The organism is Streptomyces sp. NPDC090025 (assembly GCF_044748125.1).
Classification (GTDB): Bacteria; Actinomycetota; Actinomycetes; order Streptomycetales; family Streptomycetaceae; genus Streptomyces.
Genome location: NZ_JBIVFL010000026.1, coordinates 1 through 41,196 on the forward strand (window position 1 = coordinate 1; position 41,196 = coordinate 41,196).

Below are 41,196 nucleotides of genomic sequence, written 5' to 3' on the forward strand. Positions count from 1 at the left end.
CCCGGGGGGGGGGGGCGGGGGGGGGGGGGGGGCGGGGCCCGCCCCGGCGGGGGGGGGGCGGGGGGGGGGGGGGGGGGGGGGGGGGGGGGGGGCGGGGGGCCCCCCCCCACCGCTGGAGGAATCAGCCGAGGCCGGTGCGCAGGGCGCCCATCAGGGTGCCGTTGGCGGTGTCCCCGGACATCTCCCAGATGAAGACGCCGAGCAGGCCCTGCGACTTCAGCCAGGTGGTCTTGCGGCCGATGGACCAGGTGTCGTCGAAGCTCCACCACTGGCCGCCGGGGCCGGTGTAGCCGGAGGTGGCGCCGGACTGTTCGTCGTGGCGGACGGTGAGGTTGGGCACCGAGGCGATGAGGTTGGAGTAGCCCCGTACGCCCGCCTCCTCGGCGAACTGGCCGGGCGCCGCGCCGGTCGCGCTCTGCCACTCGCCCGCCGCGCCACCGTCGGTCACGCCCTGCCAGCCGCGGCCGTAGAACGGGATGCCGATGGTGAGCTTGCGCGGGTTGATCCCGGCGGCCAGGTACGGCTTGACCGACTCCTCGACGCTGAAGTGGAAGCCGTACGGGTCCTGGGTGTCGGTGACGAGGTTGGCCTGGTGGCCGGTGCGGTTGGGTTCCCAGGAGTTGTCGCTGCCCGCGCCGTGGAAGTCGTAGCCCTGGACCATGAAGTAGTCGAGGGCGGAGCCGATCCTGGAAAGGTCCCAGCCCTGGCCGATCTTGACCGGGTCGGCGGGCGTGAACGCGGTCAGCAGGCGGTGCGGGCCGCCGAGTTCGTCGAGCTGCTTGCGGAACTCGGCGACCAGGGCGGCGTTGTTGGCCTTGTCCTGGGGGCCGTAGTGGTTGCCGGGGTGGCCGTCGGGCGAGCCGGGCCACTCCCAGTCGAGGTCGATGCCGTCGAAGATCCCGGCGGCGACGCCCTCACCGCCCGCGCCGTTGTAGGCGGGCAGGTTGCCCTTGATCCACACGTCGATGCAGGAGCGGACGAACTTCTGCCGGGAGGCGTCGGTGGCGGCGACGTCGGAGAAGTACTTGGAGTAGGTCCAGCCGCCGAGCGAGACGACGACCTTGAGGTTCGGGTGCTTGGCCTTGAGCTTCTTCAACTGGTTGAGGTTGCCGCGCAGTTTGCCCCAGCCGTCGTCGGCGACGCCGTCGACGGACTGGGCCGCGCTGAACGGACGGGCGTAGTCGGCGTCGGCGTCGCCCGCGCCGGTGCCCTGGTCAGGGTCCTGCGGGTTGCCCGTGACGCCCTTGGTGACGCCCGCGAGGCAGGTGAGGTTGACCGGGTCGATGTTCTCGAAGGCGTAGTTGACGACGTCGAGGGAGGCGGCGGCGCCCGAGGTGTCGAGGTTCTTCACGAAGTACTGGCGGCCGTAGATGCCCCACTGGGCGAAGTAGCCGACCTTGAGGTGGCGGCCCGGCGCCAGGTCGGCGGTGGTGACGGTGAGCGCGGCGGACGGCGGCGAGGCGTTGTCGGCGGCGTCGCGGGCGCGGACGGTGAAGGTGTACGGGTTGGCCGGGCCGAGGCCGCTGACGGTGACCGAGGTCGCGGCGGCCGGGACCGTGCGGGCGAGGACGCCGCCCTGGTAGACGTCGTAGGCGACGACGCCCTGGTCGTCGGTGGCCGCGTTCCAGGCCAGGGCGACGCTGGAGGAGGTGACGGCGGTCGCGCGCAGACCGCCGGGCGCGGTGGGCGGGTTGGGGTCGCTCGCCGGGTCGATGGTGGTGACGGCGACGGGCGCGCTCTCGGGCCCGAGGTTGCCGCGGGCGTCCTTGGCGCGGACGGTGAAGCTGTACGCGGTGGCCGGGGTGAGCCCGGTGACGCTCGCCGAGGTGGAGGTCGCGGTCGCGACCACGGCGCCCTTGGACAGCACCTCGTAGCCGGTCACGGGGTGGTCGCCCGCGGCGGCCGGGGTCCAGTCGAGACCGACGGTGCGGGTGGTGACGACGGTGGCGCGCGGGGCGCCGGGGGCGCCCGGCGGCACGTCGGGGCTGCCGTCGCACTTGCCGCCGTTGACCGTGCAGCGGCCCGGCGCGGTCATCGGGCCGGAGGCCACGAACCAGTAGCTGTACGGCTCGGTGGAGGCGCCCGCCGCGACGGTGCCGTTGTAGTGGGCGTTGCGGACGGTGACATGGCTGCCGGTGACGGTGGCATCGCCGTTGTAGTGGGAGCTGATCGCCACCCCGGCCGGCAGGTCGAATTCGAGGGTCCAGCCGTTGACGGGCGTGGTGGTGCCGTTGCGGATGACGTAGATCCCGCGCCACCAGCTGCCGTTGTTCTCGGCACTGAAGGTCGCGGTGACGGCGCCCGCGGCGTGCGCGGGCGTGGCGGCGGGCCCGGTGAGGGCGGTGAGCGCGGCGAGCGGGAGGAGCAGGAACGCGCTGAGCAGGCCGAGCAGGCGGCGGAGGCCGCCGGTGCGGGAGGTACGAGGAGCGCGGAGGGTGCGGGAGGTGCGCTTTCTGGTGTCCATGGGACTCCCTTGACGCGGTGAGGAGTGCGGGAGCGGGGCGCGTCGCGGGACCGTGTGGTGTTCGGGGTGTTCCAGGTGTCGCGGCCCGGGTTCGGAGTTGCGGCTGTGGGTCCGCCGAACGAGGGCCATCCGCAAGGTAATTGGTCCGGACCTTTGCGTCAACGCGTACGTCAGGTCCGCCGCCCGCACCTTGACGCACCGCATTGGTCTACTCCACCGTGAGCACACGCCCGGCACGGGCCGGTGTGGGCCGGCCCGCCCCCGGGCGCGTACCGCACCGCGCAGGACCGTGTGCGCACGCCCGGCCGTCCCCGCACCCGGGGGCGGCCGGTGGGCCGCGCGGGCGGTCGAGACGCGCGTTTCGTCCCTTCGTGGGTGCACGCAGTACGCTCCCCCGGGAGCTGGTGCGGGCACGGCCGCGGAGCCGGATGCGCGGGGACGTACCGGACCGACGGACGATGGACGATGGACCGGGCGACAGGAGTGACGACGGTGGCGAGGCGGAACCCGGAGCGGCGGGCGGCGCTGGTGGACGCGGCGATCGAGGTGCTGGCCCGGGAGGGCGCCCGAGGGCTGACGTTCCGCGCGGTGGACACCGAGGCCGCGGTCCCGCCCGGCACCGCGTCCAACTACTTCGCCAACCGTGACGACCTGCTGACGCAGGCGGGCGCGCGGGTCTACGAACGGCTCCGGCCGGACGAGGCGACGATCGAGCGCCAGCGCACCGCGAGCCCGGACCTCGCCACGTACACCCAGCTGATGCGCGAGCTGGTCGGGCGGGTCAGTTCCTTCCGGACCGGCTATCTGGCGCTGCTCGAACTCCGTCTCGAGGCGACCCGGCGGCCCGCGCTGCGGGCCGTGCTCACCGCGCGGGTCCGGGCCGACGTCGACGCCAATGTCACATACCACGAGGGTTCCGGACTCCCGGGTGACGCGACCGCCGTGAAGCTGCTGATGCTCGCCTTCAACTGGCTGATCGTGGAGCTCCTGACCCTCCCCGAGGTGTTCTCGGAGGAGGAGCGGGACGCGCTGATCGCGGCAGCGGTGGAACGGATCGTGGGCGGGTCCCCGGCGGCCTGAGCGGAGGACCGGGCGGGATCGGGCCGCACCCGGGCGGGACCCGGCCGGACCGGGCGGGATCCGCGGCCCGCCGTTGCGCCGTTCGGGTGGCCGGCCCCACCCGTCGCGCCCCACCCGTCACGCCCCCGCCCCTCACGCCCCGCCCGTCACAGCCGGTCGGCGAACCAGGCCGCGGCCAGCGTGCCCACCTGGGCCAGGACGCCCGGCTCCTCGAAGAGGTGGCCCGCGCCGGGCACCACGACGAGCCGGTGCTCGCAGCGCAGCAGCCGTTCGGCGCGCCGGTTGAGGTCGAGGACCAGCGGATCGGCGCCGCCGACGACGAGCAGGGTGGGCGCGGTCACCTCGGGCAGCCGCTCCTCGGCAAGGTCGGGGCGGCCGCCCCGGGAGACGATCGCGGCGATCGTGCTGCCGGGTTCGGCGGCGGCCCAGAGCGCGGCGGCGGCGCCGGTGCTGGCGCCGAAGCAGCCGATCCGCAGCCCGTGGGTGCCGGGGCGGCGGGCCAGCCAGTCGGCCGCCCGGGTGAGGCGTTCGGCGAGCAGCGGGGTGTCGAAGACATGGGCGCGGTCGGTGGCCTCGGACTCGGTCAGCAGGTCCAGGAGCAGGGTGCCGAGCCCGGCGCGGCGCAGGGTGGCGGCGACCGCCCGGTTGCGGGGGCTGCGGCGGCCGCTGCCGCTGCCGTGGGCGAAGAGCACGATGCCGGTGGCGCCCTCGGGCACGGTGAGCACCGCGTCGGCCTCGGGGCCGCCGAGGGGCACCCGTACGGCCGTCTCCGTCCCGCCGCCGGTGCCCGCGCCGCCGATGCCGCCCGCGCCCCGGGCGCCGCGGCGCAGCCGGAGTGCGGCGACCACGTCGTCGTCGGGGGTCTGGCTGAAGTCGCCGTAGAACTGCCCGATGGCGTGGAAGAAGTACGGCTCGCGCACGCACACCGTCTCGTCGACGACGTCCGCGACCCGGGCCACCCAGCCCTGCGGGGCGACCGGGACGGCGAGCACGATCCGGGCGGCGCCCCTGGCGCGTACCACCTGGCAGGCGGCGAGGGCGGTGGCGCCGGTCGCGAAGCCGTCGTCGACGATCACCGCGGTGCGGCCGGTGAGGACGGCGGGCTCGCGGGCGCCCCGGTAGCGGCGGGCCCGTTCGGCGAGGACCGCCCGCTCGCGGTGCTCGGCCTCGGCGAGGTCGTGCTCGGTGACGCCGGTGTCGGCGATCACCCGGTCGTTGCGGACCCGGACGCCGTCCTCGCCGATGGCGCCCATGGCCAGTTCCGGCTGGTAGGGCACGCCGAGCTTGCGGACGAGGCAGATGTCCAGGGGCGCGTCGAGCGCGTCGGCGACCTCGGCGGCGACGGGCACCCCGCCGCGCGGCAGCCCGAGCACCACCGGATCGTGCCCCTTGAGGTGCACGAGCAGCGCGGCGAGCTGCCGGCCGGCGTCGACTCGGTCGGTGAAGAACATGTCCACCGGCTTCCTGCCCGTGCGGGCGGGCAACGGCCCCCTGGGCCCCTGGCACGACCCGGACCCCTACACCCAGAGTAGGGGGCCTGGGCTCATGCGTTCCGACGATCATGATCGTTCCCGGGGAGGACGCGGTGAGCGGCGGTGTCCGGCGAGGATGGACGGTCCGTGCACGGAGCGTGCACGGAGCGTGCACGGACGATCGACGGAGGGGGAACTCCGCATGCGCCTCCCGCGCACCGCAGGCCCGGACCGCAAGGACGGCCTTGACGGCCCGGCCCGCCGGGACGACCTGACGGGTCCGGCCCGCCGGGACGACCTGACGGGTCCGGCCCGCCCGGGCCGCTCGGCCTCGGCCCGCACCACGGCCGTGGCCACCACCGCCCTGTTCGCGCTCTCGCTCGGGGTGCTGCCCGCGCAGGCCGCCACCGCCCGCCCGGGCGCCGCCACGAGCGCCACCACGTCCTCTGCCGACCGCCAGCACCGTCCCGGGCTCGACCGGGCCGCGCTGCGCGGCTCGCTCGACGCCTTCCGGGACGCCGGGATGTACGGCGCCTACTCGGCCGTCCGGGACGGCTCGCAGCGCTGGCGCGGCGCGACCGGCGTGGCCGATCCGGCCACCGGGCGGCCGATGGCCCCGGGCTTCGAACACCGGATCGGCAGCATCACCAAGACCTTCACGGCCGTCGCGGTCCTGAAGGAGGTGGAGCGCGGCCGGATCGACCTGGACGCGCCGGTCGGCCGCTATCTGCCGGACCTGGTCGACGGCGAGCGCGGCGCGAAGGTCACCGTACGGATGCTGCTCAACCACACCAGTGGCATCCCGGACTACATCGTCCCGGCGTTCCCCGGCATTCTCCAGGACCCCGGGAAGGCGCTCGACGCCCAGCGGTTCCGGCGCGTCGACCCGCGCGAACTGGCCCGGCTCGGCCTGGCCGCCCCGCCGGTGGTGGAGCGCGGCACCTGGTCGTACTCGAACACCAACTATGTGCTCGCCGGGCTGATCCTGGAGCGGGTGACCGGTGAGAATGCCGAGCGCTACATCACGCGCCAGGTCATCCGCAAGGCCGGTCTGCGCCATACCTACTTCCCGTCGACGGCGGCCGTCAAGGGCCCGCACGCGGGGATGTACGAGTCGTTCTACGGCTACATCGATCCGCCGCGCGACTACAGCACGTACGACATGTCGTGGGCGGGCACGGCGGGCGCGATGGTGTCGACGATGGACGACCTCAACACCTTCTACCGCGCGCTGCTCGGCGGGAAGCTGCTCTCCCCCGCCTCGCTGCGCGCGATGAAGACCACCGTGCCGACCGCCGAACCGGTGCCCGGCGTGCCGGAGTCGATGCGGTACGGCCTCGGCCTGTACACGCTGCGGATGCCGAGCGGGAACTGGGCGTGGGGCCACGACGGCGGCGTGTTCGGGGCGGGCACCTGGTCGCTCGCGAGCGAGGACGGCCGCCGTCAGGTGTCGATCGGCTACAACCTGATGAAGTACCAGCGGTTCGACGAGGCCAGTGGCCAGTGGCTGCCGGATCCCATCACCGAGGCGCTGGTCGCGCATGTGGACGGGGCGCTGGCCGGTGCCGCGAAGGCGCCGGCGCCCGCCGCGCCGTCGGCACCCGCCGCCCGGGGCACGGCCCCGGCGCGCGCGACGGTGCCGCAGCCGCTGGACGCCCGGGTGCCGGGCTTCCGGCCGTAGCACGGCCGCCGGGCCCTCGCCGTACGGCGTGTCGTGTACGGCGTGTCGTGTACGGCGTGCCGTGTACGGCGAGGGCCTAGCGACCCGCCCGGGTCGCGCGGGCGATGGTCGCGTCCACCAGGGCGAGGGCGTCGGTGGCCGTGCGGCCCGGGGCGCGGTTCCAGGGGCCGATGAGCTGGTGCCAGCCGCGTGAGCGGAGCTCTTCGAGCATCCAGGCCCCGGCCTCGTTCATGGTGGCGGCGCTGCCGTGGCCGAGCCGGTGCGCGGCGAGCATCGCGCCGCAGACGCAGCGGGCGCCGCGCCGGTCGCGGAGCCGGTAGGGGGTGTTCTGCCAGCCCCATTCCGTCAGGACCCGCCGGGCGTGGGCGAGATGCGCCGACGGGAGCACGTCGGCGCGGCCGATCCGGCGCCAGGTGTGCAGCCGGTCGGGCAGGATCGCGCCGATCCACCCGGGCAGCGGGGCCGCTCCGGGGTACGGTGCCGGGCCCGCGGCCTCCCGTCGGCGCGCGCGCTCCACGGCGTCCAGCGCGTCGGCGACCAACTGCTCGACGGGTACCGAGAGCAGCCGCCGCCAGTCGTCCGCCCCGCCCGCCCCGCCCGGGGCGCCCGGGCCCGCCGGTCCCGGCGCCGACTCCGTCCACCGGCCCACGATCTCCTGCCAGGCGGCGGTGTCGAGCAGCCGGGCGGCGGCCAGGTCGAGCGCGTCCGGGCTGTCGATCGCCTCCGGGGTGTCGGGTGCGGCCGGTTCGGCGGTGGCGGCGTGGCGGGCGGTGGTGGGCATGGAGGCTGCTCCCTGGAGGCCGGTTCCTCGTGCACCGCCGTGGTGCACGACTACCACTTTGTGGTGAACGTCGGCTTTGTCCAGTTGAAGCGTGAGTGCGCCCGACTCACCGGCCCCCTCGCCGGACCCGCCCTCCTACCGGCCACCGCCACGCGCCGCACCGGCCCAGCGCTCCGGGAAGAGGGGCGCCGGGATCAGCGCGGCGAAGGCGAGCTGCGCGAGGACCTGAAAGAGCAGCGGCTCCGCCGAACTGCTCGCGAGGAGCGGCCACACCCAGGGGACGAGCGACAGGCCCAGGACGATGCGGAACCTGACGGGATCCATGCGCTGGTGCACCGATGCCGCGCACACCCCGATCAGCAGGGTCGGGATCCCGACGAACGGGAACAGGTCCCGGCCCGTCGCCATGATCCCCAGGAAGGTCTCGCCCCACCCGACGGTCTGCGAGACGGCGAGCCACGCCGCCGCGTGCAACGCGACATACAGCAGCACGCACCACCCCATCCGCCCGAACACGCGCCCCAGCTCACGTAGACCGCCCGCGTCGCCGTTCATCACACTCTCCCCCGTCCATCGAACTTTGAACGCGTTCAATCTACCGTGCGCCCCGCCGGCGCGGTGAGGCCCCCCGCCCACCGCGCCGCGCCACCGCGGGAGGAACCTCAGGCGTCGATCACCAGGTCCGACATCGGCACCGCCTGACAGGTCAGCGCCTGGTCATCCGGGAGGTCGTCGGACGGGGTGACCAGGTGGGCCACGGCGCCCTTCGTCACCCGGCAGGCGCAGCTCTCGCACTGGCCGACCCGGCAGCCGCTGGGCAGCCGGACACCGGCGCGTTCGCCCAGGTCGAGGAGGGTGGCGCCGTCCCCAGCGCGCCAGACCGTCTCGCGGTCGGAGCGGGCGAACCGGACGGTGAACTCGGCGCCCTCGGGGACGTCGACGGCGCGCCGCTCCGCACGGAAGCGCTCGCTGAAGATCTCGAAGCGCGGCACGCCCCGTTCCCGCAGGCCCTCGGTCAGGGCGGCGAGCATGGGCTCGGGTCCGCAGAGGTAGAAGCGGGCCCGGCGGGCGAGCAGGTCGGGGGTGGCGACCGTGTCGAGCGGGATCGGGCCGAGGTGGTCGACCACGGTCAACTGCGGCAGCCGGGAGGCGAGTTCGCGGAGGCGGGCGCGGAAGGCGGCGGTCTCGGGGGTGGCGTTGCCGTAGTGGAGCACGACCTCGGGGACGGTGCCGCCGGTCGCGGCCAGGGTCTCCAGCTGGCTGAGGAACGGGGTGATGCCGATGCCGCCCGCGCACAGCACCACGGGCGCCTCGATGTCGGTGGGGAGGCAGAACACGCCTGCGGGTGCGGTGAGTTCGAGCCGGTCGCCGACCCGGAGCCGTTGGTGGACGTGGCCGGAGAAGACGCCGTCCGGCTCGTGCCGCACCGCCAGGTCGTAGTGCGACCGCTCCTGTCCGCCGGGCGTGCGCGCGGGTCCGGTCAGGGAGTAGGAGCGGACCACGCCGGGCAGGGCGTCCTCGGCGCGGACGGTGACGTGCTGACCTGGCAGGTGGTCCGGGAGCGGGCCGCCGTCGGCCGGGGCGAGGCGGACCCGCCGTACCCCGCGCCCGTCGGTGCCGAGCGCGACGACGGTGAACGTACGGGTGCCCGCCCAGCTGTGGTCCTCCGGTGCGCGGCGCACCTGGCAGACCGCCTCGCGCAGCGGCACCGAGCCGCTCAGCGGGTCGGTGACGGAGGCGTCGACGAGCCGGTTGACGTTGGAGCCGCCCGCCGTGAGCGGGTCGGCGCCGGGCTGCCCGAGGTCGGGGGCCGCCTGCCACCAGCCGTACTCGGCGGAGACGACCCCCGGGTGCAGCGAGTCGTCGAAGCGGGCCCGCAGCCGGACCGAGCCTAGCGGGGTGGCGAGCTCTGTCCAGGCGCCCTCGGCGATCCCGCGCGCGGCGGCGGTCTCCGGGTGGAGGTGGAGCGCGGGGTCGGCGGACCGGCGGCGCAGCGAGCCGATCCCGCGGTGCTGGCTGTGCACGAAGGAGCCGTGCTTGGCGGAGGTGAGGACCAGGGGGTGGGCGGCGTCCGGGGCGAGCGGGTCGCGGTGCTCGGGCACCGGCGGGTAGCCGTGGTCGAGCAGCCGCTCGGAGTACAGCTCGACGCGGCGGGTGGGGGTGGCGAAGCCGGTCACGGCGGCGGGCCCCTCGGCCGGTCCGGCACCGGACGCGGCGGCGGGCTCGGCGTAGCCCCGGTGACCGGGGGCGCGCGGGACCCGGACCCCGCCCGGAGCGGCGCGCAACTGGTCCGTGGTGAGGCCGAGCGGGGCGAGCTGCCAGTTCCAGGCGGCCTCGATGTCCCCGTCGAAGAACCGGTCGCCCAGGCCGAGCCGTACCGCGAGGTCGAAGACCACCTCCAGGTCGGAGCGGGACTCGCCCTGCGGCGCGACGATCCGGGGCCGCAGCTGGACCTGTTCCTGGGCGCGGCGGCTGGACTCGAAGCCGAAGCGCAGCGCCTCGCGCTCGTACGGGCTGTTGACCGGCAGGACCAGGTCGGCACTGTCGGCGGTCGGGGTGAGGTGGAGGTCCAGGTGCACCTGGAAGTCCAGGGCGCGCAGGGCGCGGGCGGTGCGGTCGGAGTCGGGCTGGGCGACGACCAGGTTGGAGCCGAAGGCGATCAGGGCGCGTACGGGGTAGGGCGCGCCCTCCTCGGCGGCGCGGGCCACGTCGGCCATGGCCACGTACCCGGATGCCTGCGGGCCGAGCGGGTGCCGGTCCAGGCCGAGGGCCTTCTCGCGCTGTCCTGGCGGGAAGTGGTCGAGCCCGGTCGCCGAGCGGTACGGCGGCGGGGGCGCGACCAGGTTGCCGCCGGGGGCGTCGTGGGAGCCGGTGAGGGCGCGCAGGCAGGCGAGGGCGCGTTCGGTCTGGGCGGCGTTGGCGCTCTGGGCGACGCCGGTCCAGCCGTAGTAGGCGACGGAGCCCGCGGCGGCGATGTCGGCGGCGAGGGCGCGGATCTCCCGCTCGGGGACCCAGGTGGTGCGGGCGGCCCGGTCGGCCGGCCAGGCGGCGCAGGCTTCGGCGTAGCGCTGGAAGGCGGGCACGCAGGCGACCGGGCCTTCGGTGCGGGTGGGGACGGTGAGGGTGGTCCGGCCGGTAGCGCCGCCGGTGCCCGCCGCCGTGAGCGCGAAGCGCTCGGGGCGGTCGGCGGCGCGCCGGGTGTCGTACGGCTCCGGGCGCCCGGCCCGCTCGTCCCAGACGACGAACCCCTCGGCCCCGTCGGCGGGTTCACCGTCCGTGCCGAGCAGCTCCGGCGGCAGCTCGGCGGCGCGCAGCAGCTTGCCGTTGTCCGCCCGTACGAGCAGTGGGGCGTTGGTCCAGGCGCGGACGAACTCCTCGTCGTAGCCTCCCTGTTCGATGAGCAGGTGGGCGATGCCGAGGGCGAGGGCCGCGTCGGTGCCGGGGCGGATCCGCAGCCAGCGGTCGGCGGTGCGGGCGCTGGTGGAGCGGCGGGGGTCGACGACGGCGAGCCGGGCGCCCCTGGCCTGGGCGGCGGCGAGGGCGGCGGACTGGGAGAGCCAGGTCTTGGCCGGATCGAAGCCCCAGAGCAGCGCGAGGTCGGTGTGCGCCCAGTCGGGCGGCGGCAGCGGGCCGCCGAAGGTGTAGAGGTGGGCGCCGTCCTTGTGCCAGTTGCAGATCTCGGCGCTGTAGACGGTGTTGGGGCTGCCGAAGCCGCGGATCAGCCGCTCGATCCACTCGGTCGCGTCGGCGACGCCGGTGCCGCTGGGCGTGGCGACGGCGAAGGCCACGGACTCGGGGCCGGTCTCGGCGGCGATCTCCCGCATCCTGCGGGCGATCTCGGCCAGGGCCTCGTCCCAGGAGACCGGCTGCCAGCCGGGGTCCGGGTCGCCCTTGGGGCGGGTGCGGCGCAGTGGTGTGGTGAGGCGTCCGGTGCCGTGGGCCAGCTCGGGGGCGGCGCGGCCCTTGGGGCAGAGGGCTGCTCCGTTGGGGTGGTCGGGGTCGGGGCGGACATCGGTGATGCGGCCGTCGGTGACGGTGTAGACGGCGGCGCAGCGCGACTTGCACAGGGTGCAGAATCCGCGCTTCTCCGTACGCCGGGCGTCGTTCTCGTGCTCTGCCATGACCCACCTCGTCCCTCTTCTCCTTCCATGAGAGACCCGTGGGGCGGCTGTGGTGTCCGGCATTGGTCACGGGTCGTGGGACGAAAGCCCGGGACCTTCGGCCCGGCCGGTGCCGGGAACAACGGGCGGGGCCGTACGGTTCGACCCGGACGGCGTGCCGCACGGCGGCGCGCACCTGAACCCACGGATGGAGCACAGCACATGAGAATCGCCGTACTCGGCACCGGTGAGGTCGGCCGGAGACTCGCGAGCAAGCTGGTCGAGGTCGGCCACGAGGTGATCCTGGGGTCGCGGTCCGCGGACCACCCCGGCGCGAAGGAGTGGGCGGCGGCGCACGACGCGGCGCACGGCACCTTCGAGTCGGCCGCGGCGGGGGCCGAGCTGGTGGTGAACGCGACCGGCGGCCTGGTGTCGCTCGCCGCGCTGCGGGCGGCGGGCGAGGCGAACCTGGCGGGCAAGGTGCTCGTCGACGTGGCGAACGCGCTCGACTTCTCGACGGGCGCGCCGCGCGTGCTGCCGCCGCCGGAGGGCAGTGTGGCGGAGCAGCTGCAGGCGGCGTTCCCGGCGGCGCGGGTGGTGAAGACCCTCAACACGATGACGAACACGGTGATGGTCGACCCGGCCCGGGTGCCGGGCGAGCACGTGGTCTTCGTGTGCGGCGACGACGCCGAGGCGAAGGAGGTCGTCACGACCCTCCTGACCGCCTTCGGCTGGCCGATCCACCGCGTCGTCGACCTCGGGGACCTCACGGCCGCGCGGGCCGTGGAGCAGGTGCTCCCGCTGTGGCTGCGCCTGTACGGCACGTTCGGCTCGGGCGAGTTCAACTTCGCGCTGCCGCGGGCCTGAAAGCCCCGCGGGCCTGAGGTTCAGGGGCGCAGCACGCCGCCGTCGGTGCCCGTCAGGTACTCCGGGGTGAGCAGTTCCGCGAGCCGCTCGGGCGGCAGGAGGCCCTTCTCCAGGGTGAGTTCGGCGACCGAGCGGCCGGTGGCGAGGGCTTCCTGCGCGATGGCGGTGGCCGCCGTGTAGCCGAGGTGCGGGTTGAGGGCGGTGGCGAGGCCGATGGAGTTCTCGACGCTCGCCCGCAGGGTCTCGGTGTTGGCGGTGATGCCGGTGACGCAGCGCTCGGCGAGGGTGAGGCAGGCCGCCTTGAGGGAGGTCAGGCTCTTCGACAGGGCGTGGAAGATGACCGGTTCGAAGGCGTTCAGCTGGAGCTGGCCGCCTTCCGCCGCCATGGTGATGGTCATGTCGTTGCCGATGACCTCGAAGGCGACCTGGTTGACGACCTCGGGGATGACCGGGTTGACCTTGCCGGGCATGATGCTCGAACCGGCCTGCACCGGCGGCAGGTTGATCTCGCCGAACCCGGCGCGCGGGCCCGAGGACAGCAGGCGCAGGTCGTTACAGGTCTTGGAGAGCTTGACGGCGATCCGCTTGAGGACGCCGGAGAGCTGGACGAAGGCGCCGCAGTCCTGGGTGGCCTCGATCAGGTTGGCGGAGGTCACCAGGGGCAGGCCGGTGATCTCGGCCAGCCGGCGGCGGGCGGTCTCGGCGTAGCCGGGGGCCGCGTTGAGGCCGGTGCCGATGGCGGTGGCGCCGAGGTTGATCTCGTGGATCAGCTCGATCGCCTCGGCGAGCCTGCCGCGGTCCTCCTCCAGCATCACGGCGTACGTGGAGAACTCCTGGCCGAGGGTCATCGGCACGGCGTCCTGGAGCTGGGTGCGGCCCATCTTGACGACCGTGCCGAACTCGACGGCCTTCTCCGCGAAGGCGTCCTGGAGCACGGCCATGGCGCGCAGCAGTTCGCGGGCGGCGCCGATCGCGGCGATGCGGATGGCGGTCGGGTAGACGTCGTTGGTGGACTGGCCGAGGTTGACGTCCTCGTTGGGGTGGAGGTGGGTGTAGTCGCCCTTGGCGTGGCCGAGGAGTTCGAGGGCGCGGTTGGCGACGACCTCGTTGGCGTTCATGTTGGTGGAGGTGCCCGCGCCGCCCTGCACGACGTCGACGACGAACTCGGCGTGCAGCGCGCCGCCCCGGATCTCCCGGCAGGCGTCGACGATGGCCCGGGCCTTGGCGGCGGGCAGCAGGCCCAGTTCCTCGTTGGCGAGGGCGGCGGCCTCCTTCACGGCGGCGAGCGCGCCGATCAGCTGCGGGTAGACGGAGATCGGGATGCCGGTGATGGCGAAGTTCTCCGTGGCGCGCAGGGTGTGCACGCCCCAGTAGGCGTCGGCGGGGACGTCACGGTCGCCGAGCAGGTCGTGCTCGCGCCGCACACCGGCGTGGGCGGGAGCGGGGAGGGTGGCCGGTGCGTGGTTCACGTGTCGGTCTGCCTTGCCTGGTGCGGGGAGGACGGCGGGAACGGCGGGCGTACGGGTGCCGGGGCGGCGGCTCGGTGGGGGCGGCTCGGTGGGCGGCGGCCCGGTGGGCAGCGGCTCAGTGGGTGACGGCGAGCGCGGGCTCGGCGCGCACCGGGCCGTCGAGGAGGCCGCGGAGCAGCTGGGTGCGGCGCTCGTACGACGGGATGTCGGCGAGCAGCGCGGACAGCAGCGCGATCCGGGCCTGGCCGGGGCGCAGGGTGCCGGCCAGGACGGCGCCCGCGGCGGCCAGGTCGACGGCGCCGCCGCCGGTGTAGACCTCGGCGACGGGCCCTGAGGCGACCCGGGTGGAGAGGACGACGTGGACGCCCTGGTCGACGGCGCGGGCGACCGCGTCGGCGATCTCCGGGGTGGCGTTGCCCGCCCCGGTGCCGACCAGGACGATGCCACGGGCTCCGGCGGAGACGGCGGCCTCGAAGAGGACCGGGTCGGCGTCGGAGTGGTGCGTCACGATGTCGACGCGGGGCGCGGGGCGGCCGGGCGCGGGCAGCGGCAGGGCGGCCGGGCGCTCGGGTTCCCGCTCGATGTCGACCTGGCCGAAGCCGAGGCGGCCGACGCGGCGGCCCGACGGGTCGGCGAACGGGTCGGCGTCGAGGGTCTTGGTCTTGACGGTGCCGCGGGCGGCGTGGACCAGGCCGTCGAAGACGACGAGGACGCCGAGGCCGTGCACGGTGGCGGCGACCTGGAGGGCGTCGTACAGGTTGCCGGGGCCGTCGCCGTCCCCGGTGCCGAAGGGCCGCTGGGCGCCGGTGAGGACCACCGTGCGGGGGTCGTCGTGGTGCAGGTCGAGGAAGAAGGCCGACTCCTCGAGGGTGTCGGTGCCGTGGGTGACGACGATGCCGTCGACGCCGGGGTCGGCGAGCGTCTCGTGGACGGCGCGCAGCAGCGCGAGCTGCCGGTCGGTGGTCATCCGGGAGCTGTTGACGTTGAAGAGGTCACGGACCTCGACCAGCACGTTGTCGGGGAGCGCGGCGGTGGCCATGACGTCGTCGCCGGAGGCGTCGGCGGTGTAGCCGCTGCCGTTCCAGCGGCTGGCGATCGTGCCGCCGGTGCTGATGACCACGATGCGGCGCGGCCGGTTGTCACGCGTCCACTTCATGACGTGCTGTCCTTCCTTCGGGTGTACGTCGCAACGATAGGCCGATCTTCGCGCAATACGATTGCCAATCTGGCCCGGACTTATGAATTCCGTGGTGGATAATTGCGTCATGGACCGAATCGATCTCCACATCTTGCGTGAGCTTCAGGCGGACGGCCGGCTGAGCAATCAGGAGCTGGCCCAGCGGGTGGGCCTGAGCCCGTCCCCCTGTCTGCGGCGGGTCCGCCAGCTGGAGCAGGACGGGGTGATCCAGGGGTATCGCGCGGTGATCGATCCGGCGGCGGTCGGCCGCGGCTTCGAGGTGCTGGTCTCGGTCGAGGTGAAGCGGGACCGCGAGACGGTGGAGGCGTTCGAGTCGGCGCTCCAGGAGATCCCGGATGTGATCGAGGCGTACCGGCTGTTCGGCAGCCCCGGCTGCCTGCTGCGGATCGCGGTGGCCGACCTCACGGCGTACGAGCGGCTGTGGATCGAGCGGCTGACCACGCTCGCCGGGGTCACCGAGGTGAACTCGCAGATCATCATGAAGCGCGTCAAGGAGCCGCACGGTCTGCCCGTCGACCGCTGAGCGGCCCGTCGCAGGGGACGAACGGGCCCCCTAACGGCAAGTCGGGCGTTCCGGTTGCCTCCTGTGCGAGACCGTCACGGAAAATCCTTCTCCGCGTCACACACCCGGTCTTCCGGCCGTGCCACCCTCCCGGTGTCATCACGTCAACACGCGTAGATCCCCAGGGGCATTGAGCCTGCCGCGGGGTTCTGTCCGCGTGCCGTTCCCGGGAAAGGGCCCCCATGTCCGTTGCACAGAGAGGCAGATGGCAGCTCTGGGCGGCGATACCCGCCGTCCTGGCCGCCCTCGTGCTCCCCACGGTCACCGCGACTCCCGCCGACGCCACGACCACGGCCTACGACAGCACGTACTACAAGAACGCCGTCGGCAAGACCGGTCCGAGCCTCAAGTCCGCGCTGCACACCATCATCGGCAAGCAGACCAGGATCTCGTACGACGCGGTCTGGAACGCCCTGAAGACCACCGACCAGGACCCGAACAACACCAACAACGTGGTGCTGCTCTACAGCGGCACCTCGCGCGCCAAGAGCCTCAACGGCGGTGACGTCGGCGACTGGAACCGTGAGCACGTGTGGGCCCAGTCGCACGGGAACTTCGGCACCTCGGCCGGTCCCGGCACCGATCTGCACCATCTGCGCGCCGCCGACGTCCAGGTCAACAGCATCCGCGGCAACAAGGACTTCGACAACGGCGGCAGCCCCGTGAGCGGCGCGCCGGGCAGCTACACGGACAGCAACTCCTTCGAGCCGCGCGACGCGGACAAGGGCGACGTGGCCCGCATGATCCTCTACATGGCCGTGCGGTACGAGGGCGACGACGCGTTCGCCGACCTGGAGCCCAACGAGTCGACCAGCAACGGGAGCGTGCCGTGGCACGGGCGGCTCTCGGTCCTGAAGCAGTGGAACGAGCAGGACCCGCCGAGCGCGTTCGAGGAGCGGCGCAACGACGTCATCTACACGTCGTACCAGGGCAACCGGAACCCGTTCATCGACCACCCGGAGTGGGTCGAGGCGATCTGGTAGACAGCGCCCCGCCCGGACCCGCGCCCTGTCCCCGGACCGAAGCGACGGCACCGCTTCAGGGACAGGGCGGCAGGTCCGGGCGGTCCTTGGTGCGGACGGCGGGCAGCCAGGCGGTCGCCGCCCGGTCGGGCCCCGGCAGCCGCACCCGGTACCAGACCGTGGAGGTCAGGTCCTCCTCGTCGATGATCGGCTTGCCCCGGGCGAGCCGGCACTCGGCGTCGAGGACGTCGCCGTGCCAGACCCGGGTCGGCACCACGTTCTCCGCCGTGTACGCGCGGCGCGGGTCGACGGCGAGGCCGAGGCTGCACTGCGGTTCCCGGTCCGTACGGCCCTGGCAGCCGCGCTCGGCGTTGAACACCCGGATGCCGGCCGGCCCGGCGGCCGGGGCGCCGCGCCCCGGACCATGGGTGCCGGAGGCGTCCGCCGCGTACCACCAGAGCGCGCCGCCGCCGCCCGCGAGCAGACAGCCGACGAGGGTGAGCAGCGCGGCGCGCGTCCCGCGGCGTCGGCGCGGCGGGGCGGCGGGCTGTTCGGTACGGATCCGGGCCAGCAGGCTGTCGGCGGTGTGCGGCGCCCGGGCGGTGTGGCCGGGGGCCAGGCAGTCGGCGGCCAGGGCGCGCCAGAACTCCGGCAGGGCGTGGTCCATACGCAGTGCGGCGCGGCCCTCGGCGTACTCCTGGACGGCCGCCCCGCGCTGGGTGGGGGTGGCGCCGGGGAACGGGGAGGCCCCGGCGGCGAACACCTCGTGGATCACGATGCCGAGCGCCCAGATGTCGGCGGTCGGTCTGATCCGGACGCCGTGCTCGCCGAGCGGTTCCTTCCAGCGCTCCGGCGGCAGGTAGTCGAGGGTGCCCATCGGGGCGGCGTAGCCGTGGGTGCCGGTGAGTTCGATGGCGAAGCCGAAGTCGGAGAGCCGGACCTCGCCGTCGTCGCCGACGAGCACGTTCTCCGGTTTGAGGTCGGTGTGCACCCAGCCGGAGCCGTGCAGATGGGCGAGGCCCTCGCAGATCCCGGTGACGATCCGGGCGCCCCGCGCCGCGTCGATGCCGGTGTGCAGCAACTCCCGCAGGCTGCACCGGGCGCGTTCCATGACGAGGACGATCGCGCCGTCCAGGGCGGGGAGTCCGGGGGCGGCGAGAACCAGGGTGTCCAGGAGCCGCACGAGCCGGGGGTGCGGGGCGGTGCGGGCGAGCGCGACCTCGCGGCGGGCGGCCTCGGCGACCTTGCGGGCCTGGTGCGGGCCGAGTCCGGCGGTCGGCAGGACCTTGAGGGCGGCCTCGGCGGGCCCTTCGGCGGCGCCGCCCGTGGACCCTTCACCGGGGCCGTCCGCCGCGCGGGCCGCGTACACCGTCGCCCAACCGCCGCTGCCGATGGGCTCGGTGACGATCCAGTCGCCCACCCGGTGGCCGGGCGGCAGCAGTTGGGTCTCCTCACCCGCCCAGGAGGCGGTCCGGTCCGACGCCACCGGGGTCACGCCTGCCGTCCGGGCTCGGCACTTCCCGTCGCGGGTTCGGCGGCGCCCGGGCTCTCCGCGGTCCTGGCGGGCAGCAGCGCCAGGTGTTCCTCGCGGACGATGCCGAACTTCAGCGCGACGCCGACGACGGCCTCCCGCTTGCCGCTGCGCCGGTCCGCGCGGGCCGCCGGGTCGGGGGCGGGCGCGCCGATCCGGAGCTTCTCGTCGGCGAGGTAGTCGAGGTGCGAACTCACCGCGCGGGCGGTGAGCCTGGCGCAGCCCGGGTGGCCGCGCAGCCGGTCCACGACCTGCGGTGTGGTCGGCACGGCGACGGGCGACTCGTCGCGCAGCCAGGGTTCGCAGAGGGCGACGAGGACCAGGAAGTACGTGGCGGTCTCGTCCAGGGAGTAGGCGGTGAGGGTACGGCTCTCCCAGGAGCCGCCGGTGGCGTGCGGGTCCAGGTAGACGTGGTCGGGCGCGAACACCTGGAAGGACACCGGGGGTTCGCGGCGGGACGGCAGCACCACCCGGGAGAACTCGAAGGGGATGGGCGCGCCGACGCGGCGCGGCGGCACCCGCAGGTACTCGCCCGCGCCCTCCGGGTTCTCCACCAGGTAGCCGTGGGTGGCGGAGAGGTTGGTCAGCTGCCAGTGGTCGTCGGTCGCGCGGATCTCTCCGGCGAGCCGGGACACCGCCTCGTCGTCGAGGCGGAGTCCGACCGGGGTGGCCGCCGAGCCGCGGCCGAACCGCACCCGCTCGCCCGGCCCGAGGCGGAGGGTGACGGCGTCGGTGCCGTGGCCCTCCGGAAGATGGACGACTATCCCGCGCACCGCTCCCCCGTCCCGTGTCCGTCCTTCTTTCGCAGCCCCGCACGTTACCGCCGGGGCACGGCGACGCACCGAGCGGCCTCGGCCGCTTCGGCTGAAAAAGGAGGGTGCGGAAGGAGGACGCGGGTGGGCCCGGCGGGCCGCCGCTCAGTACGTGACGGCCCCCGCTCGCAGGGGTGCGACGGCCACGTCGCCGAAGGCGGCCCAGGGCTGCCAGCCCGCGCTGGGCCGGACCTGGAACCGGGTGCGTATCCGGCCCTCGGCGGTGACGGCGAAGAGGTGGATCCGGCCGGTGGCGTCGGCGGTGGCGGACGGCGGGCCCGCGTAGCGGACGCCGGGTTCGCCGAAGTCCTCGCCGAAGGTGCCGGTGGGCGACCAGGCGCCGCCGGGGGTGGCCTGCCAGCGGTGGCCGAGGCGTTCGCCGCCCGGGGAGAGGGTGAACGCCTCCAGGCGGCCGTCGGCGCTGGGCACGAGCAGCGGGGCGGCGGTCGACCAGTCCAGGAGCGGCTCCCACCCGTCCCAGCCGCCGCTGGGCGCGGACTGACGGCGGTGGAAGGCGCCCGTTCCGGACGGGGCGACGGCGCTGACGTCGAGCCGTCCCGTACCGTCGCGGCCGATCCGCGGGGCGGCGCCCGCGGCGGTGCCGAACCGTGTCCAGGCGCTCCAGGCGCCGCCCGGGGTGGCCTGCCAGCGGTGCCGGAGCTCGGCGCCGCCGGGGGCGAGCGCGAAGGCTTCGAGACGGCCGTCGGCGTTGACGCCGACGACGGGCGGGGCGCCGACCGGGCCGAGGCCGAAGTCGCCCTCCCAGGGCTCCCAGGTGGCAGCGCCGGGCGCGGTCTGGCGGCGGCGGGCGAGCCGGGTGCCGGCCGGGCCGAGGGCGAAGACCTCCAGGCGGCCGTCGGCGTTGCGGACGACGGCGGGCGCGGACCCGGCCTCGCTGCCGAACCACTCCCATTCGCCCCAGCCGCCGTCCTGGCGCTGCACCCGGTGGTGGAGGGCGGCGCCGTCGGGGGCGAGCGAGAACAGTTCGAGGCGGCCGTCGGCGTTGCGGCCGAGGGTGGGGACGGCCCCGGCGGGGCCGCCGAACGGTTGCCAGTCGCCCCAGGTGTCGGTGCCGGGGTCGGTCTGGGTCCGGACCAGCATCGACCGGTCGCCGGCGGCGAGCGCGAAGACGGTGAGGCGGCCGAGGACGTCGACGGCGGCGACCGGGTTGTCGGGGCTCTGCCAGAACGGCGGGATGTCGCGCATGGCGAGCGGCGCGAGCGCGAGTCCTTCGCGGAACCATCCGGCGGCGCTGACCCAGGTCTGTTCCCCGTCGGTGACGACCTCGGAGGCGTGACCGGGCACGTGGCCCGCCCAGCCGTCGAGGGTGAACCGGAACGGGTCGCGGGAGGCGAGGACGTCGGTGCCCTCGTAGCCGCCGCGCGGTCCGACGAAGAGGTGGTACCAGCCGTCGCGTTCCAGGACGAAGGGCGATTCGGTGACGGAGACGCCCTCGGCGCGGTTCGACGGGTCGGCGTAGGCGATGCCCGGATCCGACCGCCAGTCTGTCAGGTCGGTGGTCCGCCGGTACGCGACGACGTGCCGTCCGTCCGCCGTCTCGTCCGTGTAGTACATGACCCATTCGGCGCCGATCCGCAGGACCATCGGGTCGCGGGCGGCGATGCCCCGGAACAGCGGGCCGCCGGGGTGGCGGGTCCAGGTGAAGAGGTCGGTGGAGGTGGCGAGGTTGATCGCGGCCTTCCCGGCGGGGCCGCCCGCCGCGTAGAACATCCAGTATCTGCCGCCGGACGCGATGACGTGCGGGGCCCACAGGTGTTCCTCGCCGCCGCCCTGCCCCGCGCCGTACGCGGCGTCGACGGTGAGCGCGTCGAGGTGCGGGGTCCAGGGGCCCTGGAGGGTGGGGGCCGAGGCGTGGGCGAAGTGGATCTCGGTGGCGCTGTCCGGGGCCCGGCCGGGCTCCGCGCTGTCGCCGACGATGCTGAACAGGTGCCAGTCGCCGTCGGTGGCGCGGATCAGCGAGTGGTCGTTGAAGTAGCGGCGGCGGCCGGGGGCGGACGCCTCGCACACCTGGGTGAAGGGTCCGGCGCCGAACCATCGATGCGGCGCCGCTGCGGCGGCGGCCGGGGCGCCGGTCGCCGCCGCGGGTCCGGGGGCCGGGCCGGGGGCGGGCGCGGCGGCGGGGGTGGTGGCGTGGGCGGGGGTGGCGTCCAGGACACGCGCGGTGAGCGGGAGCCCGAGGGCTCCCGCTCCGGCCGCGCGCAGCAGACGCCGTCTGCTGATCGGCTGCACAGGGTGTTCCGCTCCAGGAGGGACCCGGGTGGGGTCAGTTGACGGGTGGGCCCGATGTGGTGTTCAGCCAAGCCCACTCCGACCAGTTGGAGAAGTCGGTCTGCCAGCGGTGGTAGACCCCGGCGGAGCTGGTCCCGAAGACCTCGATGCGGCCGTCGGCGTTGGCGGCGGTGCTGATCTCGGTGCCGCCGGTGCCGAAGGAGACCCACTCCCCGTAGGGGGCGTTCACCCCGCTCTGCCACATGTGCTGGGCGACGGTGCCGTTGATCGCGAAGACCTCGACCCGGCCGTCCGGCGAACGCTGGCTGGCGAGCTGGGCGTCGGCGGGGCCGCCGGTCGGCTCCCAGCCGGACCAGGTGGTCGGGTTGGTCTGATAGCGGTGGAACACCCCGACGGGACCCGAGGCGAAGACCTCGAGGCGCCCGTCCTGGTTGTGGTCGACGGTGAGGTCGTGACCGCCGCCGCCGAAGTCCTCCCACGCCGACCAGCCGCCGTTGACCGCCGTCTGGAACAGGTGCTGGAAGACATCGCCGTTCAGGGCGAAGACCTCAAGGCGCCCGTCGGGCGACTTCTCCATCTCGATCCGGCTGTTGGCCGGGCCGCCACCGGCCGGTTCCCAGCCCGCCCAGCCGCCGTTCGGCGCGTTCTGGTAGCGGTGGAACACCCCGACCGGACCGGAGGCGAAGACTTCGAGACGCCCGTCGCCGTTGCTGCCGACCGCGATGTCCCGGCCACCGCCGCCGAAGTCCTCCCAGCCCGACCAGCCGCCGGACGGCTGGAGCTGGTAGCGGTGCTGGAAGGTGTTGTTGTTGATGGCGAAGAGCTCAAGCCGGCCGTCGGCGTTGGGGCCGATGGCCAGCTCGGCGCCGCCGGGGCCGCCGAGCCGCTCCCACTCCGACCAGGCACCGCTCGGGCTGAGCTGCCAGGCGTGGTGGATGCCGTCCGCCCCGGCCGCGAACGCCTCAAGACGGCCGTCGGCGGACCGCGCCGACACCACCCGGCCGGACTCCCCGGGGAAGACCAGCGGCCCGGGTCCGGGTCCGGGGTTGCCGAGGCGGTCGGCGGCGGCGCGCGCCTCGTCCATGTGCCGCCAGTGCGCACCGGCGGTGTAGGTGGACCACTGGTCCCAGTCGGTGCCGCCGGAGGAGATCCGGAACGCGGCGTCGGCGTTGCACTGCGCGTCGTAGGCGCAGGCGTCGTCGACCTCGCTGTGCCAGTGGTCGTTGATCTGCCAGAGCCCGCGGTCCCTGGAGGGCGGGGTGTTGTTCGTCACGTTGGTGGCGCCGGGGTTGCAGCTGGACTCGGCGAGCGCGACGGCGATGGCGGTGACCAGGCCGTCGCCGCGGAAGCCCGCCTGGTAGCCGACCTGCGCGCAGAGGTCGCTCGACGCGGCGTACGCGGGGGTGGCGGCGGTGCCGGTCATGATCCCGGCCGCGACGCAGAGGGCGGCGAGGCCGGACAGGACGGCGCGGAGCGGCCGCCGGCCGCCGCGTACGCCGGGCGGACGGTTGCTTCTGCGGGCGCGGGGCGTACTGCCGAGCGCCCGGAACGTGGTGCGCACCTGCTGTCTCCTCGTTCGATTCGGTTGACCGCGGGACCGGTCAGCTGACCGCGGGGCCGGATGTGGTGTTGAGCCAGACCCAGTCGGCCCAGTGGGAGAAGTCGGTCTGCCAGCGGTGGTAGACCCCGGCGGAGCTGCTGCCGAAGACCTCGATACGGCCGTCGGCGTTGGCGACGGCCGTGATCTCGGAGCCGCCCGTGCCGAAGGACGTCCAGTCGCTGTAGGGGGCGTTGAGGCCGCTCTGCCACATGTGCTGGGCGACGGTGCCGTTGATGGCGAAGACCTCGACCCGGCCGTCCGCCGTCCGCTGGCTGCTGAGTTGGGCGTCGGCGGGACCGCCGGTCGGCTCCCAGCCGGACCAGGTGGTCGGGTTGGTCTGATAGCGGTGGAACACCCCGACAGGGCCCGAGGCGAACACTTCGAGACGGCCGTCCTGGTTGTGATCCACCGTCAGATCGCGGCCACCGCCGCCGAAGTCCTCCCAGGCCGACCAGCCGCCGTTGACCGCCGTCTGGAACAGGTGCTGGAAGACATCACCGTTCAGGGCGAAGACCTCGAGACGGCCGTCGGGCGACTTCTCCATCTCGATCCGGCTGTTGGCGGGGCCACCGCCCGCGGGCTCCCAGCCCGCCCAGCCGCCGTTCGGCGCGCTCTGGTAACGGTGGAACACCCCGACCGGACCCGAGGCGAACACCTCAAGGCGTCCGTCGCCATTGCTGCCGACCGCGATGTCCCGGCCACCACCCCCGAAGTCCTCCCAGCCCGACCAGCCGCCCGACGGCTGGAGCTGATAACGGTGCTGGAAAGTCCCGTTGTTGATGGCGAAGAGCTCAAGCCGGCCGTCCGCGTTGGGGCCGATCGCCAGCTCCGCGCCGCCGGGGCCACCGAGCCGCTCCCACTCCGACCAGGCACCGCTCGGGCTGAGCTGCCACGCGTGGTGGACACCGTCCGCCCCGGCCGCGAAGACCTCCAGACGGCCGTCGGACGAACGCGCCGACACGACACGGCCGGACTCGGCCGGGTGGGTGAGCGGGGCGGGCTGCGGGCCGGGGCCGGTGCCCGGGACGCAGGGCATCTCGGGGATGCCGCGGTCCGCGAGGTACGGGATGGGGTCGACGCGGACGCTCGCGCCCGGGTCGCCCCAGACCCGCAGGTGCAGATGGACCCCGGTGGTGTCGTTGCCCTCGTTGCCCATGAGCGCGATCTGCTGCCCCGCGACGACGTGGTCGCCCTGCTGGACGTCCCGCCGGTACATGTGGCCGTACTCGGTGATGGTGCCGTCCGGGTGCAGGATGCGGATCCACTGGCCGTAGCCCGACTCGTACCCGGAGATGATCACCTCGCCGTCCCCGACGGCGTAGATGGGGGTGCCGAGGTCGTGGGCGATGTCGATGCCGTTGTGCGACGAGCTGTAGTACTGGGTGATGATGCCGGTGGTGGGGCAGGCGGCGGCGTACCCGGCGGCCCGGGCCGGGGCGGCGGCGGCCGGTGCGGCGAGGCCCGGCAGGGCGAGACCGATCAGGCCGAGGACACCGGCCAGGGCGATCAGCGGCCGGACACCGCGCGGCCCCCGGGGGCCCTGCGGCCCCCTGAGGGCGCGAAGCCGCCCGAGCCTCGCGAGGAGAGAAGTCGGTGACATGGGTCCGTGTCCTCCCGTCACGCCTTGCGCAGCCGGCCGATGATGCCGTCGATGTCGCGCTGCATCAGGTCGTGGCGGATGAAGTGACCGCCGGGCACCTCGTACGACTCGTGCGGGATCCCGGCCCGGTCGAGCAGGCCGCGGAACTCGCGCTGTCCGGCGAGGACCTGGGTCTCGTTGACGGTGTCGAACCAGCTGACGGGGTCGGGGCTGGTGCCCGCGACCAGGAAGACGCGCTTGTTGCGGTAGCTCTCGATGCGCTGCACCGGGTTGTCGGCGTTCACCCGTGCCTCGTCCCAGAACGGCGCGCCGTAGATGGTGCCGCCGCCGAGGTCGAGAGCGCCGGCCGAGGCGTTCGCCCAGTGGCCGACGAGGCCGCCGTCGCGGCGCAGGCTGGCCGGGCCGGAGTGGGCGCTGACGGAGGCGAAGTGGCCGTAGTACTTGGCGGCGTACTTGAGCGCGCCGAAGCCGCCCATGGAGAACCCGGCGACGGCGCGGCCGTCGTACTCCGCGAAGGTACGGAAGTTGGCCTCGACCCACGGCAGCAGCTGGTTGATGTGGAAGTGCTCCCAGTTGCGGGGGCCGGTGTTGGAGCTGACCGGGTTGGAGTACCAGCCCGCGTGGCCGCCGTCGGGCATGACGACGATGATCGGCCGCCCGGCGGTCCAGGCGCGGATGCCCTCGCGGTCGAAGGTGATGAAGTCCTGGTCGGTGCCGCCGCCGTGGAACAGGTAGAGCACCGGGTAGGTGCGGCCGCTCCAGTGGTAGTCGTCCGGGAGCAGCACGTTCACGGCCGGGTTCCAGCCGATGGCGGAGGTCTGGAAGCGGTAGTACCACATGCGGGCGTCGGCCTCGTTGCGCTCCACGATGCGCAGGCCGAAGCCGTCGTCGGCGGCGGACGCGGTGGGCGCCGAGGCGAGCACACCGCCCGCGCCGAGGGCGAGCGCGGCGCCGAGTCCGCCTGCGGACCTGAGGACGCTCCTGCGGGTGGGCTGGTTCGCGGTCAACGTGGCCTCCTGGGGCGAGGGTCGGCGGCGGCCCGGTCCGGTCCGCCGTCGTGTGTCGGGCGGTTCGGAAGCTAGGCGGCCCGGCACCCCGCGCGGAATCCGGAACCTTCCGGAATGACGTCCGGCTCGCTGATGGGCTAGGCGTGGTGTGGGCTGGGACCGGTGCGGGCTGCGCCGGACGGGGTCCGGGGGCGGGCCGGTGCGGGGTGTCGCACCGGCGCGCCGGGCCCTGCCCGTACAGGGTGGAGGGGTTCCGCACCCGTCCCCCGTGCGCCCGCGTACGTCCCCGCCCCAGGAGCCCGCCGATGGACTCGTCCGCGTACCGTTACGACGATCTCAGCGCCCTCTTCGTCAACTGCACCCTCAAGCGCTCGCCCGAGGTGTCCCACACGGAGGGTCTGATCGAGCGCAGCCGTGAGGTGATGGCCGCGCAGGGGGTGACGACCTCGCTGGTGCGGGCCGTCGACCACGACATCGCGACCGGGGTGTGGCCGGACATGACCGAGCACGGCTGGGCGTCGGACGCCTGGCCGGGGCTGTACGAGCAGGTGATGGCCGCGGACATCCTCGTGCTTTGCGGGCCGATCTGGCTCGGTGACAACAGCTCGGTGATGAAGCGGGTGATCGAGCGGCTGTACGCGTGCTCGTCGCTGCTCAACGAGCAGGGCCAGTACGCGTACTACGGGCGGGTCGGCGGCTGTCTGATCACCGGCAACGAGGACGGCGTCAAGCACTGCGCGATGAACGTCCTGTACAGCCTCCAGCACCTGGGCTATTCCATCCCGCCACAGGCGGACGCGGGCTGGATCGGCGAGGCGGGGCCCGGACCCTCGTACCTGGACCCGGGCTCGGGCGGCCCCGAGAACGACTTCACCAACCGCAACACGTCGTTCATGGCCTGGAACCTGATGCACCTGGGCGCGCTCCTCAAGCGCTCCGGCGGCATCCCGGCGCACGGCAACCAGCGCTCGGTGTGGGACGCGGGCTGCCGCCCGGACTTCGCCAACCCCGAGCACCGCTGAGGGGACGGGCCCGGCGGGCCCAGCAGGCCCAGCAGGCCCGGGAGGCGGCCAGCTCGCGAGAAGGGCGGCACACCTGCTCGACGTACCATCCCTGCGGACGGAGGGATCCCCGTGGAGAGGACCGAGGGCGATGAGTGTGGCGGAGAGCTGGTCGCGCGTGATGGGGCTGCTCCGGGAGCACGCGCCGGCCGATCACGCGGATCTGCCGGGGCCCGCCTCGGAGCGGATGCTCGCGGCGGCCGAGGAACGGATGGGGATCGCCCTGCACGGGGACCTGCGGACCTGGCTGTCGCAGAACAGTCTGGATCTGCCGGACGAGGACTTCGACGACGACGTGATGTGCTGCGGCTTCGACGGGTTCCCCGACGAGGGAAGCTTCTTCCTCGGCGTCCGGGCGATGGAGCGGCTCTACGCGAACCGCGCCACGTCCGTCGGATTCGATCCTCCGGACCAGCCGGACGATCCGTTCTGGCGCAACGAGTGGATCCCGTTCCTGTCGGACCGGGACGGCTGGTCGGGAAAGTTCGTCGATGTACGGGACGGGCGCGTCGGCAGCTGGTTCGTGGGCGGGCCCACCGTCACGGGCGAGTACGCGTCGATGGCCGAGTACTTCGACTCCGTGGCGCGGACGCTGACGAGGATCGCGGCCGGGAGCTCCCCGGTGAGCACGTTCGCCGACGGTCGGCTCGTCTGGTCGTGAGACGGTTCCGGCGGCGCCGTCAGCTCTCGAAGAGCAGGCGCAGCGCGACCTCGCGGTAGAAGCGGACGTGGTGCAGGGCGAGCCGTTCGGCCGCGTCCGCGTCGGCCGCGCCGATCGCCTCGTACAGCAGGCGGTGTTCCTCCCAGAGCGGGCCGGGCTCGTCGACCTGCTGGAACAGCCAGCGCAGCCGGCCCTCCAGGGATTCGAGGGAGCTGACCAGGAGGTCGTTGCGCGACATCCGGACGATCTTCGCGTGGAAGGCGGCGTTGGCCCGGGACAGCCGCTCGGGCCCGCCCTCGTCGGTCGCGGCGCGAGCCTCGGCGAGGAGGAGGGCGAGGGCGGCGAGTTCGGCCGGGGTGCGCCGTTCGGAGGCGCGGCGCACGGCCAGTACCTCCAGGGCCTCGCGCATGTCGAAGAGGTTCTCGACGTCCTGGCGGGTCATCTCGCGGACCACGATCCGGCGCGGCGACACCGCCTGCAGGAATCCCTCGCCGAGCAGGATCCGGATGGCCTCGCGCACCGGCACCCGTGAGACGCCGAAGTCCTCCGCGACGTCCCGCTCCACCAGCCGGTCGCCGGGCTTCAGGCGTCCGGTGATGATGCGGTCACGCAGCCCTTCGCAGACCTGGTCGCGGAGCCAGCCGCGGCCCTCGGATGCGGGTGCGGCGGTCTCGGCCTCCCGTGTCCCGGTCATGAGTCCTCCTGTGTCGTTCACCTCACGTTATGCCACGTGGCGGGCGGTGCGGGCGCGCGGGTGGTGCGATGCGGGTCACGGGGGCGGCGGTGGGGCCCGGGCCGCCCTCGGGTGGGTGGCGGAGCGCGGCCCGGGCGCCCACGCCGGGCACGGGGCGCGGACCCGCCGAGGCCACGCCGAGGCCGCGCCGAGGGGACGGGCGGGGCGCGCTCGAAGCCTCTCCGAGGTTCTCCCGACGCCCTCCCGACGCCCTCCCGACGCCCGCCGGATTCCATCCGGACGCCCGCCGGACGTCACGCGGACGCACACCCTCCGCCCGCCTGACTCCCCCTCACCCGCCTTCCCCGGCCCCGTTTTGGATCTCCGGCGGATCCTCCCTACGATCCTCCGATGATCACGAGAAAACGGTGGGCGACCGGTGTCTGCGCGCTGCTCGCCGCCCTGACCGTCGGGCTCGGCCCGGCCACCCTCTCCCCCGCCTGGGCCGACACCGGCCCCTCCGCCTCCGCCGACGGTTCCACCGGCGCCGACAACCAGCCGGGGACGCCCAAGGAGGCCCCGAAGGTCGAGCTGGTGCTCGACGTCAGCGGCTCGATGCGGAAACGCGACATAGACGGCCAGTCCCGGATGTCCGCGGCCAAGTCGGCCTTCAACGAGGTCCTCGACGCGGTGCCGCAGGAGGTGCGGCTCGGCATCCGGACGCTCGGCGCCGACTATCCGGGGCAGGACCGCAAGCGCGGCTGCCAGGACACCCGGCAGCTGTACCCGGTCGGGCCGCTCGACCGGACCGAGGCCAAGACGGCCGTCGCCACCCTCGCCCCGACCGGCTGGACCCCGATCGGCCCCGCGCTGCTCGGGGCGGCGGAGGACCTGAAGGGCGGCGAGGCGACCAAGCGGATCGTGCTCATCACGGACGGCGAGGACACCTGCGCCCCGCTGGACCCGTGCGAGGTGGCGCGTGACATCGCCGCCCGGGGCATCCATCTGGTCATCGACACCCTGGGCCTGGTGCCGGACGTCAAGACCCGGCGTCAGCTGATGTGCATCGCCGAGGCCACCGGCGGTACCTACACCTCCGTGCACCGCACCGAGGAACTGTCGGGCCGGGTACGTCAGTTGGTGGTCCGGGCCGCCGACCCGGTGGTCACCCCGGTCGCCACCGACGGCGCCGCGCGCTGCGCGGACGCCCCCGCGCTCGAGCCGGGTCTCTACACCGACCGGCAGGTCTTCGGGCAGCACCGCTTCTACCGGGTCGACGTGCTGCCGGGGCAGGAGCTGCGCGCCTCGGTCAGCGTGTCCGCCGACCGGGCGGTGAACGACGACTACGGCGTGCTGCTGCGGGCTGTCACCACCCACGGCCGGGAGATCGTGCGCGGCTCGGAGGCGGGCGACGGGCGCACCGACGTCATCTCGACGGGTCTGCGCTACCCGAAGAAGGACGACCAGGAGGCCCTGGACGACGACACCAAGCCGGCCGCCGAGACGGTCTGCCTGCAGGTCAGCAACTCCTTCTCGGCGCCGCCGTCGGTGAAGACCACGCCCGGTATGCCGATCGAGCTGGCCATCGACGTGGTCGACGGTCCTGACTCGGCGTCCGACGTGGCCTCGTTCGGGCTCGGCCGCGGCTGGTGGCTGCTGGGCGCGCTCGTCCTCGCCGGTTTCCTCGGCGGTCTGATCTGGGGCTGGGTGTCCCGTTGGCGCGTCGCGATCTGGAGGACCAACTGATGCGGATCACCACGCGAAACGGCCGTACGGCGGGTGTCCTCGGCCGGGTGACCGGCGCGCTCGCGCTCGCGGGCGCCGTGCTGCTCGGCCCGGCCGCCCCCTCCGGCCTGGCCGACACGGCGACGCCGAGCCCGAGCGGCAGCGGTGCGACCTCGGGTGCGGAGGCCGGACCGACGGAGGCCGGTACGTCGTTCCGTACCGCCGCGTTCTTCCGGCAGGGCCAGCAGGCCACGGCCCAGGCGTCCACCGGTGACTACCTGTACTGGGTGTTCCCGGCCGACACCGGCCAGCGGCCGACGGTCACCGCCACGGTCACGCTGCCGGACAGCGCGCAGCGGCACGGTGCCTCGGCGTGGCGGATCGACGTGTACGACGGGCTGCGCAGGCGGCAGCCGTGCATGTACGGGACCCAGTCCAGGTCGGCGGCGAAGGAGACGGCGACGGTCGAACTCGCCTGTGTGCTGCGGCCGGTACGGGCCGCGGCCGACGCCTGGTCCGACGACCCGTTGCCGGGCAGCTACTTCGTCCGGCTGACGGTCACCGGGCTGCCCGAGGAGGACGCGGGCCAGCCCTTCTCGGCCCGGATCGGCGCCGACTCCCGTGAGATGAGCGGCGCGTACGCGACGGACGGCGCCCTCGCGGTGCCGCTCGTGCCGGGCGCGACGACTCCGGAGACGGTGGAGGCGCGGGCGCCCGAGGACGGCTGGGCGTCCGGCTGGTGGTCCGACCGCTGGCTGTGGACCGGCGCGGGCGGTGTGCTCGCCGCCCTCGCGGGCATCGGCGGCTACATCCTGACCCGCGGCTCGGGCCGCCCGTCCCGTACGGGCGTCCCGCCGATGACCGGCTGACGGCCGGTTGATACCGGGGTCTCGGCCCCGCGCCCTGTCGGCCCCCGCAGCCCTCGCGCCGCGGGGGCCGACGCATGCCCGCCCTCACCCGGTGCCGTGCGTGCCGTACGGGCCGGGGTCAGCGGGCGCCGGGGCGGACCAGACCGGTCTCGTACGCGTGCACCGCGGCCTGGGTGCGGTCCCGCAGGGACAGCTTGGTGAGGATCCGGCTCACATACGTCTTCACGGTCTGCTCGGCGACGACCAGGCGCGCCGCGATCTCGGCGTTCGACAGACCGTGCGCGATGAGCGTGAGGACCTCGGTCTCCCGCTCGGTGAGGGTGCCCACCCGGTCCCGCATCGGCGCCCTCGGCGCCGTGTCGAGCCGGGCGAACTCGGCGATGAGCCGCTTGGTGATGTTCGGCGCCAGCAGTCCGTCGCCGCGCGCCACCACCCGTACCGCCTGGGCCAGTTCCTCCGCCGACGCGTCCTTGAGGAGGAAGCCGGAGGCGCCCGCGCGCAGCGCCTCGTAGACGTACTCGTCGAGGTCGAAGGTGGTGAGCACGAGCACCTTCGCGAGGGTGCCGCCGTCGGCCGCGGTGAGGGCGCGGGTGGCCTCGATGCCGCCGGTCCCGGGCATCCGGATGTCCATCAGGACGACGTCGGGGGCGAGTTCGGCGACCTTGGTGATCGCTTCGGCGCCGTCGACCGCCTGGCCGACGACCTCGATGTCCGGTTCCGCGTTCAGGAGCACGGTGAAGCCCTGCCGGACCATCATCTGGTCGTCGGCGATGAGCACTCTGATGGGCGCGGTCATGAACCGTCCTTGTGGGTGGGCGTGCGGGCGGCGGGGGCCGCCGGGGGCGCGGGGGCGGATGGGGGTACGGGTACGGATCGCGGTACGGGTACGGGCAGGGTGGCCGTCACGTCCCAGCCGCCGTCCGGGGTGGGCCCCGCGGCGAGTTCGCCACCGAGCATCGCGGCGCGCTCCCGCATCCCGAGCAGCCCGTGGCCCGGTTCGCCCGCCGCACGCGCCGCCCCCGGCCGGTCGGGCGCGCGGGTCGGGGCGGTGTTGGTGACCCGTACGGTGAGTCCGGCCCGCTGGTGATGGACGGTGACGGTGGCGCGGGCGCCGGGCGCGTGGCGGATCACGTTGCTCAGCGCCTCCTGCACGATCCGGTACGCGGAGAGCTCGACGCCCGGCGACAACGGGCGTCGCTCACCGATGAGTTCGGCGGTGACGTCGAGCCCGGCGGCCCGCACGTTGGCGAGGAGTTCACCGAGCCGGTCGAGCGTGGGCTGCGGGGCGTACCGTACCCCCGCGGCCCGGTCACCGGCCGCGCCCCCCTCGCCCGTCGTGTCACCCCGCAACACGCCCAGCACGCGCCGGAGTTCGGTGAGCGCGTCGACGGCGTTCTGCCGGATCCCGGCGAGGTTCTCGCGGAGTTCCGGGGACGGGTCGGCGACCAGGTGCGGGGCGACCTGCGCCTGGATGGAGATGACGGACATGTGGTGGGCGACGACGTCGTGCAACTCGCGGGCGATCCGGCCGCGTTCCTCCAGGAGGGCGCGCCGGGCGCGTTCCTCGGCGGTCAGTTCCTCCTGCTGGACCAGGCGGGTGCGGGACACCCGGGTGGCGCGCAGGGCGGAGCCGACGAGGGTGGCGGCGGTGAAGACGACCGCGCCGACGGCGAACACCGGCGGATGCGGGACCCCGTACGGCGGCACCGCGCCGAAGCCGGTGAGCAGGGTGACGCCGAGCGCCGTCGCGGCGGCGAGCGGCCGGACCCGCAGGGCGAGCAGGAGCAGCACAAGACCGTGCAGGGCGACGGACGCGTCGGACCAGGGCCAGGACCCGCCCCAGGCGCGCTCGGTGAGGGCCGCGGTCAGCCACAGCGACGCCGTGGACAGCCACCAGGCCGCGGCGGGGCGGACCAGGGCGAGCACGGGCGCGGCGCCGATGCCGAGCACGCAGAGGCCGGTGAGGCCGGGGAGCGGGCCGACGGCGTGTTCGTACAGGTTCCGGTTCCACAGCCCGACGATGAGGCAGAGGAGGGCCAGATGGGCGTGCGGGAGCCAGCTGAGGTGGCGGTGGCGCGGCAGCGGGTCGCGGCGGCCGGGCGCCAGGTCGGCGCGCAGCACGGCAGCCGCGGTGCGCAGCAGCGCACGGCCCGAAGGCGCGGTGCCGGAGTGGCCGCCGCTGCGGTCGGCCAGCGGGGTACCGCCCGCATCCCTCTGGCCCTCGCCCCCGCCCTCGCAGGAAGCGGTGTTCCGGGCGCCGCCCGACGCGCGCCGTCCTCGTACCCGGTCCCCCACCGTGCCCTGCCCCCGTCCCCCGTGTTCGATCTTGTCGTACGTGTCCACATCATCGCGTGCGCGGGCGCTCCGGCCCAACTCCCTAGACACCTCGTGCCTCCGTACGGTGCTCGGGCCGCCGGGCGCCCGCGCCGCCGTGCTGGGTGCGGGCGGGACGCTCGTACGGGTGGAAGACGGCGACGCAGGCCAGCAGCCCGCACAGGAACACCGGCAGCCAGCCGAGCCGGGCGAGCACCCAGGCGTAGTCGTCCGGGACGGTGTGGAGGCCGGTGAGCGGGCCGTGGCCGCGCCGGTCGGCGGCGAGGAGTCCGGCGGCGGTGACGGCGATCATCGCCGTCTGGTGCCACAGGAACACGGTCATGGCCACGAGGTTGAGCAGGGCGACGGCCGCCCAGGCGGCGGGCCGCCGCAGGACGCGGCGCAGCGGGCCGAGCAGCAGGAGGGCGCCGCCGCACTGGGCGAGGCCGAACGTGACGGCGGCGAGGGTCGGCGGGTTGAGGTTGGAGACCGGCGCGCCGGGCACGCCGACCATCGAGCCGGGGTAACCCGCGAAGGCGACCAGGAGTCCGGTGGCGGTGGCGCCGCCGAGCAGCAGCGCCCAGGCGGCGGGTTTCGGGAGCGGGCCGCGTCGGGCGAGCAGGGTGCCGAGGCAGTACGGGACGAGCCAGCCGGCCGGCAGGTTCAGCCAGCCGATCCAGGACCCGAGCCAGGTCCCGGGCCAGGGCGGTCCGTCGAGGGCGAAGCGGACGAGGTCGACGTGGAGGACGACCGCGAGCGGCCACAGCGGGTGGATCCGGGCGATCAGCGGGGTGGCGGCGGTGAGCGCGGCGAGCACCAGCAGGAACCACAGCGGGGAGAGCACCAGGGTGCCGAGGGTGTGCACGGTCCGCCAGGGCACGCCGCAGCCGAGCAGCACCACGGTGGCGACGCCCCAGACCGCGAGCAGCGGCACGACCGGCCGGAACAGGCGGCCGATGCGGCCGGCGATCCAGCTCCGGTCGCTCACGCCACGGGCCCGGGCCGCCGCGTGACCGCGGGCGGCGACCTGGCCGCCGACCAGGAAGAAGACGGCGAGGGTCTGGAACAGCCAGGAGACCGGGGTCAGTTCGGGCAGGTGGCCGAGCGGGCTCTCGACGTGCAGGGTGCCGCTGTCGGCGACGAGCGCGGTGACCAGCCAGTGGCCGAGGACCACGCCGAGGATGGCGAGGGCGCGCAGCGCGTCGAGGGCCCGGTCGCGGCCGGGCGGGGTGGACGCGTCGATGCGGCGGGCGAGTTCACGCATCGGTGGGCTCCCGCCCCGTGACGTCGGCGGATTCCCGCCCCGTGGCGTCGACGGGCTGCCGCCCCGCCGCGTCGGCGGGCGGCCGGTCCGAACTGTCGGTGGGCTGCCGCCCGGTGACGATCCGGGCCAGGTTGCGCAGCGGTACGGAGCCGGGCGCGAGGTAGTCGCTGTGGCCGCCGCCGCCCGCGGCGAAGCGCCGGGCGCCGAAGGCCGGGTCCACCGGGTCCGTACCGAAGCCGAGTTCGCCCGGCCCGGTGGTGAACGGCGGCAGCGGCAGGCGGAGATGGGGCACGCCGCCGATCCAGTCGCCGTCCGCGCGCCCGGCCCAGACGGCGGCCCGGGTGCGCAGTCCCGCCGCGTCGTCGAAGCCGGTGCCGGGGCTGCCGTACAGGACGATCGCGTCTGCGGGCGTCCCGGCGGCGGCGCGGGCGCAGACGACGGAGCCGTACGAGTGGCAGAGCAGCGTGATGCGGGCGTCGGGGCGGATCCGGCGCAGCTCGGTGACGAAGGCGCGGAGCGCGGGCGCGGCCTGTTCGGCGCGGCCGGTGGTGAGGGAGGCGGCGCTGCCGGTGGCGGGGGTGCGGTAGCCGAGCCAGCCGATGACGGCGGGGGTGCCGGTCCCGGAGGTGGCGGGGGTCGGGAGGCTGTCGCGCGGGGTCGGGCGGAGGGCGTGGTGGAGGGCTCGGGCACCGGAGCGGAAGCGGGCGTAGCGGTCCAGGTCGGTGTCGGCGCCGGGGACGAGGACGGCGATCCGGTCGGCGCGGGCGAGGTCGCCGACCACCTCGGCGGCGCGGCCGCCGTCGCGGCCGTCGAAGGCGAGGAAGTGTCTGCCGGGCCCGGCCATGGTGTGCAGGGCCCGGGCCCGCTGGTGGGCCCCGTGGGTGTCGGCGGTGCGCTCGGCGGCGGTGACGGCGGTGCGGGTGGCGGCGTAGCGGGCGTCGAGCTGGGCGGCGAGGTCGCGGGGGCTTGTGGTGGTGAGCGCGGGGAGCGGTGGGGGTGCGGGTGCCGGTACCTCGGCGGGGCGGGCGGCGCCGACGAGCGGCAGCGCGACGGCCGCCGTCACGCAGGCGGCGAGCAGTGCGCGCCGGAGGCGGGGGGCGCGGCGCTCGGCACGGGCGGCGGCGGGACCGGTGATGCGGGTGGTGCGGTCGGTGCGGGTGAGCGGCATCATGGGGCGGGTCCTTCCGTAGCGGGGTTCGTTCCGCTACGGAAAGTAGGAATCGCGGGCTGTGGTCGGCGTCCCTCCAGGGAGCCAATCGCACGGGTAGCTCTCAGGTATGACGGGTGCTCGGTGTCGTCCGGTGCGCGCGGCCGGTCAGGGGGCCGGGACGCGCGGGCGGGCCCGTACCGACCAGCGCCCGTCGGCCCGGTCCAGGGTGAGCGGCAGCCCGAAGCAGGCGCCGACGAGTTCGGCGGAGAGCACGTCCACCACCGGGCCCTGGGCGAGGGCGCGGCCGTCGCGCAGGAGGAGGGCGTGGCTGGTGGCCGTGGGCAGTTCCTCCATGTGGTGGGTGACGAGGACGGTCGCGAGCGCGGGATGGGCGGCGGCGAGCGCGTCGAGGGCGGTGAGGAGCTGTTCGCGGCCGGGCAGGTCGAGGCCGGTGGCGGGTTCGTCGAGGAGCAGCAGCCGGGGTGCGGGCATCAGGGCCCGGGCGATGAGGGCGCGGCCGCGTTCACCCTGCGAGAGGGTGGGCCAGCGGGCGTCGGCGCGGGCGGTCAGGCCGAGGGTGGCGATGAGCTCGTCGGCCCGCCCGCGCTGTTCCTCGGTGGGCTGCCAACGGGGCGGCCGTTCCACGGAGTTGGTGAGGCCGGTGAGGACGACGTCGCGCAGCCGGGGTGCGGAGCGCAGCGGGTGGCGGGGGTTGACGTGGCCGATGTGGGCGCGCAGTCCGCGCAGGTCGGTGCGGCCGAGCCGGTGCCCGAGCACGTCGACCCGGCCCCGGGTGGGGTGGACCTGGGCGCCGAGGAGGCTGAGCAGGGTGGTCTTGCCCGCCCCGTTGGGCCCGAGCAGGGCCCAGTGTTCGCCGGGGTGGACGGTGAGCGAGACGTCGTCGAGCAGGGTGTTCCCGTCGCGGACGACGTGGACGGCGTCGGCGGTCAGGACAGGCGAGTGGTTCATCGGTCCGGGCTTCCTTCGTGGTGGGCGGGCGCGGGACCACCACGACCGGTCGGCCCCGTGACCGCGACCCGTGACCGCAGCTCGTGACCGCGGCCCGTGGCCGGGCGCGGGGCGGGCACGGGGTCAGCCCAGCGAGAGCGGGAACCGGACGCGCGCTCCGGTCGGCGGTTCGAGGAGGCGTTTCTCCGCCTCGCTCGGGGCGCGGCGGCCGGTTCCGACCAACAGGACGGCGGTGTCGGAGAGTTCGGCGGGGAAGGTGTCCCCGGCGATCCGCTCCAGGAGGGCGCGGGCCGCCGCCAGGGTCTCGGCGGGCGGTTCCGGGGCGTCCGTCAGATGGGCGACCAGATCCAGGTGGTGCAGCGTCCACTCCAGGATATAGGCGGTCAGGTAGTCGGCGACCAGCAGCACCTCCCCCTGGGTGGCGACCGGCGCCTTCGGGTCGGCGAGCGCCGCCGCCCGGCCCGCGGCGGCACCGACGTCGTCGAGGTGGAACTTCAGGAGCCCGGGGTCCTGGTAGGCGGCGGCGAGCCGCACGGTGAGCGCGTCCAGCGGGTCGTCGCCGGTCGGCGGGGTGTCCGAGACCGTCCAGTAGCTCGCGGCGTCGCGGGTGGGCGGGGCGGCGGCGGGCGTGGCGAGGGTGATCAGTACGTCCTGCGCGTCGATGACCAGATGGCAGACGAGATCGCGGACCAGCCAGCCGGTGCAGCCGGAGGGCCGGGCGAAGTCCTCGTCGGGGAGTTCGGCGATCGTGGCGCGCAGGGCGTCCCAGGCATGCGAGAAGTGCTCCACGCCCGCAAGCTACCAGCGGTACGGGCCCTGACCTTGCTTTTCGGCCAGGGCCCGGCGGCCCGAGGGGGGGTACTCGGCCGGTCAGTCCATCCGGCGGGCGCCCTCCTTGATGGCCCCGCGGATCCGGTGGTAGGTGCCGCAGCGGCAGATGTTGCGGATCTGGTCGAGGTCCGCTTCTCCTATCTCCCGCCCCGCCTCGTGGGCGCGGCGGACGGCGGCGACGGCGGCCATGATCTGGCCGGGCTGGCAGTAGCCGCACTGGGCCACGTCGATGTCGAGCCACGCCTCCTGCATGGGGTGCAGGTCCTGGCCGACGGTGGCCGGCAGGCCCTCGATGGTGGTGACCTCGTCGGCGTCGGCGAGGTCCTTCACCGGGACCGAACAGGGCGTGAACGCCTTTCCGTTGAGGTGACTCGTACAGGCTTTGCAGACGCCGACGCCGCAGCCGTACTTGGGTCCGGTGACGCCGAGGACGTCGCGGAGCACCCAGAGCAGACGGACGTCGTCCTCGACCTCCGCGGTGACGGCCTTGCCGTTGAGGATGAAGGTGTGCGTGGGCACGGTGGCTCCTGGTTCTGTGCGGGATGCGGGACGGTGCGCCGACGTGCGCGCGGGCTTCCGGGCGGGGGTACGGGCCGGTCCCCGGGAGGGGGTACGGCCGGGGGTACGGCTCACAGCGCGCGGGCACGGCCGTCGGTGGGGGCGGCGGGGATCGGCGGGACGGTCGGGGACGGCGTGAACGGCAGCGGCGCCGTGTGGTTGACCGGGAAGCTGGTCGGCATGGTGCCGGTGGCCCGGCCGTAGGCACAGGCGACGGCGGCCGCGGAGGCGGCGACGGCGAGTTCGCCCGCGCCGCCCGGCTGGTCGCCGGTGGACGGCATGACGACGATCTCCAGCTCGGGCGGGGTGTTCCACTGCCGGGTGTAGAAGTAGTTGTCCCAGCTGCTCTCCAGGAACGCGCCGTCCTTGAGGTGGAGGCTGGAGGTCAGGGTGAGGGCGATGCCGTCGGCGATGCCGCCCATCATCTGGGCTTCCAGGCCACGGGGGTTGACGGCGAGGCCGACGTCGACGGCGCAGACGACCTTGGTGACCCGGGGGCCCGTGCAGGCGTCCGGGATCTTGCGTCCGGTGGTCTGCGGGCGGCAGTCGATCTCGGCGAGGACGGCGACGAAGGAGTGGTACTCGGGGTGGATCGCGATGCCCTGCGCGGTGCCGGGCTCCATCCGCCGCCCCCAGTCGCCGAGTTCGGCGACCTTGTCGAGCACGGCCCGGGCGCGGGCGTCCTTCAGGAAGCGGCGCCGGAACGCCAGCGGGTCCTGCCCCATCCCGTCGGCGATCGCGTCGACGACGAGCTCCTGGGCGCAGCGCACGTTGGGCGAGTAGATGTTGCGCATCGACCCGGTGTTGAAGCCGTGGTCGACCTCGTTGAGCAGCTGGGTGGTCAGCCCGAAGTGGTAGGGGCTCGACACGGTGAGCTGGAACATCGTCTCGGAGAAGGTGAGGTTGGCGACCGGGAGTCTGGCCACCTCCGAGGTGATGATCTCGCCGACGCCGTGCCCGAAGTCGGTGGCGATCGAGGTGTGCCGCTGCTCGTACGTGAGGACCTCGCCGAGCGCGTACGTGGCGCGCACCCGCGAGGTGGCCATCGGGTGGGTACGGCCCTGGCGGAAGTCGTCGGTGCGGTGCCACATCAGCCGGACCGGCTTGCCCATGGCGCGGGAGATCTCGGCGGCCTCGCCCGCGGCGTCGTGGAAGAGCTTGCGGCCGAACGAGCCGCCGCCTTCGGTGACATGGACCTTCACGGCGCCGACCGGGAGGCCGAGCTGCAGCGCGATCTTCTCCTGGGCGACGATCGGGGACTTCAGGCTGGCCCAGATCTCGGCGGAGCCGGGGCGCACGTCGGCGACGGCGCAGTTGGTCTCCAGGGCGCCGTTGCTGGCGAAGTGGAAGGTGAAGCGGGCGTCGACGGACTTGGTGAGGAGGTCGAGCGCGGGCACGACGAGCGGGAGTTCGGCCTTGCGCAGCTTGTCCCGTACGGTCGCGTCGGAGGCGCCTTCGGCGGTGCCGGGTCCCCAGGTGACCTTGAGCGCGCGGACGGCGTCGATGCACTGACCGAAGGTGCGGGCGCGGACGGCGACGCCGGTGGAGACGGTGGCGACATCGGTGACGCCGGGCATCGCGGCGACCTCGGCGCGGTTGTCGACGGAGCGGACGGTGCCGTTGATGGTGGGCGGGCGGCAGACCATGGTGGGCAGGGCGCCGGGGACCTGGACGTCCATGGCGAACTTCTTGCGCCCGGTGACGGCGTCGAGGGCGTCGATCCGGCTCCGCGGGGTGCCGATGACCCGGAAGTCGCGGGCGTCCTTGAGGGTGACAGAAACCTGAGTGTCCGTCAGAGTCGCTGCCTTGACGGCGAGTTCACCGTAGCCGAGCTTGATTCCGGTGGCGGAGGTGATGACACCGGCCTTGGCGGTGAGGGTGGAGACGGCCGCGCCGAGTTCGAGGGCGGCGGCCCGCAGCAGCCGGCCGCGGGCGACGGCGGCGGCGACCCGGACCGGGGTGTAGGTGGAGACGGTGGTGTTGGAGCCGCCGGTCATCTGGTTGAAGAGCAGTTCGGGGCGGGCGTCGGCGAGCGTCACCCGGACCCGGTCGAGCGGCAGGTCCAGCTCCTCGGCGATGATCATCGCGGTGGAGGTGGTGATGCCCTGGCCGACCTCGGCGCGGGGCAGCGCGAAGTGGGCGGTGCCGTCCGGGTCGAGGCGGATGGTGATGAGGTTGGCCGTGGGCAGGGCGGCGATCGTGAGCAGGTCGTTCAGGTCCAGGATCTCGGAGGGCCCGGGGAGCGACGGGATCACGGCGGGGGCGACGGCCGGAGCGGCGGCGGGGACGGCGGCCGCCGCCGGGGTGGGCGCGAGCGCCTGGACGCCGAGCTCGGCCGCGACCGTGAGGGTCGGCGCGGCGAGCACGTACCCGAGGAAGCGGCGTCTGCCGATGCCCCCGGGTGGCGCGGCGTCGTGACCGGTGCCGGAGTCCGGCCCGGGGCGGGAGGGGTGGTCCTGAGCTGCCATGAGGGGTGGCCTTTCGGTGTCTTCGTGCATTCGTGCATTCGTGTCTTCGGCGTATTCGGCGTATTCGGCGTGTTCGGTGACTTCGGTGACTTCGGTCTCTTCTGTGGTGGCCGGCGGCCTGCGTCACGCCTTTTGCGCCGTGCGGCTGTCGATGCGCCGGGGATGATCATCACCCGTCCGACGGGGCGCCGGGGCCGGTTCCACGGAGCCTTCACGCGCGCGCGTGCGCGGCGGCGGGACGGGAGAGCGGAGGGGCCGGAAAAAGTTCTCCGAGGGGTGGAATAGCACTTCGGGGACGCGGGTTGGGGACTGGTACGACGGCGATGGGCGCCGCCGCTCGCACAGCGCCGCAAGGCCGGAAGGAACCACGATGAAGATCGGGATCATCGGAGCAGGCAACATCGGCGGGAACCTCACCCGACGGCTGACCACCCTCGGGCACGAGGTCTCGGTGGCGAACTCGCGGGGTCCCGAGACCCTCGCCGCCCTCGCCGAGGAGACCGGCGCGACGCCGGTCACGGTGACGGAGGCCGCGCGGGGCGCGGAGATCGTGATCGTGACGGTGCCCCTGAAGGCGGTCCCGGACCTGCCGGAGGGACTGTTCGACGGAGCGGCGGAGGGCTTCGTCGTCATCGACACCCACAACTACTATCCGCGCGAGCGGGACGGCCGGATCGCCGCGATCGAGGACGAGGGCCTGACCGAGAGCCGCTGGATCGAACGCCACCTGGGCCACCCGGTGGTCAAGGCGTTCAACGGCACGTACGCCGTGGACATCCTGGAGCGGCCCCGTCCGGCCGGCGACCCCGAGCGCATGGCGCTGCCGGTCGCGGGCGACGACGAGATCGCGAAGAAGACGGTCCGCGCCCTGATCGACGAGCTGGGCTTCGACACGGTCGACGCGGGCGGCATCGACGACTCCTGGCGTCAGCAGCCCGACACCCCGGTCTACGGCCTGCAGGCGGGCGTGGACGCCGTCCGCCAGGCCCTGGCGGACGCCTCGCCGGAGCGCCCCGAGGGCTTCCGCGGCTGAGGCCGCCGGGAGGGCCGGGGCCCGCCCCCGCCGAGGGAGTTGCGGGGGGGGGGGGGGGGGGGGGGGGGGGGGGGGGGGGGGGGGGGGGGCGGCGGCGGCCGGGTCGCCGTCCGGGCCCAGGTACTGCCGCCAGTACCAGCGGGTGTGGGCGGTGGTGTGGAAGAACCCCTCGGCGTACGCGGTGG

The 41,196-nt window shown here is 74.4% G+C and carries 32 protein-coding genes; 10 read left to right on the forward strand and 22 right to left on the reverse strand.

Annotation, left to right across the window (positions count from 1 at the left end; genetic code table 11):
* Nucleotides 1-121 precede the first annotated feature (121 nt).
* Entirely contained in the window at nucleotides 122-2,464 is a 2,343-nt protein-coding gene (locus ACIPXM_RS35015) for a glycosyl hydrolase family 18 protein (RefSeq protein ID WP_401664064.1), read from the reverse strand.
* Between the two features lie 492 nt (nucleotides 2,465-2,956).
* On the opposite strand from ACIPXM_RS35015, the gene ACIPXM_RS35020 reads away from it, so the two are divergent.
* The gene (locus ACIPXM_RS35020; RefSeq protein ID WP_401664066.1) at nucleotides 2,957-3,544 is read left to right on the forward strand and encodes a TetR/AcrR family transcriptional regulator; all 588 of its coding nucleotides are present in this window, start codon (nucleotides 2,957-2,959) and stop codon (nucleotides 3,542-3,544) included.
* Between the two features lie 146 nt (nucleotides 3,545-3,690).
* Here ACIPXM_RS35020 and ACIPXM_RS35025 read toward each other — a convergent pair whose 3' ends face one another.
* Nucleotides 3,691-4,995, reverse strand: a complete 1,305-nt coding sequence (locus ACIPXM_RS35025; protein WP_401664069.1) for a phosphoribosyltransferase family protein — start codon at nucleotides 4,993-4,995, stop codon at nucleotides 3,691-3,693.
* A 223-nt stretch (nucleotides 4,996-5,218) separates the two neighbouring features.
* Between ACIPXM_RS35025 and ACIPXM_RS35030 the strand changes: the two genes are divergently transcribed.
* A complete protein-coding gene (locus ACIPXM_RS35030) occupies nucleotides 5,219-6,697 on the forward strand; it encodes a serine hydrolase domain-containing protein (RefSeq protein WP_401664071.1) in 1,479 nt (492 codons plus the stop codon).
* A 76-nt stretch (nucleotides 6,698-6,773) separates the two neighbouring features.
* Here ACIPXM_RS35030 and ACIPXM_RS35035 read toward each other — a convergent pair whose 3' ends face one another.
* From ACIPXM_RS35035 to ACIPXM_RS35045, 3 genes are all read right to left on the reverse strand, one after another.
* Nucleotides 6,774-7,478, reverse strand: a complete 705-nt coding sequence (locus ACIPXM_RS35035; protein WP_401664073.1) for a hypothetical protein — start codon at nucleotides 7,476-7,478, stop codon at nucleotides 6,774-6,776.
* Between the two features lie 135 nt (nucleotides 7,479-7,613).
* Complete coding sequence (locus tag ACIPXM_RS35040) at nucleotides 7,614-8,033, reverse strand: hypothetical protein (protein WP_401664075.1); 420 nt, start codon at nucleotides 8,031-8,033, stop codon at nucleotides 7,614-7,616.
* A 107-nt stretch (nucleotides 8,034-8,140) separates the two neighbouring features.
* Nucleotides 8,141-11,599: a molybdopterin-dependent oxidoreductase gene (locus tag ACIPXM_RS35045; protein ID WP_401664077.1), complete on the reverse strand. Its 3,459-nt coding sequence runs from the start codon at nucleotides 11,597-11,599 to the stop codon at nucleotides 8,141-8,143.
* Between the two features lie 201 nt (nucleotides 11,600-11,800).
* Here ACIPXM_RS35045 and ACIPXM_RS35050 point away from each other — a divergent pair, with 201 nt between their 5' ends.
* Nucleotides 11,801-12,445, forward strand: coding sequence for an NADPH-dependent F420 reductase (locus ACIPXM_RS35050; RefSeq protein ID WP_401664080.1), 645 nt, complete (start codon nucleotides 11,801-11,803; stop codon nucleotides 12,443-12,445).
* A 20-nt stretch (nucleotides 12,446-12,465) separates the two neighbouring features.
* On the opposite strand, the gene ACIPXM_RS35055 is transcribed toward ACIPXM_RS35050, so the two are convergent.
* The gene (locus tag ACIPXM_RS35055; protein ID WP_401664082.1) at nucleotides 12,466-13,914 is read right to left on the reverse strand and encodes an aspartate ammonia-lyase; all 1,449 of its coding nucleotides are present in this window, start codon (nucleotides 13,912-13,914) and stop codon (nucleotides 12,466-12,468) included.
* Nucleotides 13,915-14,029: 115 nt separating this feature from the next.
* Entirely contained in the window at nucleotides 14,030-15,070 is a 1,041-nt protein-coding gene (locus tag ACIPXM_RS35060; RefSeq protein WP_401664084.1) for an asparaginase, read from the reverse strand.
* Nucleotides 15,071-15,179: 109 nt separating this feature from the next.
* On the opposite strand from ACIPXM_RS35060, the gene ACIPXM_RS35065 reads away from it, so the two are divergent.
* Nucleotides 15,180-15,635: an Lrp/AsnC family transcriptional regulator gene (locus ACIPXM_RS35065; protein ID WP_401664086.1), complete on the forward strand. Its 456-nt coding sequence runs from the start codon at nucleotides 15,180-15,182 to the stop codon at nucleotides 15,633-15,635.
* Nucleotides 15,636-15,856: 221 nt separating this feature from the next.
* Nucleotides 15,857-16,657 (forward strand): endonuclease I family protein, encoded by an 801-nt coding sequence (locus ACIPXM_RS35070; RefSeq protein WP_401664089.1) that lies wholly within the window; start codon nucleotides 15,857-15,859, stop codon nucleotides 16,655-16,657.
* Nucleotides 16,658-16,712: 55 nt separating this feature from the next.
* Here ACIPXM_RS35070 and ACIPXM_RS35075 read toward each other — a convergent pair whose 3' ends face one another.
* The 6 genes from ACIPXM_RS35075 to ACIPXM_RS35100 all read right to left on the reverse strand — a co-directional run bounded on the left by ACIPXM_RS35075 (nucleotide 16,713) and on the right by ACIPXM_RS35100 (nucleotide 25,436).
* The gene (locus ACIPXM_RS35075) at nucleotides 16,713-18,122 is read right to left on the reverse strand and encodes a serine/threonine-protein kinase (protein ID WP_401664092.1); all 1,410 of its coding nucleotides are present in this window, start codon (nucleotides 18,120-18,122) and stop codon (nucleotides 16,713-16,715) included.
* Nucleotides 18,123-18,127: 5 nt separating this feature from the next.
* The gene (locus tag ACIPXM_RS35080; protein WP_401664094.1) at nucleotides 18,128-18,940 is read right to left on the reverse strand and encodes a serine/threonine protein kinase; all 813 of its coding nucleotides are present in this window, start codon (nucleotides 18,938-18,940) and stop codon (nucleotides 18,128-18,130) included.
* Between the two features lie 144 nt (nucleotides 18,941-19,084).
* Nucleotides 19,085-21,229, reverse strand: coding sequence for a glycosyl hydrolase family 32 (locus ACIPXM_RS35085; RefSeq protein ID WP_401664097.1), 2,145 nt, complete (start codon nucleotides 21,227-21,229; stop codon nucleotides 19,085-19,087).
* 34 nt (nucleotides 21,230-21,263) lie between these two features.
* On the reverse strand, nucleotides 21,264-22,652 hold the full coding sequence (locus ACIPXM_RS35090) for a hypothetical protein (protein WP_401664141.1): 1,389 nt from the start codon (nucleotides 22,650-22,652) through the stop codon (nucleotides 21,264-21,266).
* 178 nt (nucleotides 22,653-22,830) lie between these two features.
* Nucleotides 22,831-24,429, reverse strand: a complete 1,599-nt coding sequence (locus ACIPXM_RS35095) for a peptidoglycan DD-metalloendopeptidase family protein (RefSeq protein WP_401664099.1) — start codon at nucleotides 24,427-24,429, stop codon at nucleotides 22,831-22,833.
* 17 nt (nucleotides 24,430-24,446) lie between these two features.
* On the reverse strand, nucleotides 24,447-25,436 hold the full coding sequence (locus ACIPXM_RS35100) for an alpha/beta hydrolase (protein WP_401664101.1): 990 nt from the start codon (nucleotides 25,434-25,436) through the stop codon (nucleotides 24,447-24,449).
* 305 nt (nucleotides 25,437-25,741) lie between these two features.
* On the opposite strand from ACIPXM_RS35100, the gene ACIPXM_RS35105 reads away from it, so the two are divergent.
* Both ACIPXM_RS35105 and ACIPXM_RS35110 read left to right on the forward strand, forming a co-directional pair.
* On the forward strand, nucleotides 25,742-26,458 hold the full coding sequence (locus ACIPXM_RS35105) for a flavodoxin family protein (protein WP_401664103.1): 717 nt from the start codon (nucleotides 25,742-25,744) through the stop codon (nucleotides 26,456-26,458).
* Nucleotides 26,459-26,588: 130 nt separating this feature from the next.
* Nucleotides 26,589-27,158: an SMI1/KNR4 family protein gene (locus tag ACIPXM_RS35110; protein WP_401664106.1), complete on the forward strand. Its 570-nt coding sequence runs from the start codon at nucleotides 26,589-26,591 to the stop codon at nucleotides 27,156-27,158.
* Nucleotides 27,159-27,177: 19 nt separating this feature from the next.
* On the opposite strand, the gene ACIPXM_RS35115 is transcribed toward ACIPXM_RS35110, so the two are convergent.
* Entirely contained in the window at nucleotides 27,178-27,852 is a 675-nt protein-coding gene (locus ACIPXM_RS35115; protein ID WP_401664108.1) for a GntR family transcriptional regulator, read from the reverse strand.
* A gap of 390 nt (nucleotides 27,853-28,242) precedes the next feature.
* Between ACIPXM_RS35115 and ACIPXM_RS35120 the strand changes: the two genes are divergently transcribed.
* Together ACIPXM_RS35120 and ACIPXM_RS35125 are read left to right on the forward strand one after the other, a co-directional pair.
* On the forward strand, nucleotides 28,243-29,577 hold the full coding sequence (locus tag ACIPXM_RS35120) for a VWA domain-containing protein (RefSeq protein ID WP_401664111.1): 1,335 nt from the start codon (nucleotides 28,243-28,245) through the stop codon (nucleotides 29,575-29,577).
* On the forward strand, nucleotides 29,577-30,425 hold the full coding sequence (locus ACIPXM_RS35125; RefSeq protein ID WP_401664114.1) for a hypothetical protein: 849 nt from the start codon (nucleotides 29,577-29,579) through the stop codon (nucleotides 30,423-30,425). Before ACIPXM_RS35120 ends, ACIPXM_RS35125 begins: the two co-directional genes overlap by 1 nt.
* Nucleotides 30,426-30,543: 118 nt before the next feature.
* Here ACIPXM_RS35125 and ACIPXM_RS35130 read toward each other — a convergent pair whose 3' ends face one another.
* The 8 genes from ACIPXM_RS35130 to ACIPXM_RS35165 form a co-directional block, all read right to left on the reverse strand.
* A complete protein-coding gene (locus ACIPXM_RS35130) occupies nucleotides 30,544-31,221 on the reverse strand; it encodes a response regulator (RefSeq protein WP_401664116.1) in 678 nt (225 codons plus the stop codon).
* Nucleotides 31,218-32,810, reverse strand: coding sequence for a sensor histidine kinase (locus tag ACIPXM_RS35135; RefSeq protein WP_401664119.1), 1,593 nt, complete (start codon nucleotides 32,808-32,810; stop codon nucleotides 31,218-31,220). Before ACIPXM_RS35135 ends, ACIPXM_RS35130 begins: the two co-directional genes overlap by 4 nt.
* Nucleotides 32,803-34,002, reverse strand: a complete 1,200-nt coding sequence (locus ACIPXM_RS35140) for an acyltransferase (protein WP_401664122.1) — start codon at nucleotides 34,000-34,002, stop codon at nucleotides 32,803-32,805. Before ACIPXM_RS35140 ends, ACIPXM_RS35135 begins: the two co-directional genes overlap by 8 nt.
* Nucleotides 33,995-35,173: an alpha/beta hydrolase gene (locus ACIPXM_RS35145; protein ID WP_401664124.1), complete on the reverse strand. Its 1,179-nt coding sequence runs from the start codon at nucleotides 35,171-35,173 to the stop codon at nucleotides 33,995-33,997. Before ACIPXM_RS35145 ends, ACIPXM_RS35140 begins: the two co-directional genes overlap by 8 nt.
* 144 nt (nucleotides 35,174-35,317) lie before the next feature.
* Nucleotides 35,318-36,121 carry an ABC transporter ATP-binding protein gene (locus tag ACIPXM_RS35150; protein ID WP_401664127.1) on the reverse strand — a complete coding sequence of 268 codons (804 nt, stop codon included), beginning with the start codon at nucleotides 36,119-36,121 and terminating at the stop codon, nucleotides 35,318-35,320.
* Nucleotides 36,122-36,244: 123 nt separating this feature from the next.
* The gene (locus ACIPXM_RS35155) at nucleotides 36,245-36,910 is read right to left on the reverse strand and encodes a maleylpyruvate isomerase N-terminal domain-containing protein (RefSeq protein ID WP_401664130.1); all 666 of its coding nucleotides are present in this window, start codon (nucleotides 36,908-36,910) and stop codon (nucleotides 36,245-36,247) included.
* Nucleotides 36,911-36,991: 81 nt separating this feature from the next.
* A complete protein-coding gene (locus ACIPXM_RS35160) occupies nucleotides 36,992-37,471 on the reverse strand; it encodes a (2Fe-2S)-binding protein (protein WP_401664132.1) in 480 nt (159 codons plus the stop codon).
* Between the two features lie 110 nt (nucleotides 37,472-37,581).
* Nucleotides 37,582-39,978 carry a molybdopterin cofactor-binding domain-containing protein gene (locus ACIPXM_RS35165; protein ID WP_401664135.1) on the reverse strand — a complete coding sequence of 799 codons (2,397 nt, stop codon included), beginning with the start codon at nucleotides 39,976-39,978 and terminating at the stop codon, nucleotides 37,582-37,584.
* Nucleotides 39,979-40,201: 223 nt separating this feature from the next.
* On the opposite strand from ACIPXM_RS35165, the gene ACIPXM_RS35170 reads away from it, so the two are divergent.
* Nucleotides 40,202-41,011, forward strand: a complete 810-nt coding sequence (locus tag ACIPXM_RS35170) for an NADPH-dependent F420 reductase (RefSeq protein WP_401664138.1) — start codon at nucleotides 40,202-40,204, stop codon at nucleotides 41,009-41,011.
* Nucleotides 41,012-41,196 lie beyond the last annotated feature (185 nt).

Coding starts and splice junctions, on each gene's coding strand:
- ACIPXM_RS35015 (WP_401664064.1), bottom strand. CDS start 2,464: ATGGACACCAGAAAGCGCACCTCCCGCACCCTCCGCGCTCCTCGTACC.
- ACIPXM_RS35025 (WP_401664069.1), bottom strand. CDS start 4,995: ATGTTCTTCACCGACCGAGTCGACGCCGGCCGGCAGCTCGCCGCGCTG.
- ACIPXM_RS35030 (WP_401664071.1), top strand. CDS start 5,219: ATGCGCCTCCCGCGCACCGCAGGCCCGGACCGCAAGGACGGCCTTGAC.
- ACIPXM_RS35035 (WP_401664073.1), bottom strand. CDS start 7,478: ATGCCCACCACCGCCCGCCACGCCGCCACCGCCGAACCGGCCGCACCC.
- ACIPXM_RS35040 (WP_401664075.1), bottom strand. CDS start 8,033: ATGAACGGCGACGCGGGCGGTCTACGTGAGCTGGGGCGCGTGTTCGGG.
- ACIPXM_RS35045 (WP_401664077.1), bottom strand. CDS start 11,599: ATGGCAGAGCACGAGAACGACGCCCGGCGTACGGAGAAGCGCGGATTC.
- ACIPXM_RS35050 (WP_401664080.1), top strand. CDS start 11,801: ATGAGAATCGCCGTACTCGGCACCGGTGAGGTCGGCCGGAGACTCGCG.
- ACIPXM_RS35060 (WP_401664084.1), bottom strand. CDS start 15,070: ATGAAGTGGACGCGTGACAACCGGCCGCGCCGCATCGTGGTCATCAGC.
- ACIPXM_RS35065 (WP_401664086.1), top strand. CDS start 15,180: ATGGACCGAATCGATCTCCACATCTTGCGTGAGCTTCAGGCGGACGGC.
- ACIPXM_RS35070 (WP_401664089.1), top strand. CDS start 15,857: ATGTCCGTTGCACAGAGAGGCAGATGGCAGCTCTGGGCGGCGATACCC.
- ACIPXM_RS35090 (WP_401664141.1), bottom strand. CDS start 22,652: ATGACCGGCACCGCCGCCACCCCCGCGTACGCCGCGTCGAGCGACCTC.
- ACIPXM_RS35095 (WP_401664099.1), bottom strand. CDS start 24,429: ATGTCACCGACTTCTCTCCTCGCGAGGCTCGGGCGGCTTCGCGCCCTC.
- ACIPXM_RS35105 (WP_401664103.1), top strand. CDS start 25,742: ATGGACTCGTCCGCGTACCGTTACGACGATCTCAGCGCCCTCTTCGTC.
- ACIPXM_RS35110 (WP_401664106.1), top strand. CDS start 26,589: ATGAGTGTGGCGGAGAGCTGGTCGCGCGTGATGGGGCTGCTCCGGGAG.
- ACIPXM_RS35115 (WP_401664108.1), bottom strand. CDS start 27,852: ATGACCGGGACACGGGAGGCCGAGACCGCCGCACCCGCATCCGAGGGC.
- ACIPXM_RS35120 (WP_401664111.1), top strand. CDS start 28,243: ATGATCACGAGAAAACGGTGGGCGACCGGTGTCTGCGCGCTGCTCGCC.
- ACIPXM_RS35125 (WP_401664114.1), top strand. CDS start 29,577: ATGCGGATCACCACGCGAAACGGCCGTACGGCGGGTGTCCTCGGCCGG.
- ACIPXM_RS35130 (WP_401664116.1), bottom strand. CDS start 31,221: ATGACCGCGCCCATCAGAGTGCTCATCGCCGACGACCAGATGATGGTC.
- ACIPXM_RS35140 (WP_401664122.1), bottom strand. CDS start 34,002: ATGCGTGAACTCGCCCGCCGCATCGACGCGTCCACCCCGCCCGGCCGC.
- ACIPXM_RS35145 (WP_401664124.1), bottom strand. CDS start 35,173: ATGATGCCGCTCACCCGCACCGACCGCACCACCCGCATCACCGGTCCC.
- ACIPXM_RS35150 (WP_401664127.1), bottom strand. CDS start 36,121: ATGAACCACTCGCCTGTCCTGACCGCCGACGCCGTCCACGTCGTCCGC.
- ACIPXM_RS35165 (WP_401664135.1), bottom strand. CDS start 39,978: ATGGCAGCTCAGGACCACCCCTCCCGCCCCGGGCCGGACTCCGGCACC.